Genomic DNA, 54,530 nt, shown 5'->3' on the forward strand with positions numbered 1-54,530 from the left:
CGGGGTGGGCACGGCGCCGGCCAGCGTCGCCGCGCCGAAGGGCAGCACACCCGTCGCGGCGGCCTGCGGCGGCGGAGCCGGCAGCGGGTCCCCGGCCCCTGCGTCGCCCTGGGTGGGCACCGTCGGCCCGGCCGGGACCGGCTGCGGCAGGCCCGCCAGGGCCAGCAGCAGGCCCTGGAACTCGGCGCCGGCCTCCGCGGACGAACCGGACCGCTCGCCGGCCGGCTCCTGGGGAGCCGGCACGGGGGCGGAGCCCATCGCGGAGAGGGTCGGCATCGTCACGGCGTACCTCCGAGCATTCCCATGATCTTGCGGACGTAGTTCTGTGTCTCGGCGTAGGGCGGGATTCCGTCGTAGCGGCGGACCGCGCCCGGACCCGCGTTGTAGGCGGCGAGCGCCAGCGGCACCGAGTCGAAAGTGGACAGATGGCTCTTCAGCAGCCGGGCGGCCCCGTCCACGGCCTGGGCCGGGTTCATCGGGTCGACGCCGAGCCCGGCGGCGGTGGCCGGCATCAGCTGCATCAACCCGCGGGCACCCGCGTGGCTGACCGCGCTCGGGTTGAAGTTCGACTCCGCCTTGGCCACGGCGGCCAGCAGGCCCTGGGGCAGCCCGTGGCGCGCGGTCGCGGTGGAGAACAGGCTCGCGTACGCCCCGCCCGACGGCACCGACGCGCCGCTGACGGAGGCCAGGGACGCGGCGGAGGCGGAGGCCGTGCCCGACGGGAGGATCCGGCGGATCGCCGTCGGCGTCTCGTAGACGTCCTGCACCCGGACGTTCTCGCCCGCCTGCGGTGCGTGGATCATCTTGCCGTCGCCGATGTAGATCCCGATGTGGTGCACCGGCGAGCCGAACGCCACCAGGTCGCCAGGACGGGCCTGGTCCAGGCTCGGCACCGCGGTGCCGGCCTTGGCCTGGTCCCGGCTCACCCTGGGCAGGGACACGCCGAGGTCGGCGTAGACCCGCTGGACCAGACCGGAGCAGTCGAGCCCGCGCGCCGGGTCGGTGCCGCCCCACACGTAGGGGACACCGATGTACTTGCGGGCACCCGCCACGACAGCCGTCTCCGAGGCCGCGCCGCCGGTCGCCGCGGCGCCGACGCCGGTGCTGGCCGAGGTGCCGAGCACGCCCTCCAGCGCCGAGGCGAACCCGGTCCCCGAGGCCGTCGCGGTGGCCCCGGCGGTGGCCGCAGGCGCGGCGGCGACCGGCGGCCGGATCATGGTGTTGATCTCCTGCATCCTGGCGGCGATCGCCGCGATGCCCCCGGTCACATCTCGCTCCGCACGTGCCGGGCACCGGTGATGTCGTCGGCGCCGCGCTGCTCGGCAGCCAGGTCCGCACGACGGCTGAGCTCAGCGGCCCGCTCGACCAGCTTCTCGACGCTGCGCCGGCGCTGGGCGGCGGCCCGCAGCTGGTCCTGGTTGGCCAGTGCCTCGGTCCGGGCGGCCCGCTCGGCCTCGGTGGCCACGCTCAGCGCGGACGCGAGCGCCCGGCCGGCCGCGACGGCGGCCAGGTAGGCCGTCGTCTCGCCGGCGGGCGGGCCGCTCCACTCGTCGAGCGAGGCGTTGCGCTCGCCGACCCGCGCCGAGGCCCGGCCGACCTCCGCGTTGGCCCTGGCAAGGTCGCCCTGGGCCACGTTCTCCTGTGCCCGGCGGGCACGCAGCACCGCGCCCAGCCTCGATGAGATGCTCATGTCGCCCCTTGGTTCAGCAAGTCGTGCAGTGCCCGCCACGATTCGGCGGCCGGCACCTGGTGGTCCACGTCCTGACGCAGGAACGCGGTGATCTGCGGCCACAACGCGTGCGCCATGTCCGCGTCGGGGTTGGTCCCGGGTACGTACGCGCCGATCTCCACCAGCTCCCGCACGTCCCGGTGCGCGGACATCAGCCGGCGCAGCGTGGACATGTCCGCCCGCTGCTCCGGCGTGGTGATCGCGCGGGTCACGCGGGACACCGACTCGAGCACCTCGATGCTCGGGAAGTGGCCCGCCGTGGCCAGGCGTCGCTCCAGCACCACGTGACCGTCCAGGATGGACCTCGCGGTGTCCGCGATCGGCTCGTTGTGGTCGTCGCCCTCGACCAGCACCGTGTACAGGCCGGTGATGCTGCCGCGGGAGGCCGGGCCGGCCCGCTCGAGCAGCGTCGGCAGCAGCGCGAACACCGAGGGCGGGAAGCCCCGGGTGGCCGGCGGCTCGCCGGCGGACAGGCCAACCTCCCGCTGCGCCATGGCGATGCGGGTCAGGCTGTCCATCAGCAGCAGCACGTCGGCGCCGCGGTCCCGGTACCACTCGGCGATGCGGGTGGCGACGAAGCCGGCCCGCAGCCGGACCACCGGCGGCTGGTCGGACGTGGCGACCACGACCACCGACCGGGCCAGGCCCTCGGGGCCGAGGTCGTGCTCGAGGAACTCGCGAACCTCGCGGCCGCGCTCACCGATCAGCGCGACGACCGTGATCTGGGCCGAGGTGCCGCGCGTGATCATCGACAGCAGGCTCGACTTGCCGACGCCGGAGCCGGCGAAGATGCCGATGCGCTGGCCCTGCCCGCAGGGCACGGCCGTGTCCAGGGCACGCACGCCCAGCTGCAGCGGCTCGGAGATGAGCTGCCGGTCCAGCGCGGAGGGCGGGGCCAGGTCGACGGTCACCGGCTCGGTGTCGGTCAGCGGCGGGCCGCCGTCCATCGGGCGACCGAGGCCGTCGAGCACCCGGCCACGCAGCGAGTCGCCCACCTGGACCCGCAGCGGCGCGCCGGTGCTCACCACCGGGCTGCCGATGCCGACGCCGCGCAGCGGGCCGAGCGGGAGGCACACGACCCGGTCGGTGCCCAGCGCGACGACCTCGGCCAGCAGGTCGTCTGGCCGGGTGCCGATCGAGACGAGGTCACCCACGCGGGCGGTCAGCCCGGCCACCGACACCGAGAGCCCGACGACGCCGGTGACCCGGCCGGTGACGCTGGGCCGTGCGGCGGGCAGCAGCTTCGCGATGCGGTCCTTCAGCAGGTCGTTCACTGGGCCAGCTCCGCTCGGACACGTCGGACGGCGGCGGCGAGCGTGCCGTCGACGGTGGTGACCTCGGTCTCGGCGAGGGCGCCGCCGCGCTCGACGGTCGGGTCGGCCATCAGCGTCACCGTGCGACCGTGGGCGAGCTCGGCCAGACCGGCCGAGAGCAGCTCGGCGTGGTCGGTCGGGTTCAACCGCACGGTCACCGGGGCCGTCGCCGGCAGCTCGGCGAGGGTGCGGTCGACGCCGGCCCTGGCCGCGCCGACCAGGTCGGCCGCGACGGTGGCGCCGGCCATGGCCTCGCCCAGCTCGACGGCCGCGGTGACGGTGGCGTCGAGGACGTCCTCGGCCCGCTGCACGGTCGTGGTACGGACCTGGTCGGCCGCCGCGGCCAGCGCGGCGAGCGCCAGCGACGCGCGGCTGTCCCGCTCACGCAGCATCCGGTCGAGCTCGTCGCCGGCACGCCGACGGGCGTCGGCCGTGGCCGCACGAGCCTCGCGGATGCCCTGGGCCCACCCGGTGGCGTAGCCCTCGGCGTGCGCGACGTCCCGCTTGGCGCGCGGGGTGACGGCCGCGGCGACCTGCGGCCCGGCTGGCTCGCCGAGCCGGAACGGGACCGCCACGTCGTGCTCGCCGTGCCGCAGCACGGTGCCGACGGGGCTGCGCTCAGCTGACGAACTCATCCTCGTCACCTCCCCTGATCAGCACGATCTCGCCGGACTCCTCGCACTTGCGGATGACCGCGATGATGCGGGCCTGGGCCTCCTCGACGGCGCTCAGGCGAACGCTGCCGAGCACGTCGATCTCGTCGACCAGGTTCTCCGCGGCACGCTCGGACAGGTTGCGCAGGACCTTGTCCCGAACGTCCTCCCGCACACCCTTCAGCGCGGTGGCGAGGTCGGCGTTCTCCACGCCGCGCAGGACGAGCTGCATGGACCGGTCGTCGATGTTGACGATGTCCTCGAACATGAACATCAGGCTGCGGACCTCGTCGGCGAGTTCCGGCGAGCGCGCCGTCAGTCCGTCCAGAATGGACTTCTCGGTGCTGCGGTCGGCCCGGTTGATGATCTCCACCAACGGCTGCACGCCGCCCACGTTGGACTGCTCGGTGGGCTGCAGCAGCGAGGAGAGCTTGCGCTGCAGCACGTTCTCGACCTTGCGGATGATCTCCGGCGAGGGCTGGCCCATCTTGGCGACCCGAAGCGCGACGTCGGTCTGCCGCTCCTGGGACAGTCCGGAGAGCACCATCGAGGCGAGCGCGGCCGGCATGTGCGCGATCACTAGTGCGATCGTCTGCGGGTGCTCGTCCACCAGGTACGAGTGCAGCTGCCGGGGGTCGGCGCGGTGCAGGAACCGGAACGGCATCTCGACCATCGTCGCGCCGATGCGGCTCACCATCTGGTCCGCCCGGTCCGCACCGAGCGTCTCGATCAGCAGCTCCCGCGCGTACTCCATCCCACCGCGGGCCAGGTGCTTGCGAGCCTTGGCCATCATGTGGAACTCGTCCAGAACGGCGCCGGACACGTCGCCCTTGACCTCGCCCAGCCGGACGATCTCCGCGGACAGCGCCTCGACCTCCGCCTCCCGCATGCGGGAGAGAATCTTGGCCGAGCCCTCCTTGCCAACCTGCAGCAGCAGTACGGCCGCCTTGCGCAGGCCGTCCATTTCCTTGCTGATGGGTAGTGCCTGGTCGACCGACATCAGACGCTCTCCTTCGTGGCGAGCCACCCACGCAGCAACTGGGCGACCTCATCGGGCTGCTCGTCGACCAGCGCCTCGATCTCCTCGAGCTTGCGCTGCTGCTCGTCGCTGGGGCCGTAGCCGGCGCCGGGACCGAGCTGGCCCTTGGTGTCCGGGGCGGACAGCTCCTTGGTCGCGTCGTTCTCGATCATGTCGAGCTTGGCGCGCTCCAGCTGGGCCTTGATCGCCTCCAGCGTCCGCTCCTCGGACTGGGCGGCCAGGGCGCGCTTGCGCCGGCGGCGCAGGACCAGCAGCAGGAACAGCAGCAGCAGGATCCCGCCGAGAGCACCGGCCGCGGTCTTGATCAGCGAGATCATCTCCGCCTGCTCGGCCTCGGCCTGCGCCGCCGCGAGCTCCTCCTTGGCCGTCTCGGCCGCGGACTGGTCGAACGGCATCGCGCTCACCGCGAGCGTGTCGCCGCGGGTGGTGTCCAGGCCGACCGCCGAGGAGGCGAGCTGGCGGACCTGGGCCATGTCGACCTTCGCCGCCGTCGCCGAGTCCAGCAGGACGGCGACACCGAGCTTGCGGACCTTGCCCGGCGCGGACTGGCGGGTCTCGATGACGCTGTTCACCGCGTTGTCGCGCACCTCCTTGGTCTGCTGGTAGGTGCCGTTGCCGCCGTTGGCGCCGCCGGTCACGCCGGCCGTCGTGCCGTTGGTCTGGCCGAGGACGCCGCCGGCGTTGTTGTTGCCGCCGGCACCGGTGCCGGTGTACTTCTCGTCGGTCGTGCTCTCCGAGAGCGGCGCGGTGTCCTCGTCGGAGGTGTAGGTCTGGCTCTTGGTCTCGGTCTTGTCGAAGTCGAGGTCGGCGGTCACCTGGACGACCGCGTGGTTCGGACCGACGACCTGGGTCAGCATCTCCTGGAGCGATCCACTGAGCCGGTCCTCGTAGTCCGTCGTGGCCTGGTCGCTTCCGCCGCCGCCGCTGCCGGTGACAGCCTGGCCCGGCGCCGCGAGCACCTTGCCGTTGGAGTCCGCGACGGTGATGTCGTCGGTAGCCAGACCCTCCACACTGGACGCCGTGAGGTGGACGACGGCCTGCACGGTGTCCGCGCTGACCGGCTTGCCGGGGCTCTCGGCGATCATGATCGCCGCCGTCGGCTTGCTCGCGTCGTCGGAGAACACGTCCTTCTCGGGGATCACGAGGTGCACGGTCGCCGCGTTCACACCGTCGATCGACTCGATGGTCTTGGAGAGCTCGCCCTCCAGGGCGCGCTGGTAGCCGACCTGCTGCATGAACTCGGAGGTGGTGACGCCCTGCTGGTCCAGCAGGGAGTAGCCGGTGTCCTCCTGGGCCGGCAGGCCGGCCGCGCTCATCTTCAGGCGCAGCGAGTAGATCTGGTCCTTGGGCACCTGCACCGTCTGCCCGCCGTCGGTGAGCTCGTAGGGCACACCGGACGCGTCGAGCTGGTCGACGATCGCGCTGGCGTCCTTCGCGGCGAGGTTGCTGAACAGTGGTGAGTAGGTGGGCTTGGACAGCCAGGACGCGAACACCCAGACGCCGATGACGATCGCGACGACGCTGACCAGACCGATCATGCGCTGGCTGAACGACAGCGCCCGAACCTTGTCCCCGACTCGACGAGCCGACGCGAGCAGACGCTCCTGGTTCATCCTTGCAGCCTCATGATCTCGTTGAAGGCGTCGACGGCCTTGTTGCGCACGGCGACGGTCAGCTGGGTGGTCAGCGAAGCCTCGGTGGCGGCGGCGAGGTACTGGTGGGCGTCGGCGAGGTCACCGGACGCGGCCCTGACGGCGAGGTTGTCCGCGTTGTCCTGCACCCGCTCGGTGTTGGCGATGGCCTTGCCGATCAGCGCGCCGAAGCCCGTCGCCGCGTTGGCGCTGGCCTGGTCGGTCTCGGTCGACGCGCTGATCGGGGCGATCGGGGCGGGCGGACCGGCGATGGCGGAGATTCCCGCGATCGGGGCGCTCATGCGTTCTTCCCGAGCTGCAGCGCGGCCTCATAGGCACCGTGGGCGCGGTCGGCGACCGCGAGGTTGGCCTGGTACCCGCGCTGGGCCATGATCAGGTAGCCCATCTGCTCGCTCAGGTCCATGTCCGGGTAGCGCACGTAGCCCTGCTCGTCGGCCAGCGGGTGGTTCGGCTCGAGGACCAACCGGCCTTCCGCGTTACCGGCGGGGGTCGAGGCCACGACCGCGCCGCCGAAGTCGCCGGCGATCGGCTGGGCCTGGATGAACCGCTCCTGGAAGGCGGGGCCGGTGGTCGGCGAGGCGTCGTTGATGTTGGCGATGTTGTCGGACACCGCGTCGAGCCACTTGCGGTAGACGGCGACGCCCGAGGCGGCCACACCGATGTTGTCAAACATCACCGACCACCCTTCAGCACCGTGCTGATCAGGCCGTACTGGTCGTCCTTGGCGCGGAGCATGAGCTTGAACCGCAAGCCGGTGTCCATACTGGAGAGGGTCTCCTCGTCGATGTTGACGTTGTTGCCGTCCTGGCGGGGAGCGAGGTTCGACCGCGTCTCGGCGAACTCGACGGAGGACTCCACCTCGGACCCGTTGGCGACCGCGTCGCGCAGCTGGTTCTCGAAGTCGAGCCGGCCCGCGGTGAACCCGGGGGTCTCGATGTTGGCGAGGTTGTTCGCGGAAACGCGCTGGCGCATGGCCAGGCCATTCAGTGCGGTACGCACCGCGGCGGAAGCGACATCGTCGAACACGGCCACAGCCCTTCTGCTTTGCCGTCGTGCGCCGATCCGTGGCGAGGAGGTGAGCGATCCGTGCTCTCTGCCTGTCCAATCGGCACCCGGCGGGCCGGGCTGAGAAGTTTTCCCTGCTACATCGCGCAGTCGACGTAGCTTGGCCGGGGCGCGTCCCGGCCGTCGTCGAGCCGGTTGAGCACGGCGGCCTGCCGGGCGGTGCCGGTGATCGTGGTGGCGAGCTGCTGGGCGACGGCCAGCTGACGACGCAGGACCTCGTCCGCGCGGGGACGCAGGTCCAGGGGAAGAGGGCCGAGCCCGGCAGGTGGCTGCCACGGGTCGGTCAGGGGAAGGTCGCGCATCCGGTGCTCCTCGGCGAGCAGCTCCTCGGCGGCGACCACGTCGGCCTCCAGGGCGTCCAGTGCCTCTACCCAGGCCCGGCGCCACTGGGGGGCGGTCATGCCGGAGCGCCGATGCCCGCAGCCGGTGCCTGGGCCTCGACGACCTGGCGCCACGTGTCCCGCAACGGTTCGGCCACCGCGAGGCTCGCGGTGATCTTCTCGACGTCCTGGCGCAGGTTGGCGTCCATGAGCTCGGCGAGCAGGAACGAGTAGATGTCGGCGAGCTGCTGGCCGGCCGGCCAGTCGTCGGTGCGCAGCGAGCCGCGCAGCTCGAGCAGGATGTCCTGGGCGTGCAGCAGCGCCGCCGACGCGGCGTCGCGGCGGCCGTCGGTGGCGGCCGCGGCGGCGCGCTCGAGGTCGAGGCAGAGCCGGTCGTAGAGCATGACGAGCAGCCGGCCGGGCGAGGCCGTGCTGATCGAGTCGGTCAGGTAGCGCTGGTGGAACGCGGCGGGCGACATGGATACCTCAGCTCGTGGTGGGCAGGCTTCCCAGCTGGCTGGACAGCCAGCTGGACTGGTCCTTGAGCCGGCCGAGTGCGGTCTCGAGGTTCGTGTACTGGCGCTGGAGGCTGACCTTCTTGGCGGCGAGACGCGTGTCCCAGTCGTCGATCTCCTTGTTGAGCCGACGCATCGTGGTGTCACCGCCCTGAACGGCGAGGGTGAGCTTGCCACTCGTCGAGTCGGTCGCGTCGACGGCGATCTTGCGGTAGGTCTCGGCGAAGCCGCCCTTGACGGCGGTCTGCACCTTGGCCGGGTTCGCCTCGTAGGCGGCGAGGAACGCGGCCCGGTCGAACGACAGCGTGCCGGACCGGTCCAGCTTGACGCCCACCCCGCTGAGGCTGCCGAACCCGGAGACGCCGTTGCTGACGCCGGACTGGAGCTGCTGGCGCAGCCCTCTGGTCAGCGAGTTGCCGGTGAGCGGCCCGCCGGTCTTGGTCGCGCTGTTGTAGGAGCTGGCCGAGTCGATCTGCAGGGCGGCGGAGTTGATGGCGGAGACGAGCGCCTGCATCGCGTCGGCGAGCGCGCCCGTGTCCGGTGAGGTGCTCACGGTGACGTTGTTGGCGACGGCTGTCGCGCGGATCGTCACCCCGGGCAGCAACCCGCTGAACGTGTTGTCCTTGCTCGTGAGCTTGTAGCCGCCGGCGGCGGCGTCGCCGACGGTCAGCTCCGCGTCGGCCCCCTGGGACAGCACGGAGGTCGGCTGGGAGAGCCCCGACACCGTGAACGCCTGGGCGGCGCCGGTGGAGGCGGAGGAGAACTGGACGACCGGACCGTCGCTGGTGGTGAGAACGCTGGCACGCACGCCGAGGTTCTTGGCGTTGACCGCGTCGGCGAGGCCCTGCGGGGTGTCGGTCGTGACCGCGATGTTGGTGGCGGTGCCGCCGACGGTGAGGGTCACCGAGCCGTTCGTCGTCATCGACCCTGAGGTCGGCGCCTTGCTGGTGACCACGTGCTGGGAGGCCAGGCGGACCACGTTGAAGGTCGCCGAGCCGGTGGTGGCCGCGGTGCTGGCCGATGCCGAGACCGCGGAGGAGTTGGAGCTGGTGGCCTTCACACCCTGCCAGGTGTTGGCGGAGGTGAGGGCTTCGGCCGCGGAACGGACCGCGACCATCCGGGCGTTGACACCCTGGTAGGCGTTCTGCACCGTCTTGTGCTCGGAGACCTTCGTCTTCAGCCGGCTCTGGGGAGCACCCTCGACCTGCAACAGCTGGCTGATGATGGTCGTGGTGTCGAGTCCCGTGACGAGTCCGTCGACGCTTGCCATGTGTCCGTTCCCTTACCCGTTCCTGGATGTGCTTACGACGGTGTGGTGTGGACTGTGTAATCGGAACAATGCTGGCCAGGCCAGCCAGGAAGCCGGGAGGGCGGGGGCATCGCCCTCCCGGCTGCCCCGTTATCAGCCGCGCAGCAGCTGCAGCACGGACTGCGGGGCCTGGTTGGCCTGGGCCAGCATCGCGGTGCCGGCCTGCGACAGGATCTGCGACCGGGTGAACTTGACCATCTCGTTGGCCATGTCGGTGTCGGTGATCGCCGACTTGGACGCCGAGAGGTTCTCCACCTGGACGTTGATGTTGTTGATCGTGTGCTCGAACCGGTTCTGGTAGGCACCGAGCTGAGCACGCGCCGTCGACAGGCTCTTGATCGCGTTGTCCAGCGAGGTGATCGCGTTCTGGGCGTTCACCGTGCTGTCCACCTTGACCGTGGAACCGACGCCGAGGCCGGCGCTGTCGAACCCGGTGGCGGTCGAGCCGCTGACACCCGCCGTGGCGGTGCCCGCGGTCAGACCGGCCGCGCTCGAGGTGACCGAGATCGTCTCGTCGGCGGCGACCTTCGAGGCGATCTTCAGCGTGCCGGACTCGTTGGTGGCAACGAACGACGAGCGGAAGCCCTCGTTGCCGTTGAGCTGGCTGACCACGTCGTCGAGGTCAGCCGGGTTGCTCAGCTTCACCGTGGCGCCGGTGCCGTTCAGCGTGGCCGAGATGGTCTCGCCGTCAAGGGCGTTGCTGAACGTGCCGGTCACGGTGTTGCTGGCCTTGGTGCCGGTCGTACCGAACACCGACGCGTCGAGCTTGACGTCGATCCGGTCGTCCATCGTGTTGTTGGCGCCGACCTGGAACGTGCCTTCGTACGCGGTGCCGCCAGGAGTACCCACCGACAGCAGCTTCTGGCCGCCGAAGGAGGTCGTCTTGGCGATCCGGTCCAGCTCGCTCTGGAGCTGGCCGAACTCGGTCTGGGCCGCGGCCTGGGCGTTGGTGTCCTGGGAGCCGCCGTTGGCAGCCTGCACCGCGAGGTCACGCATGCGCTGCAGGATTTCCGCCGACTCGTTCAGGGCACCGTCCGCCGTCTGGACGACGTTGACGCCGTCCTGGGCGTTGCGGGTCGCGACCTTCAGGCCACCGATCTGGGACTGGAGCCCCTGGGCGATCGAGAGGCCGGCGGCGTCGTCAGCTGCCCGGTTGATCCGGAGGCCAGACGACAGCTTCTCCAGGGATCCCTGCATCTGCTTGTCGTTGACCGACAGGTTCCGGTAGGCGTTCATTGCCGCGATGTTGGAATTGATGCGCAGACTCATTGAAATTTCCTCCTTGAATCGAGTCCTTGCCGGTCCCTCCGTGGTCCGGCACCCGTACTCATCGGACAGTGGGGGGTTGTCTTGAGGTTTTCGAGTACGAGTTTTTTCAGGCGGTGCGAGCGACCGGCATACCGGTCGCCGTGGTCTGGGCCAGGCGGGTGCGCAGCGTGCCGTGCGCGGCCACTGCCGCGTAGTAGGAGGCACGCCGACGCGCGGCGCAGCCCTCGGGACGGGTGGCCGAGGCCACCCGCTCCGGGTCCAGTGCGGCGTTCATGCCGTCGCGCAACAGCGCGGTGGCCTCGGAACGCAGCTGGGAGACGCGGGACTCGGTGACACCGAACTCCTCGGCCAGCTCGCTCATCGACCGGTTCTGGAAGTAGTAGGCCTCGATGACGGCCTTGAGCCGCTCAGGGAGGTTGGCGATCGCGTCGTGCAGGTAGCCCACGCGCTCGCGGTCGAGGACCATGTCCTCTGGGGAGGGTCCGTTGTGCGCGGTGGCGGTACCGGCGCCGTCGACCCCGTCGGGGAAGGCGGCCTGCAGGCTGAGCAGCGTCGCGCGCTGCACGTCGTCGCGGACCGCCACGACCTGGCGGGCGTCGGTGTCCAGCCGGGTGGCGAGCTCGGCGGCGGTGGGCACCCGGCCGTGGTCGGCGACGAACTTGTCCCGCTCGGCCTCGATCCGGCGGACCTTGCCCCGCACCGAGCGGCTCGCCCAGTCCAGCCCGCGCAGCTCGTCGAGCAGGGCGCCGCGGATGCGCATCGAGGCGAAGGCGCCGAACGGGGCGCCGCGGGAGGGGTCGAAGCCGCGGGCGGCGGTGACGAGGGCCTCGGAGCCGGCCGAGAACAGGTCCTCGCGGCGGACGTGCGCCGGAACCCGGGCGAGCATCTCGCGGACCAGGTGACCGACCATCGGGAGGTGGGCCGTGACCAGCTCGTCCACGGTGGACGCCGGCTGCTGGGGCTGGGCTGGCTTCGTCATGGTGGTGGTCCTCTCGCTGGTCGCCGTCCTCGGTGCGGCGATTTCCAGCCTCGGGCGCCACGGGTGCAGCTCGGTTGCCTCCTCGGTTGTCGTTCCGTTGTGGATCGGCCGAAAAAGTCCTCAGGTGCGTCCCGGCCCTGCCGATGGGAGCTGTAGCAGGCAAGAGGCAGCAGGTCGGGAGGGCTTTTTATGAGCGTCGTGGAAACGTCCACGATCTTGTGGCGGCAGCGGGAGCTTCTCTCGATGCTGCTGTTCAAACTGGATGTGGAGAGCCTTGTACTGTCCGCGGGACGCAGCCGCTGGCTGGGCGCGGCCACCTACGAGGTCGAGCTGGTTCTCGAGCAGGTACGCGAGAACGAGGTGCTCCGAGCGATCGCCGTCGACGAGCTCGCCGACCTCCTGGGACTCCCGCCGGGTCCCAGCCTGGCCGACCTCACCGACGCCCTCGACGAGCCATGGCGTTCCACCTTCGCCGACCACCGCAAGGAGCTGATCTCGCTCTCCGCCGAGATCGACGCCGCGGTGCGCACCAACCGCGGCCTGCTCACCTCCGGCCAGCGCGCGGTCCAGGAGGCCCTGCACACGGTCACCGGCTCGAGCGACCTCTACCGGCAGGACGGCACCACTGCCCCGGCAGGCCACCGCTCCGCCCGACTCTTCGACGAGGCCATCTGATGAGCACGTTCTCCGGGCTGAACACGGCCCTGACCGGGCTGCGCGCCCAGCGCCAGGGCCTCGAGCTCGCCGGCCAGAACATCACCAACGCCAACACCGAGGGCTACAGCCGCCAGCGGGTCGAGCTGACCGCGGTCGGCGGCGCCACCGCCGCCATGTACGCCACGGCCGGTACCGACACCGGCGGGGTCGTGGTCTCCCAGGTCACCCGCATCCGCGACGCCTACCTCGAGGCCAGGGGGCACACCGAGCACGAGCGGCAGGCCGGCCTCGGTCAGCAGTACCTGGTCATCTCCGAGATCGAGCGCGTGTTCTCCGAGCCGAGCGTGAACGGCCTGCAGGCCAAGCTCAGCCAGCTCTCGGACGGCTTCGCCGACGTCGCGGACAGCCCCGGCGACTCCGCCGCCCGCACCCAGCTGCTCACCCGGGCGAGCATCGTCACGGCCTCGCTCAACTCGAGCGCCACCGAGCTCTCCGGGCAGTACACCGCCCGCCGCGACCAGCTGACCGCCACGGTCGACGAGGTCAACAACGCGGCCGCCCGCCTCGCCGCGCTGAACGAGACCGTGTCCCGGGCGACGCTGGCCGGCGTGAGCACCAGCGAGCTCAGCGACCAGCGGGACCTGCTCGCCATGCACCTGGTCGAGCTGACCGGCGGGACCGTGTCCCGCGGGCCGAACAACTCCCTCAACGTCTCGATCGGCGGCAGCCCGCTGGTCAGCGGCATCACCGCGCGCTCGCTCGTCGCCACCGGCAGCACGACGCTGGCCGGTCAGGCAGGCGACCCGGTGGGGCTGCGCTGGTCCGACACGAACACCGCGGCCGGACCCGTCGGAGGCCAGATCGGGGCGCAGCTCGGCTCGCTCAACACCACGCTGCCCAGCTACCTGGGCGACCTCGACCGCGTCGCGGCCACCCTGGCCAGCTCGGTCAACGGCCTGCACACGACGGGCTACACGTCGGCGGGCGCCCAGGGTGGTGCCTTCTTCTCCGGCACCACCGCCGCGAGCATCTCCGTCGCGATCACCGACCCGAGCGCGGTGGCCGTCTCCAGCAGCGCGTCGCTCGCCCTGGACGGCGGCGTCGGCGACCGGCTCGCCCAGCTGGGCGGCACCGCGGGCAGCGCCGACGACGTCTACCGGGTCGTGGTGTCCCGCCTCGGCGGGCACGTCCAGTCGACCGAGCAGCTGCTCAACACCCAGAACGCGATCACGAACCAGGTGGACTCCGCGCGGCTGTCCAGCGCCGGGGTCAACATCGACGAGGAGCTGACCTCGATGCTCACCTACCAGCGGGCCTACGAGGCGTCGGCGCGGACCATGAGCGCCATCGACTCGATGCTCGACACGCTGATCAACCGGACGGGGGTCTGACGATGGTGTCGCTGAACCGGGTCACCGAGCAGTCGACCTCGGCCAGGGTGCTCGCCGGGCTGCAGAATGGGCAGAGCAGGCTCGAGCGGCTGCGCGAGCAGGTGACCACCGGCAAGCAGGTCGGCAAGCCGTCCGACTCGCCGATCGGCACGATCTCGGCCATGGAGATCCGCTCCGACATGGCGACGCGTGGGCGCTACGCCCGCAGCGCGACCGACGGCGTGGCCCGGCTCGGCACTGCCGAGAACGCGCTCACCACCGCCAGCGACCTGATCAACCAGGTGCGCGACCGCGTGCTGCAGGGCATGTCCTCGCCGGCGGCCGGCGACCCGGCCGCCCGGGAGGCGATCGCCAGCGAGATCGCCGCGCTGCGCGACACCCTCCTGTCGGTCGGCAACACCACCTACCTCGGTCGCCCCGTGTTCGGCGGCACCACCTCCGGTGAGCAGGCGTTCGACACCACGACCGGGGCGTACATCGGCGACAGCGGCCAGGTCCAGCGCCGGGTGGCCGACGGCGTGCAGGTGCGCGTGGACGTGCCGGCCAGCGTGTTCGGCACTGGCTCCAACCAGCTCTTCGCGGTCCTGGACTCGGTCGTCGCCAAGATGAAGACCGACCCCACCACTCTGTCGGGTGACCTCGATCGGCTGGACTCGGCCCAGCGCGCCGTCAGCACGGAGATTGCCGGCGTGGGTACGCGCTACAGTCAGCTCACCTCGGCGAGCGACGCGGCGGAAGCCCAGACGGTCTCCCTGACCTCCCGGTTGTCCGACATCGAGGACGTGGACCTGGCGAAGGCGGTGATCGACCTGCAGACGCAGAACGTGGGCTACGAGGCTGCCCTCGCCGCCACCGCGCGAGTGGTGCAACCCTCCCTGCTGGACTTCCTCCGATGACGGCGACCGTGCTGGCCGAGCCGGAGCTGCCGACCATCGAGTTCACCAGCCCGATGCCCGGCTTTCCGGAGCACCGGCGGTTCGTCCTGGTCAACGCGGGCGAGGACGGGCTGATCTACACGCTGCGCTCGGTGGACGACCCGGAGCTGCGGTTCCTGGTCGTCCCGCCCGCGCCGTTCTACCCGGACTACGCGCCCGAGGTGGGCGACCAGGTGATCGAGCAGCTGGCGAGCACCCGACCCGAGCGGGACCTGCTGGTGCTGCTGGTCGTCACCGTCGGCGAGCGCGCCGACGAGGCCACGGCCAACCTGCTCGCGCCGGTGATCCTCGACCGCTCGACCCGACGTGCGGTACAGGTCGTCCTGCAGGAGGATCTGCCGGTACGCGCCCCGCTGCTGGACGCGTAGGAACGAGAAGGGGACGAGGCGCATGCTGGTGCTGACCCGCCGGGCCGGGGAGAGCGTCCGGATCGGCGACGAGGTCACGGTGACCGTGCTGGACGTGCGGGGGGACGTCGTCCGGGTGGGCATCCAGGCGCCTCGCTCCGTTCCCGTGCACCGGGACGAGGTGTACCGGGAGCTGCGCGCGGCCAACCAACAGGCCGTCGTCTCCAGCGACGCCGCGGCCGACGCGCTCAGCGCCGCCCTGCGTCGAGCCGGGCGGACGGCGACGCACCCCTAGCCCGCACCCCTGGCCGGCAGGTAGACCCGGATCGTCGCGCCGGTCGGCGCCGCCTCGACGTGCAGCTCGCCCCCGTGGCGCTTGGCGATGGACTGGGCCAGCGCGAGCCCGAGGCCGACCCCGATCCGGTCAGCACCGGGGCCCTGGCCCGACTCGGTCTCGGCGAGGATCGCCGTGAACACGTTGCCCGACTCCTCCGTGGGCAGGTCGGCACCGCTCACGATGAAGTTCCAGCAACCGTCGACGACCTCGTTGCGCACCGCGATCCGCGCGCCCGACCCGGAGGCGGCAACCGCCCCGGACAGCACGTAGTGGACCAGCTTGGCGAGCCAGTCGGGATCGCCGACGACCTGGCTGGGCCCCCCGTCGGCGCCCGCGTCGCTCACCGTCAGCTCGTGCGGGACACCCTCCTCGCGCAGCAGCCGCACCCGTTCGGCGAGTAGCTCGCTGGTGTCGACATCGTGTGCGGCCAACGGCAGCTGGTTCGCCTCGAGCCGCGCCAGCACGAGCAGGTACTCGACGATCACCATCAGACGACCGGTGTTGCGCGCGAGCGCGGCCACGATCTGGCCGCGGGTCTCCTCGTCGGCCACACCCTCGGCGAGCGCCTCGACGAGGCTCGACGCGGCCGTGAGCGGGGTGCGCAACTCGTGGGACACCGTGGCCAGGAACTGGTTCTTGAGCGTGCCCAGCTCCGCGAGCTCCCGGTTGCGCGCCTCGAGCGCGTGCCGGGCCGCCGCCCGCTCGGTGACGTCCCTGGCGAGCATCAGGTGTGCCCGGGTCCGGCCGTCGAGGGTGACCGGCAGGTAGTCGGCCTCGTAGATCTCGTCGTTGGGCACTGCGACCTCCTCGGCCAGCACCGGCCGACCCCCCGCGATGCCGCGCCGGGCGAACTCGATGGCCTCCCGCACGACCTCCCTCGCCTCCGGCGGCGCCCGATCGGCCAGCTCCGGCAGCGTGATGCCGGTCAGCGACCTCGGCTCGACCTCGTCGAGCCGCATGAAGGTCAGCGCCGTGGCGTTCACGTCCTCGATCCGCAGCTCCTCGCCGACCAGCATGATCCCGACGTTGAGCGAGTCGATCAACGTGCGCAGCCGGGCCGACTCGACCCGCAGCCGCTCCTGGGTCTCCTGCAGCGAGTTCATGTCGATCGCGTAGCGGATCGCCTCCCGCCGAGCACGGGTGGGGTCCGCCTCCGCCAACCTGCCCGCGATCGCCTGCGCCACGACCTGTGCGGTCTGCATCAGCTCCGGGCGGGCCACGCCGGGCCCGGACAGCTCGAGCAGGTGCTCGTCGCCGACCGGAACCGCTGTCCTCCCGGCCTGGCGCGAGCGCGCGGTGCCGGTGGGGACGAGACGTGCGGAGATCACCCCGGGGAGGGTGGCTAGCTCGTTCACCACCTCGAGGATCGCGACGTCGTTTGCCCGCTGCTGGTCGGCGAGGCGGTGCAGCATCACACCGGTCCGCTCCACCAGCCACATCGGCCAGCCGCTGCTTGGTTTGGACGGATACGCGCCGTGCACGGCGTTGGGCACCGGTCGAATCACCTTCCCACTGCTGTCATCCACGCGCGGCTCACAACGCCCCCTTCGGGTAGCCCTTCAGCACAACGCGCTACCAATTCCACAGTCGGGTGAACCTCATTGGAAATACCCGCCTCGGACCTGCCTGCACGTCTGTCTGCACGTACGGTGAACCTAGGCCATTCGGCGGGAATCCACAGAGGAGGCAGGTCGGCGTGGCGGATTCCCAGCACGGTACCGCTGGTGTCGAGAACTCCGTGGCCGACGTCGTGATGGCGGCGGCGGAGCTCACGTCGAGTCCAGTTCCCGCCGACGAGAGCCTCATCGCCAGGATGGTCGACACCCTGCTCGGCGCCGGCGGCGTGCACGACGTCCGTCGGGTAAGAGTCCAGCGTGGACAATATGACGACTCGGTCGGCAAGTTCCGCAGAGGCCAGCGGATCCTGCACCGCGTCCGCATCCCGGGCACGGGCGAGGCCATCGAGGCCGAGCTGGCCGACCCGCACGACCGGGAGTGGGCCGGCGACGACCAGGTGCGGCGTATCCACTCCACGCTGACCCTGGTCTCCGCCGCGACCAGCGCGCCGCCCAGTACCGACCCGATCGAGCAGCTGCTCTGGAACACCCGGGCCGTGGTGGTGCAGCTCCAGCGCGACCGGTGGTCGATCCGCTCGGCGACCGGAACCCGCCTGCTGGGCTACACCTCCGAGATCGCCCGGCACCAGGACCCGCTGTCCTTCGTGGATCCCCGGGACCGGCCGTCGGCGCTGCGCGCCTACGTCGAGACGCTCACCGGCCGGGTGCACAGCCGCACGCTCGACCTGCGGGTGCTCAACTCCGAGGGCGGGTATGTCGTACTGGAGTCCACGTTCGTGAACCTGCCCAGCGGCGGGGGGCGCCGCAGCGTGGCGTTGTACGGGTTGGACGTCACCGAACAGCGGGCGGACGAGGCCCGGCTGCGTGAGCTCGTGATGCGGCTGCGCGGTGCGGTCCTGGTCGTCGATGAGACCGGCCACATCAGACTCGCCAACGAGGCCTTCACCCGTATGTTCGGCGCGCGTGCCGGCGACTGGCAGGGGCAGCACCAGCGGGAGGCACTGCGCGCGGTCGTGGCGGCGAGCCTGGACGACGACGTGACCCGTCAGCAACTCGCGACCTTCGCCCGCGCGCGCAAGCACCGAGTCGGCCGGATCGACCTCGCCGACGGCCGGGTGATCGACCTGGACCGCACCCCGCTGGTCGAGCACGGCCTCGAACTCGGTGCCCTGTGGCAGTTCCGAGACGTGACGGCGGAGGTGGCCAGCCCGCACGAGGCCGACGCCGGCACGTCCGCCGAGCGCCAGAACCGCGTACTCGCAACGGTCTCCCACGAGCTGCGGACACCGTTGACCGCGATTGTCAGCTTCGCGGAAATGCTGGTCGATCCGTGCTCGGGGGAGCTGACCGACACCCAGCACGCGGCGGCGGAGGTCATCGCCCGCAACACCCGCCGGTTGCTCAGGCTCGTCGACGACCTGCTGCTGCTCTCCCGGCTGGAGAGCGCCCGGCTGCCGGTACGGCGCGGCGAGGTCGACCTCGCCGGGCTGGTCGCCACGGCCGTCGCCGACCGGCAGTTCGAGGCCGAGGCAGCCGAGATCGAACTGGCCAGTGAGACCTCGGTCGGACCGTCGCTGGTCGGTGACCCGGGTCGGCTCGCCCAGGTGGTGGACAACCTCATCCGCAACGCGATCAAGTTCTCCGCCCGGGGTGGTCTGGTCAAGGTGACCGCGCGCGCCGAAGGTCCATGGTGGACGATTAGGGTGACCGACTCCGGAATGGGCATCCCGCCGGCGGAGCTGGAGCACGTCACCGCCGGTTTCGAGCGTGGCTCGAACGCGCTCGCGGCCGGGGTTGCCGGCAGTGGCCTCGGGCTCGCCATCTGCCGGGAGCTGGTCGAGCTGCACCACGGCTCGATGACGATCGAGAGCACCGTCAACGTCGGGACCGAGGTGACGGTCACTCTGCCGGCACGGGGAGGAGAATAATGGCGAAGATTCTTGCCGTGGAAGACGAGCCCGACATCGCCCTGGCGCTCCGACTCATCTTCGAGCGGGCGGGTTACGAGTTCGTCTCCTGCGCCGACGGCCGAACCGGACTGCGCAAGGTGCACGAGGAGAAGCCGGACCTGGTACTGCTCGACGTCGGACTGCCCGGAATGGACGGTTGGACGGTGCTGGAGCGGATCCGCGACCTGGCCGACCTCCCCGTGCTGATGCTGAGCGCCCACGGGCAGGAGACCGACAAGGTCCGCGGCCTGCGAGCCGGCGCCGACGACTACGTGACCAAGCCGTTCACGAACAACGAGCTGCTCGCGCGGGCCGAGGCCCTGCTGCGGCGCGCCGGCAAGGCCGCGGGCGGCAACGAGCTCACGGACTCCTATGACGACGGCATGGTGCGCATCGACCGGCGGGCCCGGTCCGTCCACGTGACGACGGCGGAGGGCGAGCAGGAGGTACGCCTGACGAGCATGGAGTTCCGGCTGCTCAACGTGTTCGTCACCCACACGGGGGCGGTGCTCTCGGCGCAGCAACTGCTCAGCCAGGTCTGGGACGACCCGACCGGCCTCGGCCCGGACCGGGTGAAGTTCGCGGTGCTCCGGCTGCGACGCAAGTTGGGCTGGGAGGGCGACCAGTCGCCGATCGAGGCGATCCGCGGCGTGGGCTACCGGTACCGGGGTACGTCGACGGGCTGAGCACATCCCGCTCTCCAACTGGGTCCGCTTGTGATCCTCCGCTCGTGACCATCCGATTGTCGGTGGTGACGGGCGCAGCGCGGGTGCACGACGGGTGCAGTTCGGTTGCGGGCGCCCGACGGTCAGGCCTGCCCGAACCTGGCCAGGTCCTTGCGGGCGACCGGCGCCGGGGCCAACCGCTCCTCGGCGCGCGCGCCGACGTGCGTCGGCACCGCCGAGGGGCCGAGCTCCTCGGTGAGGATCAGGTCGATTCGCGCGCTCGCCTGACGGCAGCGGTGAGCCGCCAGCGCGGTCAGCACCGCGGCCAGCGCCACGATCATGATGGTAAGCAACATTTCCGCTCACCTCCTTCGGTGTTCACTGTGCACCGAGGAAGGGCCGGAAAGAAGACCTCGAGCGGCGCCGCAACCGTGCGGCACCCGTTGCGCTACCGAACTGCTCCGAACCCGACGGACGGGGGTCCCACCGGAAACCGAGATGCACCCGTAAATGCCACCGACGAGCAACGGACGGCAGAGAACGTGGAGATATCCGATTTCCGACGAAGGGTATTCCCATGGTCCGCACGGTCCTCGCGATGCTCGCGTTCGCCGCTGTCGCCACCGTCGGCGACGTCGCCGTGGAGCCGGTCGTGGCGCACGCCGCGGACGACGTCCACGTCGTGGGTGAGGCGATCATCGCCGGACCGACTGGGGCGTTCGCGGCGTCGACGACGGCGAAGGCGGCGGCGAAGGCCGCGGCCCCCGGATGTGACGACCGGAGCTACGCGCTCTCCCCGTGGCGGGTGGACAAGCCCTACCAGTGGACCTACAACCCCAAGGGCACGCCCGCCTCGGTCGCCGCCACCGCGCTCGGCGCGATCCAGCGGGGGAGCACGACGGTCTCCAGCGGCCGCAACCGCTGCCGCACCACCACCCGGCTGACCACCACCAACCAGTACAAGGGCACCACCACGCGCGTGGCCCAGGTGTCGGCCAGCGGGACCTGCGCGGGCAACGACGGCGTGAGCGTGACCAGCTGGGGCCGCCTCCCCAGCGCCTACCTCGCCTACACCTGCGTGTACTACCGGAGCAACGGCACCGTGATCGCCTCGGACATGCTGATCGACAACAGCGTGCACGCCTGGGCGACGACGCTGCCGGCCCGGTGCGTGAAGACCTTCGACCTCGAGTCCGTCGTCGTGCACGAGCGCGGCCACACCGCCGGGATCGGCCACGTCGAGCAGGTCCGGAGCGTGCAGCAGACGATGAGCCCCAGGAACCAGCCGTGCTCGACCACCAAGCGGCTGCTCGGTGCGGGCGACCTGGCCGGCCTGCGCGCTCGCTACGGCGCCTGACCTCCGGTCTTCCTGGCCACGCCGGCGTAGAGCGCATCCTCCTCCGCGATCCGCCCGCCGGGCTCCCCCGCGGCCCCGCCGTCCGGATGCCACTGCGAGGTGGTGACCAGCCCTGGCGGTACCAACTCGAAGTCGCCGAACAGGCGGAGCACCTCCTCGCGGGTCCTGGTGCAGAGGGTGTTCTGCGACTGGTTGATCTCGCCGAGCAGCCGCTTCCCGTCGTAGATGGCGAAGTCGTCGGTGAAGTGGGAAAGGGCGAGGTAGCTCCCGGGGGCGAGTGCCGCGCGGTAGGCGGCGAACACCCCGTACGGGTCCTGGTCGTCGAGGATGTAGTGGCCGATGGTGACCGCGAGCAACCCGATCGGACGGTCGAAGTCGAGCAGCCGCCTGGTCTGCTCGTCGCCGAGGACGATCCCCGGCATCGTGACGTCGGCGTGCACCATGGCGGCACGGTCGTTGCCGTTCAACAGCAGCCGGCTGTGCGCGACGGCGACGTGCTCCATGTCCACATAGACCACACGGGTCTCGGGATCGACCTCCTGCGCGATCTCGTGCACGTTGCCGACCGTGGGGATCCCCGAGCCGAGGTCGAGGAACTGCCGGATCCCCCGCTCCATCAGGTACAGCACCACCCGGCGCATGAACGCCCGGTTGTTCACCGCGACCTTGCGCGCGTTCGGCTCCACCTTCATCAGGTGCGCCGCGAACTCGCGGTCCACCGCGAAGTTGTGGTTGCCACCGAGGAGGTAGTCGTAGAGCCGGGCCGCGCTCGGCTTCTCCAGGTCGACCGACGTGGGAACCCAGTTGGTCTGCGCCGTCACCGGCCTACCTCCCGCATCTCGGGCCCCTGCGCCCCGTCGGACAACCTTACTGATCGTGGGAAGCGCGCGACAACAGCGTCCCGGTCGCTACCCTCGCGGCATGGTCGAGCCTCCCCGCATCCTGGTGGTGGACGACGACGCGCGCATCCGCGAGCTGCTCGAGAGCACACTTCGCTTCGCCGGGTTCGACGTGACCGTGGCGGCCTCGGGGCGGGAGTGCCTCGACCTCGTCGGCACCTCCGCGGTGGACCTGGTCCTGCTGGACGTGGTGCTCCCCGACCTCGGCGGGTTCGAGCTCGTGCGGTTGCTGCGGTCCCGGCGAGACCAGGTCCCGGTCGTGTTCCTGACCGCTCGTGACGGCGTCGACGACCGGATCGCCGGGCTGGGCGTGGGTGGCGACGACTACGTCACCAAGCCGTTCGACGTCGGTGAGGTCGTCGCGCGGCTGACCGCCGTACTGCGCCGGACGCGGGGTGGTGGGAACGCGCCCGAACCGCTGCGGGTGGACGACCTCGTACTCGACCCCGAGGCGCACCGGGTCACCCGAGGGGATCGGGAGGTGGAGCTCTCCCCCACCGAGTACCGGCTCCTGCACTACCTGATGGTGAACGCCGGGCGGGTGGTGTCCAAGGCGCAGATCCTCGACCACGTGTGGCAGTACGACTTCGGCGGTGACGGGGCGGTGGTGGAGAAGTTCATCTCGACCCTGCGCCGCAAGGTCGACGCCGATGCGCCGGCGCTGATTCGCACCGTGCGCGGGTTCGGCTACACGGTTCGCGGCGGATGAGGGTCCGGTGGCCGCGCAGCATCCGCGGCCGGCTGCTGACCGGGGTCCTCGGTCTGTCCCTGGTCGCGCTGCTGGTGGCCGAGGTGGCGGTCCTGCTGGCCTTCCGTGACTACCTCGGCGACCGCACCGACCGGCAGCTGCGGGCGATCGGCGAGCGGATCGAGGAGGCCCTCGCCGGGCGCGGCCAGCTGCGCGTGCGCGAGGGACAGGTGGCCGCCCTGGTCCCGGACGGCGTCGTGGTGCTCGTCCGCGGGGAGGTCCGCGGCGAGGAGCGACCGCTGGTCTCCATCGCGGCCAGGGGCGGGGAGACCAGCACACTCGGCGGGCTGACCCGGACCGAGCCGGTGACCGTGCGGGGCGCGGACCGCGACCTGCGTGCGGTCTCGGTCCCGGTGCCGGGCCTTCGCCTGGTGCTGGACGGGGAGCCGGTCGCGGCGAACACGGCGGTGATCGCGCTGGACGTGAGCGACGAGCAGGACGCCCTGCGCAACCTGGTCACGATCGAGCTGGTCGTCGCCGGGGTCGCGGCCGTCGTCCTGGTCCTGGTGTCCGGAACGGTGCTGCGCGTGGGGCTCCGGCCCCTACGGGCGATGGCCGCCTCCGCCGAGGACATCGCCTCCGGTCGGCTCGGCACGCGGCTGCCGCAGTCGCCGCCCGACACCGAGACCGCCGCCCTGGCCGCCGCCCTGAACCGCGCGTTCGACGCCAGGGAGCGGGCCGAGCGCGGGCTGCGGGACTTCGTCGCCGACGCCTCGCACGAGCTGCGCACCCCGCTCACGCTCATCCACGGCTGGGCCGACCTGTCCCTGCAGGGCGGGCTGCCCGACGGCGAGCGGACCCAGGCGGCGATGGAGCGCATCGCCACCGAGTCGGCGCGGATGCGCGCGCTCGTCGACGAGCTGCTGCTGCTCGCCCGGCTCGACGCCCGGCAGCCGCTGGCCAGGGACCTGGTCGACCTCGGACCGGTCGTGGACGAGGTCCTCGCCGACGCCCGCGTCGTGGCGCCGGACCGGGCCATCAGCCGCGAGGGCGTCGAGGGCGCCGTCGTGCGCGGCGACGAGGCCAGGCTGCGCCAGGTGGTGCGCAACCTGGTCGGCAACGCCACCCGCCACACCCCGCCGGGCACACGCGTCCGGGTGGGACTGGAGGTGGGCGAACGGGTCACGCTGCGGGTCCGTGACGACGGCCCGGGCATCCCCGACGAGGAGCTGCCGCGGGTGTTCGAGCGCTTCCACCGCGCGGGACGCGAGCGGGCCGGGGGCAGCGGTCTCGGGCTGTCCATCGTGGCCGCCGTGGTCGAGGCGCACGGGGGGACGGTGCGGGCCGAGGCCTCGGCGACCGGCGGCACGGTCTTCGTGGTGGCGCTGCCTCGGGCCGATCTTCAGGAAACCCTCAGCTCGGGCACCGGCCGGCGGTAAGGCGGAGCTGATGGTCTGTCCGGGTGCGAGTTCGAGTGCGACGGTGGCTGGTCGTCGCGGTGGCCGGCCTGGTGGTCGTGCTGGTCGCGGCCGACCGGGTGGCGGTGCAGGTGGTCGAGCGACGCTTGGCGGGGCGGTTGTCCTGCGGCGCCGCCGAGGTCGACGTGTCCGGCTTCCCGGTGCTGACCCAGCTGGTGTCCGGCGAGCTCGACGAGGTCACCGTGGACACCTCGCGGGGAGAGGTCCGGACCCGGCTCACGTTCCTGGACCTCGCGCTGGGCGAGGACCGCGGCGCCGCGGCCCTGCGGGTGGTGACCACCGTGCCCTGGGCGACGATGACCGAGCGGATGACCGAGCGAATGGCCGAGAAGGGCCGGCGGTTCGCGGTCGGGCCGAACGGCTCCCGGGTGGCGATCGTGACCGGCCGGAGCGGGGTGACCGTGCTCGCCGGCGTGGCGGTGGACGGGGACCGGATCCGGCTGGAACCCGAGGCCGTCCAGATGTTCGGGCAGGAGATCCCGCTCGACGGCCTGGAGGGGGCCGCGGGCCTGGCCCGGATCCCCGATGATGTGACCCTTCCGCTGCCCACGCTGCCGAGCGGGGTGCGGGCGACCGGTGCCGAGGTCACCGACGCCGGCCTCGTCGTGCGGGCCGAGGGCTCGGACGTGCGGCTGTCCGGGGGCGTCGGCGCCGGGCGGTGCGGGGACGAACAGGACCGGGAACAGGAAGGTGCATGAAGTGCTGGCGACTCTGGCCAGGTGGTGTGGACGACACCGCGGACTCGTGGTCGTGCTGTGGCTGGTGGGGACGGCCCTGCTGCTCGTGGGCTCGAGGATGGTCGGCGCGGACACCGCGGACGACATCTCGGTCCCGGGCAGCGACAGCGCGGCGGCCAACGAGCAGCTGGGCGCCGTGGGCCGGCCGGGCGGGGCACCCTCGGAGCTGGTCCTGCACGGCCGCTCGCTCGACGATCCCGCCGTCGCCAGGGCGCTGCGTGAGACAGTCGCGGCGATCTCCGCGGTTCCCGGCGTCGGCACGGTGCCCGAGCCCGTCCAACCCAACCCCGACCGGACCGCGGCACGGCTGACCGTCCCGCTGGAGGAGGGCGAGCGCGCCGACAAGCGGCTGGCCCGCGAGGTCCTGGACGCCGCCGCTCCGGCCGAGGACGCCGGTCTGGAGGTCGCGCTGGGCGGGGCGCTCGGCCGGCAGCTGTCCGCGGTGGACTCCCGGACGAGTGAGATCATCGGGATCGTCGCGGCGCTGCTGGTGCTGCTGCTCGCGTTCGGCTCGGCCGTCGCCGCCATGCTGCCGGTGGCCACCGCGCTCGTGGTGGTGGTCGGTGGGCTGGCCGGGCTGCAGGTCCTCGCCAGCGCGGTGGACATCCCCGACGTCGCGCCGACCCTCGCTGCCATGATCGGGCTGGGCGTCGGGGTGGACTACACCCTGTTCCTGGTCAACCGGCAGCGGCGGCTGCTGGCCGCTGGCATGTCCCCGGAGCAGGCGGTGCCCCGCTCCTGCGCCACGGCCGGGGCGGCCGTCGTCTTCGCCGGCGCGAGCGTGGTCGTGGCGATCTCCGGGTTGATGATCACCGGGGTGGACCTGGTCTCCTGGCTGGGCTGGAGCAGCGCGCTGCTCGTGGTCGGTGCGGTGCTCTCGGCGGTCACGCTGGCGCCGGCCATGCTCGCGCTCGCCGGCCGGCGGCTGAACCGGGGGCGGGCCGCGGCCGCCACCGACGCCGACCTCGACCGCGGCGGCTGGGGGCGCTTCGCCGGCCGGGTCACCCGTCGCCCGGCGACCGTCGCGCTCGGCAGCGCGCTGCTGCTGCTCCTGCTGGGTGCGCCCACCCTGACCCTGGACCTCGGCCAGTCCGACGCGGGCGACCGCAGCCCGGACCACCAGCTGCACCGGTTCTATGACGCCCTCTCCACCGGCTGGGGCCCGGGCGAGAACGGTCCGCTGTCGGTTGTGGTGCCCGACGCCGAGCGGGCCGCACCCGTGGCGGCCGCGATCGGCTCGACCGAGGGCGTCGCGTCGGTCGGCCCGCCGAGGGAGCTGGGGTCGGGCGCGGTGTCGCTGCGGGTGGTGCCGACCACGGCCCCGTCGGACCCGGCCACCACCAATCTGGTCCACCGGCTGCGGACCGAGGTTCTGCCCGAGGTGGGCCCGGCGCACGTCGGGGGTGCGACGGCCACCCGGATCGACCTCGCCGAGCGGATCACCGCGCGGCTGCCCTGGCTCGTGCTCACCGTCGTCGGCGTCGCCTGCCTGTTGCTGCTGCTGGCCTTCCGGTCGATCCTGCTGCCGCTCAAGGCCGCGCTGATGAACCTGGTGTCGGTGTGCGCGGCCTACGGCGTGGTGACGGCGGTGTTCCAGTGGGGCTGGGGAGCGTCGCTGCTCGGCCTGGACGGACCGATGCCGATCGACAGCTACGTGCCGATGGTGCTGTTCGCCGTCCTGTTCGGACTGTCCATGGACTACGAGGTCTTCCTGCTGTCCGCGGTCCGCGAGCACTGGCGGCGCGACGGTGACAACGACGCCGCCGTACGCCGGGGCGTGGCCGAGACCGGTGGCGTGATCACCTCGGCGGCCCTGATCATGGTCTGCGTCTTCGCGAGCTTCGTGCTCGTGGGTGAGCCCCAGGTGAAGGTGTTCGGCGTCGGCCTGGCCACCGCGATCATCGTCGACGCGACGATCGTGCGCTGCCTGCTGGTCCCGGCGACGATGGTCCTGCTCGGCCGGTGGAACTGGTGGCTCCCCCGCTGGCTCGACCGCCTGCTGCCCCGCGTCCTGGACCACGGCGAACACGATGCTGACGACGCGGGCGGCTCAGATGGTGATCACGACCTTGCCGAACGCTCGGCGCGAGGCGTAGTGGCGGTAGGCGGCGGGGGCGTCGTCGAACGTGAACACGCGGTCGATGACCGGGCGCAGCCGGTTGACCTCGACGGCGCGGTTCATCGCCAGGAACTGGGCCCGGCTGCCGACGGCGACGGCCCGCACGGTGGCACCCGAGGAGAACAGCACGCGGGGATCGATGGGCGGCGCGGCACCGGAGACGAAGCCCACGCAGGCGACGTGTCCCGCGGTTCGCACCGCGCGGAGTGACTCCTCGAGCAGGCCGGCGACGTCGACGACGCGGTCGGCGCCCCGGCCGCCGGTGAGCTCCCGGACCTCCTGGGACCAGTCGGGCGTGGCGCGGTAGTCGACGACCTCGTCGGCACCGAGCTCGGCCAGGCGGGCGGCCTTCGCCGCGCTGCTCGTCGTGGCGATCACCCGCGCCCCGAGAACCTTGGCGAACGCCAGCGCGAACAGCGACACCCCACCCGACCCCTGCACGACGACGGTCTGCCCGGGACGGAGCCCGGCGCCGTCGCCGGTGAGCGCGTTCCAGGCGGTGACCGCCGCGCAGGGGGAGCGTCGCCGCCTCGGCGAAGGAGAGGTGGCCGGGAACCGGGACGAGGGCGTGCTCGTCGAGCAGGGCGAGCTCGGTGAGCATGCCGTCAGGGAACCGGGTCCTCGTGCTCGCGGATCTCCAGCCCGCCGGTGCCGGTGAGGTGGTAGCTGCGCATGCTCAGCCGCCCACTCGCTCGGCGGCCAGCGGCACCTCGCCGGCGGTCTTGCTGTAGCCGAGGGCCTCCACGACCAGGCCGTCACGCACCTGCATCAGGTTCACCCCGCGTACCGAGTCGGTCGGCCCGTCGCCGAAGTGGTACCGCCAGCGAATCGTCGCGCGGTCACCGGCGACCACGACCTCCTCCGGCTCGAACCGGGTCGTGCGGTCCTCGGCGAGCGCGCGCCAGAACGCCAGGCAGGCCTCGCGTCCGACGTAGCGGGCGCCGTCCGGAGCCGGTTGGACGGCCTCCATCACGCAGTCCGCACCGACCAGGTCGAGCAGCGCGTCGGCGTCGTGGCCGGTGAAGGCGTGGTTGAAGCGGGCGATGACGTCGGCGGTGGAGCGGGGAGCCATGAGCGCCTCCATGAATAGACCGGTCGATCTACTGGACCATATCGACCGGTTGATCTACCCGTCAACCAGTGGGAGGCTGGGTCGGTGACCTCCCGTGCCACGACCGCCGGCCCGCGCGAGCGCCTGCTGGAGGCGGCCAAGCGGCTGACCTACACCCGGGGCGTCGGCGTGGGTATCGACGCCCTGCTGAGCGCCTCGAACGTGGCGCGGCGGTCGCTGTACGAGCACTTCGGCGGCAAGGACGGCCTCATCGCCGAGGTACTCCGGCTCGCCGCGGAGGAGGACGAGGCCACCTACCGGCGGACGATGCGGGCCGCGGGCGGGAACCCGCGAGACCGGCTGCTGGCGGTGTTCGACGCACTGGCCAAGGTCGTGGCCCGGCCGGATTTCCGGGGCTGCCGCTATCTCGCCGCCGACCTCGCCCTGGCCGATCCGGACCATCCCGGCCACGCCGTGACCCGCGAGTACCGCCAGCGCGTGCACCACCTGCTCGAGCGGGAGCTGGCCGCGCTCGGCCACCCCCGGCCGGACCTCGCCGCGGACCAGCTCCTCCTGCTCATCGACGGCACGCTGGCGGCCGGAGCGACCAGGCCCGACTCGCGCCCCGCGGCGTCGGCCCGCCTGCTCGCGGAACAGATCCTCGACGCGGGCGCGGCCTGATCTCCACCGCCTCAGGCCGGGGACTGTGCGGCCACGATGCGATCCAGCCACTCCCCCAGCAGGCCGCGTTCGCGCTCGGTCAGCGCGGTGGTCCCCGGTAACGCGGCCCGCAGCGCGAGGGCGTGCGCGACCGGGCCGTCGGCCGCGGTGTCCCGGTAGGACTCGGTGGTCACGGTGGCGATGATCGAGTCGCGGGCGATCGCGGACAGGGCGAGGTCGCGTCGGTCGACGGGTTGCGCGATCAGCATGAGCGTCGTGCCCAGGCCGGCGGCGTGGACCAGGTTCGCGGCGCGGTCCTCGCCGATCCGGAGCCGGCCGGCCTCGGCGACGCGCCGGATCAGGCCGGCGAGGATGGCGGCCGCCTCCCGGGCGGCGGGCGGCTCGGTACCGGGGCGCTGGTCGCCGTAGATCAACGTGTAGAACGCGGGGTTCGCCAGCCCGAAGTCGACGTGCAGGTCCCACCCGCGGCGCAGGTCGGCGACCGGGTCGTCGGTGACCGGGTTGGCCGCCTTGCTGCGCAGGTAGGTGGCCATCCCGTAGGCGCCGACGGCGTCCAGCAACCCCTGCTTGTCACCGAAGATCCGGTAGATCGTCGGGGCCTGCACCCCTGCCGCCGCGCTGACCGCGCGGGTCGAGACGGCGTCGCGGCCCCCCTCGGTGAGCAGGGTGGCGGCCGCCTCGATGATCCGGTCCCGGTTGTTCCGCTCCACCTATCGACGGTAACACCAAGGCGTTAGCGCTCTCCGGAATCAGACCACGCGCTCCTCGTCGTCGGTGTCGGCGTCGCTGTGCTCGGCGAGGCTCCAGGAGAGCTGGAACTCGATCTCCTCCTGGTCCTCGTCACGCTCGTGCTCGATGGAGAACCGGGCGCGCGCCGGTACGCGGATGCGCTCGCCGGCGATCTGGATCCGGAACGGAGTCTCGGTCTCCAGGGCGTCGGCCAGCCGGCGCAGCTTGGCGACAACGTCCGCGGTGGAGTAGATGCGCTCGACGTCCCTCGGTGCGCTGCTCACTGTGTTCTCCGATCTCTCGTGAGGAATTCCGGCGCCACATTGAACCGCGTCGCACCGACGGCGCCCCCGGAAGGCTGGAATACGCGCGCGCTCGAGCGTGTTGACCCGTACGCTTGATCTGTGCCTCCGGTGTCCGAGGCGCATCCCCGACAACCCACCCAGGTGTTCCGCCGGTTCCGCGCGCCCGGCGAACGCGACACGCCATGAACGGAGGCGGCACGACATGAGCAAGATGATCGACGACTGGCGGTACCACGCCGCCTGCCGGGACGCCGATCCCGAGCTGTTCTTCCCGGTGTCCGAGATCGGACCCGGTGCACGCCAGGCGGAGCAGGCCAAGGCGACCTGCGCCGGCTGCCCGGTACGCGAGCGCTGCCTCACCTTCGCCGTCGACAACGGCCTGGACCACGGGGTGTTCGGCGGCACCACCGAGCGGGAGCGGCGCGAGCTCGTTCGCCGCTCGCGCCACCGCGCGGCCTGACGGTCCGTTACCGGTTCCCGGCGGAAGGTTCCGCTTACCCGGCGCGGCTCGATTCCCGACGATGGTCGGCGAGGACAGCCGAACGAGGCGACACCGCCTCACCCGAGCCGGGAGGAAATCCATGGGTCCACTCCAGCAGGAGCAGTCCCCACCGCGCCGGGTACGGCGCGGCACGGTGGCCTCGCTCGCGATCGTCGCCGCGGTGCTGGCCGCAGCGGCGGGTCTGTTCGTCACGCTGGTCGTGACGGAACGGGCCGACACCGCCGAGGTGAACGAGCGGACCGCCGGCGTCGAGCGCGAGCTCGACGCCGAGCGGGACCGCATCGCCACCAACGAGTCCGATGTGGACGCCCTGGACGCGGAGCGGTCGGCGCTGGAGAGCACCAAGCTGGAGCTCACGGCGTGCGCCGACCCGGCCAAGGCATCGGTCGTGGCCGCCGAGAGCGGCGACGACGCCGGCCTCGACACGGCCATCCAGCAGATGCTCGTCCACTGCGGGAGGTGACCCCGATGACCGACACGCAGAGCCAGGAAACCGTTCGCTACAACGGGTTCCCCTCCCTCGCCGGCCCTGCCCGGGAGAACCCGCCCACCCCGCCGCGGCCAGAACCGCGACCGCTGTCGTTCGCGCCGCCGTCGGGGCCGCGCCGGAGGACCGCCGTCGTGCTGGCCGTGCTGACGGCGGTGCTGCTCGTCGGTGCGGGGGTGGCCGCGGGTCTCTACGTCGGTGCCGCCGACGACCGCGCCGTCGCCGAGGAACGGCTGGCCCAGCGCCAGGCCGACCTCGCCGAGGTCCGCGACCGGGTCGCCAGCAGCGACGACCAGCGGGAACGGGCCGAGCAGGCGAAAACCGCGCTGGAGAACGAGAACGCGGCCCTGACCGCGTGCGTCGAGGCGGTGCAGCACTACCTGTGGGACGAGCCCGTCGGCGCGGCTCTGACCACGGCGCTGAATACTCTGTTCGCGGAATGCCGGTGATCCGGCGCCCCGTAGGCTGAGCCCGGACGACCGGGAGGTCAGCATGGTTGACGCGGTGCCGGAGCTGGGGGCGCCCGAGATGTTCGGGCCGTACCGGCTCGACGGGGTGCTGGGCCGCGGCGGAATGGGTGAGGTCTACCGCGCGTACGACACGGTGCACCGGCGGACCGTCGCCCTGAAACGGTTGCCGGGCTTCGCGAGCGAGGAGTTCCGGGCCCGGTTCCGGCGCGAGTCGCGGATCGTCGGCGAGCTGCGCCACCCACACGTGGTGCCGATCAACGACCACGGCGAGATCGACGGCCTGCTGTACCTGGACATGCGGCTGGTCGACGGTCCCGACCTCAGGCGGCTGCTGGCCGACGGACCGCTCGAGCCGGCGCGCGCGGTCGGGATCCTCACCCAGGTCGCCTCCGCGCTCGACGCCGCCCACGCGCGCGGGGTGCTGCACCGCGACGTCAAGCCGGCCAACGTCCTGCTGGACTCCTCGGGCACCGCGTACCTGGCCGACTTCGGCATCGCCCGGTCGCTCGCCGCCGACGTGACCAGGCTGACCGAGACCGGCGACTACATCGGCACCCTCGACTACATGGCGCCCGAACGCCTCGTGCGCTCCGACGTCGACGCCGCCTCGGACGTGTACTCCCTGGCGTGTGTGCTGTTCCAGTGCCTGACCGGCCGGGTTCCGTTTCCGGCACAGGACTCCGCGAGCAAGCTCGCCGCGCAGCTCAACGACCCGCCGCCGGCCCCGTCGCTGTTCGACCGCGCCATCCCACCCGCGATGGACCTCGTGGTGGGCACCGGAATGGACAAGGACCCGCGGCGGCGCTACCCGTCGGCCGGCGAGCTGATGGCCGCCGCGGCGGCCGTCCTCGCCGAGCCACCCACGGCGACGGTGATCCCGCTGCCGGTCGCCGGCGACCCGGGGCAGGGCTACTTCGTCCAGCTGCTGGCGACGGCGGTCGGGCGGCCCGACGCCGACGTGACCAGGACCTCGCCCGACCGCTGCCCGTACCCGGGCCTGCAGAGCTTCGGTGCCGCCGACAGCGGGTGGTTCTTCGGCCGCGCCCAGGCAGTGCGCGACCTGCTGGCCCGGTTGGCCGGGCAGCGCCCCGAGTCCGGGCCGCTGCTCGTGGTGGGGGCGTCGGGAGCCGGGAAGTCCTCGCTGCTGCACGCGGGCCTGCTGGCCGCGCATGCCCGTGGCGACGCGGAGGCACCGAGGCTGGCGATGACGCCGGGCGAACGGCCGGTGATGACGCTGGCCGCCCGGCTGGCCGCGCTGACCGGTGCCGACCCCCAGGGCCTGGCGTGGCGGCTGTACCAGCGGCCGGCCGTGTTCGGCGAGCTGTGCCGGGCCGCGGCGGCGCGGTCCAGCGCGCCGCTGCTGGTGGCGGTGGACCAGCTGGAGGAGCTGTTCACGCACTGCGCGGACGCGCGGGAACGGGAGGCGTTCGCGACCGCGCTCGCCAACGCCTGGCCGGCGCGCGTCGTGCTGGCCGTGCGAGCGGACTTCGTCGAGCACTGCATCGCGCTCGCCCCGCTCGCCCCGGCACTCGCCGCGCCCTACGTGCTCGGCCCGCTCTCGGCCGGCGAGCTGGTGGAGGTGATCACCGGACCGGCCGGGGCGGCCGGACTGACCCTGGAGCCCGGGTTGGTCGACCGGCTGATCACCGACGTCGACGCGGGACGCGATCCCGGCGCGTTGCCGCGGCTGGCCCACGCCCTGCGGGAGACGTGGCACAACCGGTCGGGCACCGTGCTCACCCTGGCCGGGTACCAGGCCACCGGCGGGGTCGACCGCGCCGTCGCACTGACCGCGGACGGCGTGTACATGCGCCTGGACGAGCAGGACCGGCGCGCGCTGCGCACCGCGATGCTGCGCATGGTCACCCTGCTCGACGGGGGCGGGATCGCGCGGCGCCGGGCCCACCGGGGCGAGCTACCCCCGCGGCTGCTGGAGAACCTGGTCGCCACCCGCCTGGTCACCGTCGACCGCGACCACGTCACCCTCTCCCACGACGCCCTGCTCACCGCCTGGCCACGGCTGCGGGAGTGGGTGGCCGAGGACCGACAGGGCCTGCTGGTCCGCCAACGCCTCCGCGAGGCCGCCGCCGGCTGGTGGGCCGGCGGCCGGGACCGCGGCGACCTCTACCGGGGGGCCCGCCTCGCCGCCGCCCTCGAGTGGTCCGGCGGACGGTCGGACCTGACGCCGGAGGAGTGGGCCTTCCTCCAGGCGAGCGACCGGGACCGGCGTCGCACCACCCGGCGGCTGCGCACCCTCGTCGCCGCCCTCGCCACCCTGCTCGTCGTCGCGCTCACCGCCGGCGTCATCGCCGTCATCTCCCGCAACGACGCCCAACACGAACGCGACCAGGCGTTCTCGCGTCAGCTGGCGGCCGAGTCCCTCAGCCAGGCCTCGGTGGACCCCGTCGGCGCGATGCGCAGCGCACTGCACAGCTGGCGCGCCGGCCAGACGCCGGAGGCGCGGGGTGCGGTGCTGTCCGCGCCGCTGCTCAGCTTCCCCGCCGAGATCGACGCCGGGGTGGACCGGGTGATCGCCGCCGACGTGAGCCCGGACGGCAGCCTGATCGCGGTGTCCTCGAGCGACGGCAGGGTCGGGTTGTGGGACGCGGCGGCACGGCGACGGCTCGAGACCGACATCGCCGGCTCCGGCTCGGTGGTGGCCGTCCGCTTCTCCCCGGACGGCACCCTGCTCGCCGTGTCCTCGTTGGACAGCGACAGCACCGACGCGAGCGGCGTGGTGATCTGGGAGGTGCCGAGCGGGCGGCGGGTGCGCCGGCTCTCCGACGTCAACCCGGCGTTCGGACCGCTGGCCTGGCGTCCGGACGGGAAGGGCATCGCGGCGACCTCGGTGACCGCGGACAACACGCCCGGCATAGCCGAATGGGACCCGCGGACCGGCAACCTCATCCGTTGGGTCGCCCCCGGTGGGAACATCGCCACCAGCCTCGCCTACCACCCGCGCGGGGACCGACTGGCGATCGGACGCGCGGATGGGACGATCGACCTGTGGGACCCGGCGACCGCCACCCGGGTCAGCACGCGGGCCGACCACCGGGACAACACGACCGACCGGGACGGCATACCGATCCAGCTCACGATGTCCCCCGCCGGAGACCTGCTGGCGAGCGCGAGCGTGTCGGACAACATGATCCGCTTCTGGAACGCCAGAACCGGCGCGCCCGTGCGCGAGATGGCCGACGTCACCCGGCACAGCACCGACCCGGGCCAGGGCCCGTCCTCGATCACCTTCTCGGCCGACGGCGCGACCCTCTACACCAACAGCGACCCCGACACGATCAGCGTGTGGGACCCGGGCAGCGCGAGCTACCAGGGCGGTCTGCCGCCGGGTCCGCGGGACGGCAGCACCATCGGCGGGACCGTGCTCGCGGTCGCCGTGGCCGCCGACGGCCGGACCCGGATCGCGGCCAAGAACGACGGCACGGTCCTGCGCTGGTCCACCAACCGGGGCTGGCACACCGAACCCGGTGGCGCGGTCACCGGTCTCGCGTTCACCCCGGACGGCAGCGAGGTGACCGCCGGCGACGCCGAGGGCTCGCTGTACTCCTGGGACGTGGCGACCGGTGAGCGCACGGCCGAGCCGGCGCACGTGGACGGCGGCGTGTTCGCCGTCCGCTACACCCGGCCCGGCGTGCGGATCACCGCCTCGCTCAACGCCACCTTCACCGCCACCCCACCGCCCAACGGGATCGGGGTGCCGCACACGGTCACGCTCGCCGGACGGGAGTTCCGGGGCGCGATCGCCGTCTCCCCGGACGGCCGCTGGCTGGCCGCGGCGCACGAGGCGGCGACGACGGCGGCCGACGCGCCCGAGGACAACCGGATCCACGTGTGGGACGCGGAGACGCTCACCGAGCGGGCTGAGTTCGAGCTCGGACCGAACAGCCCGGTCGAGCTCGCGTTCTCGCCGGACGGCGACCAGCTGCTGGCGCTCACCAACTCCCCGTTCGACCAGGTCAAGGAGGGCGTCGAGAACGACGACAGCGAGGCGAACATGATGACCTGGCAGGTGCCGTCGTTCAGCGGCCCGAAGCGGCGTCCGCTTGGCGATGACACGCTGCTGTCGGTGGTGTACGGCGCCGGGGGCGACACCCTGGTCACCGGCGGTACCACGGGCAGGATCCAGCTGCGTGACGCGGTGACCGGCGAGCTACGCGAGGAGTTCGGCGAGCACCCCTCCATAATCCGCCAGCTGGCGATCTCCCCGGACGGACGACTGGTCGCCTCGGTGACCACTGAGGACTCGCTGGTCCGGCTGTGGGACGTCGAACGGCATGAGCTGGTCGCCGTGCTGCACGGGCACGGTGCCGCGCCGAACCAGATCGAGTTCTCGGCCGACGGGAAGCGGCTGACCACCGGCGGCACCGACACCGACGTCGGGGTCTGGCACGTCGACCCGGAGGCCGCGGCGGAGGAGCTGTGCGCCAGCCTCACCGAGGCCGGCGTTCCCGACCCCGAACGGCTCTGCTGAGCGGAACCTTCCACCTGCGGTCCGACCTGGGCCCCGCCTAGGTTCGCACCATGGCAACCACGACAGCTCCACGACCGCGGCTGGGCGTCGGCCTCGCCGTGCTGCTCGGTGTCATCACGCTCGCGAACCTGGCCGCGTTGGGCCTCGCCGTCGCCGCCTGGGCCGACGAGGTCGACCACGGTGCCGAGCTCGGCGACACAGCGCTCAACCTGGCCGTGACCGCGACCCTGCTGTCCACCGCGGCGCTCGTCGGCGTGGCCGGCGCGTGGCTGCGCCGGAAATGGGGACCACGGCTCTACGTCGCCGCCCAGGTGATCGGCTTCGTGCTCCTCCTCGCGCTCGGCGGGGTCGGTCCGCTGACGTTCGTCCCACTGCTGCTGGCCGGGGTGTTGTGGTGGATCGCCGAGAGCGACTGGTGACCAGGGCACGCCCTGGAGCACGTCCTAGGGTGGTGCCATGCTCCAGGTGATGGTGCGCGGGGGCGACCTGCACCCCGTGTGCGTGCGCTCCGGGGAGCGGTTCGTCTTCGGTCGGGACCCGCACGGCGACCGGCCGAGGCCGGGGGTGGTGGCGGTGCGGCTGCCCGGCTGCGCCCCGCACGTCTCGGGGGTGCTCGCGGAGCTGACCGTTGGTCAGGAGGCCGCGCTGCTGCGCTGGGTGGGCGGCAACGAGGGCCGGCTGTCGAGCCTGCTCGACGCCCCGGGCGGGGCGCGGCGGGTGACGCTGGTCGCGGCGATGTCGGCGATGCTCGACCCGGGCAAGAACGAGCTCGTGGTGCTGGCCGGCAAGCAGGTGGGCGCCGACCTGTTCACCGACCTGCTGCTGACGTTCACCGTGACCAGCGGCGAGCCGGACCCGGCGGAGAGCCTGCTCCACCTCCGCCGCGACACCGAGCTGAAACCCCATCTGCGCAAGGGTTTGCTCACCCGCCACTCGAAGGAGTGGTACGTCGCGCTCGCGTTGGCCGAACCCTGGCTGGCCGGCGACGACGACTCCCCGTTCCCGCCGACGAACCGGCGGATCTACGAGCGGGTGCGCGAGTGGCGCGCCGGGCACGCCTGGAACCTCGAACGCCCGCAACGAGTCGACGACGCCATCCGTGCCATCTCCCAGATCGCGTTCGGCGAGCTCGCCGACCCCTACGCCGAAGCACGCGTGGGACGCATCCAGAACCCCCGGTTCGCGGTGGGCAAACGGATCGCCGAGTACCGACTGGTCACCGCGGAGGATCTGGACGAGGTGGAGCAGGCTGCCCGGTTCGGCCGAGCGCCGCGGGACTGAGCCCGCGGCCCTCAGCCGCCCTGGACCCACATCGAGTAGAACAGCGACGCGCCGTCGCCACAGATGACCTGGGGAATGTCGGGGACGGGGACCTGGCCGCAGGCGTACCCGGCCACGACGAGCGGCTCGGAGCCGGGATCGGGCGTGGGCCGTTCGGCGTAGTAGTCGACGAGCACGGCTGCGGCCTGGTCGCAGTTCACCCGGCCGCCGGGGGTCTCCACCACGACGACCTGCATCCGCTGGTTACCCGGGCCGATGATGAACGGCTGGCAGTACTGCTGGGTCGCGTTCTGGTCGATCGACGTGGGTGGCGCGGGGATCGCGGTCCCGGACTCCTCGGTCGGCTCCGGCTCCTCCGTTGCCTCATCCGAGGGGTCCGGTGTGGACGTCTCCGCGGTGGGTGTCGCCGAGGTGGGCTCGGGCCGCTCGGCGCCGGTCGGAGCGCCGGAGACGCTCGACGAGCAGGCCGCGAGCACCGCCAGTAGGCACCCGGTCACCACCCTGGCCAGGACCGCGCGCGGTCGCGCTCTCCAGGACGTTCCTCCGGTGCGTTCCATCCGCCACCCCCTCCTCCGGCTGCCACAGTAGGCGACCCTCCGTCCACTGTGGTCCTGATTCGGGGAAGCGACGTTCAGTCGCCGCTCGTCCACGCCCTGGACAGCGACACCTTGCCCCCGGTGAGCAGCAGCGAGCCCGAGTAGAGGCGGCTGGCCAGCAGCACGATCAACACCACGGTGCCGACGAGCACCCCGAGCGCCAGCAACGCCTCCCACGCCTGCGCCTCACCGGCGAACATCCGCACCGGCATCGCGATGGCCGAGGAGAACGGGACGAACGACAGCACCGCCAGCGCGGCCGGGTTGTCGAACAGGAACATCACCGCGAAGTAGGGCCCCATGACCATGATCATCACCAGGCCCATGCTCGAGCCGAGGTCCTCCTGGCGGCTGACCAGCGACCCGGCGACCGCCCACATGGCGGCCAGCAGGACGAACCCGACGCAGAGGAACGGCACGAACCAGCCCAGCGCCGGCGCGACCAGCGTGAGCAGCTCGGACTGCCCACCGAGCGAGAGCGCCACCGGCGCGGCCACCGCCAGCACCACGACCTGGCCGATCGTGAGCAGGCCGTGGCCCACGATCTTGCCCGCGAGCAGCGCGCGCACCGGCACCGTCGAGACCAGGATCTCCACGATCCGCGTCTGCTTCTCGGTCACGGTGCTCTGCGCGATCGCCGCACCGCCCATTCCGAACATGAGGAACACCAACGCGAAGACCGTGATCACGAGCTGGCGCACGCCCTGGTCCACCTCGGCCGGCTCGAGCAGGTCGACCGGCGGGGCGGTGGCGAGCTCCGCGATGACGTCGGAGGGCGCGTCGTCGAGCGCGACGACCCGCACCCCGGTGGCGGAGCGGCCCGACTCGTCGGGGACGACGGCCGCCTCCACCTCCTCGGAGCGGACCAGCTCCGCGGCCTCGTCCAGGTTCCCGACCCTGCGCACGTCCAGGTCCGCACGGGACAGCACGCGTTCGGCCTGCGGCCCCACCGCGGCGACGCTGTCCCGGTCGCCGCCGAACACCGACGGCAGCACCGCGGCCGCGAACAGACCGAGCACCAACACGCCCAGGCCGATCCAGAAGCCCTTCGTCCGCAGGAACGTCAGGATCTCCCGCTCGGCGACCAGCCATGTCGCCGAGCCGAACGACCTCGCCATCAGATGACCTCCCGGAAGATCTCGTCGAGGGTGGGAACGACGGGGGTGAGGGCCCGGACCTCGCCGCGGGAGAGCGCGGCGGCGAGCACGCGCTGCTCGGTGCCCGGCCCCTCCGGCTCGAACACCGCACGCGAGCCCTCGAGGTCGATGACCCGGATGCCGGGCTGGTCGCGGAGCCAGCCGACGTCGGGCTCCACGACCAGCTCGAACCGCGGGCTGCTGTGCCGGGCGCGCAGCTCCTCGCGCGCACCGGCCGCGGCGATCGCGCCGCCGGAGATGATCACCAGGTCGTCGCACAACCGCTCCACCAGCGCCAGCTGGTGGCTGGAGAACAGCACCGGGACGCCGGCTCGCGCCCGGCCACGCAGCACGCCGAGCACGGTCTCCACCGCGATCGGGTCCAGTCCGGAGAACGGTTCGTCGAGCACGAGGACGTCGGGGTCGTGCACCAGCGCGGCGGCGATCTGCACGCGCTGCTGGTTGCCGAGCGACAGCGTCTCCAGCCGGTCGTCCGCGCGCTCGGTCAGCTCGAGCTGCTCGAGGAGCCGGTCGGTGGCCGCGCGGGCGTCGGCCTGGCTCATCCCGTGCAGCCGGCCGAGCCAGACGACCTGCTCGGCGACCTTCATCTTCGGGTACAGCCCCCGCTCCTCGGGCATGTAGCCGAAGCGCTGGCGCACCGACTGAGTCACCGGCGCGCCCTGCCAGCTGACCGACCCGCCGTGCGGTGCCAGCACGCCGAGAATGATCCGCATCGTGGTCGTCTTGCCGGAGCCGTTGGCGCCGAGGAACCCGGTCATCCGCCCCGGCCGCACCTCGAAGGACACGTCGCGGAGCACCCGGTGGTCGCCGAAGCTCCGGCTGATCGCGTTCACGCTCAACATGCGCCACACCTTAGGGACGGAGCCGCGCCACGCGCGTCCGACGCGCGATCGATCTTCCCGTCCTCCGCGCGGCCGACCTACGGCTCGGCGCCGCCCGGGGCGACCACGCCGTTCTCGTAGGCGTACACGACGGCGTGGGTGCGGTCGCGGAGGTCGAGTTTGGTCAGCACGCGCGAGACGTGTGTCTTGACGGTGGTCTCGCCGAGGTGGAGCTCGGCGGCGATCTCGGCGTTGCTGGCGCCGCGGGCGAGCTGGACCAGCACCTCGAACTCCCGATCGGTCAACTGCGGCGGCCGGCGAGCCGGCCGGGGGCGGGCCGGCTCGGTGAAGCGGGCGATCACCCGGCGGGTGACCTCCGGGGACAGCAGGGCGTCGCCGCGGGCGACGATCCGGACCGACTCGACCAGGTCCTCCGGGGAGGCGTTCTTGAGCAGGAAGCCGCTCGCGCCCGCCCGCAGCGCCTCGAACAGGTAGTCCTCCCGGTCGAAGGTGGTGAGGATGACGACCCGGACACCGCCGGCACCGGGGGCGAGGAGGCGTCTGGTGGCCTCGAGCCCGTCCATCCCGGGCATCTGCACGTCCATCAGCACGACGTCGGGGCGCAGCCGGCGGACCAGCTCGACCGCGGCGTGCCCGTCGCCGGCCTCGCCCACGACCTCGATGTCCGGCTCCGCGCCCAGGATGACCCGGAACCCGGCACGCACCAGGTCCTGGTCGTCGGCGAGCACGACCCGCAGGCTGGACATCGCTCTCCTCAGGTGTGGGTGGGGAAGGTGGCGCGGACACGGTAGCCGGCGTCGCGGCGCGGCCCGGCCTCCAGCTCGCCGCCGTGCACCGCGATCCGCTCGCGCATGCCGAGCAGGCCGAAGCCGTTCGTGGACCCGCCCTCCAGCACGCCCTGCCCGTCGTCGGTCACCTCGACCTCCAGCGCGGCGTCCAGGTAGCGCACGCGCACCTCGGCTCGGCGCGCGCGGGCGTGCTTGACGACGTTGGTCAGCGCCTCCTGGACCACGCGGTAGGCCGACAGCGCGACGGCGTTGGGGACCGGGCGCGGCTCACCGAAGATACCGTGCTCGACCTCGATCCCGGCGGTGCGCGCCCTGAGGACCAGCTCGGGGAGCTGGTCCAGTCCGGCCGGCGTCTCCCCGGGCGGCTCGCCGTCGGCCTCGGCCCGCAGCACGCCGAGCAGCCCGCGCAGCTCGCCGATGGCGGTACGGGCGGTCTCCTCCACCGTGCGCAGGGCCGCGCTGGCCAGCGCCGGGTCGGTCTCGAGCACCCGACGCGCGGCGCCGGCCTGCACGCCCATCACCGACACGTGGTGGGCGACGACGTCGTGCAGGTCGCGCGCGATGCGCACCCGCTCGGCGATGATCGCGCCGCGGGTGCTGTCCTCCTGGGAGCGGCGCAGCTGCTCCGCGCGGTGCTCGAGCTGGACCCGGCGGCGCGCGGACTCCCAGGCCGCGTCGCCGAAGAAGTAGGCGGACAGGAAGTACAGGAGGTTGAACACGACGTTGTACAGCACCGCGGCGATGACCGGGTCGAACGGACCGACGGCGTCCTCGAACGGCTCCTGCGGCCCCGCGAGGTAACGGATGACGCCGACGCCGAGCCAGGTGAACATGGCCACGATCACGGCGATCCGCGACCAGCGCGCGACGGTGCGGTTCCGCTCCCAGGCGCCGCTGGTGTACACCGCGAGGAACAACGCGATCGAGGGCACCAGGTTGTCCCCGGTCTGCCGCGCCTGCGCCGCGATGTACAGCGCACCGACCACGAGCAGCACGGCGAGCGGAAACCGGCGACGCACGGCCAGCGGCGCGCTGACCGCGAAACCCCAGGCCAGCTGCTCCAGCATCGGGGGCGCCGAGCCGAACGTGAAGATCCCGGCGCTGTTCACCAGGAGGATCACCACGACGGCACCGGTCAGCACGGCGAGCGCGATCAGCACGTCGTGACGTTGCTGGGCCACCGTGGGCCTGGGCCGCACCCACCGGTCCCACTCGGGCTCCGCACCACTCCCCACGCCGGACAACCTACCTGGCGAGGCCGCCGGGAGACCCACGTCACTTCGGCCCGCCGGTTTCGTTTCGGGGGCCGAGGGTAATGGGTCCCCTGTGGACCCCAACCCCATCTACACCGAGCTGGTCAACGAGCAGCGCGCCCGCACGCTGACCATCCCCGCCGAACCCGACACCGACGCCACCCGCGACCCCGCCCTCGCCGACGCCGGCTGACCCAGCCCGCACGCGGGCTAGTCCGCGTCGAGGATGGTGCACCAACGCAGCTCGCGCACGAGGGTGATGGCACGTGCCCAACGGATGCCCGGGTCGTCGTAGGCGATGATCGTTTCCCCCACTGGGATCGGCCCAGCGTGTCCGCTCCGGTACAGCAGGCCCTGAACTCCGACAATCGGGGAGGAGCCTACGCGGATGACCGCGGCACCCCTCCTGAGCGCTGGACAGGCGCGGCTCGCCACCCGGACACACGGGACACAGATCGGCGGCTCGGTGACAGCCATGTTCTCCGGCCACCTGGGCCAGTCGGTGCGATGGTCCTTGAGCAGCCACAGGACGCCGTCGTCCGTCACGTCCGCGGGGCCGCCACAGACCTGGCAGAGCAGACGGCGCATGGCACGTCGCTGGCGGAGCGGGTGCACCTGATCGAACCGGGGCCGGCCCTGTCGTGGCCGGGACGGTTTTCGGAACCACAGGACGCCTCCGTCGTCCCGGTCGGTGAGGGTCTCGTCGGCGTAGGCGATGCCCCATCCTTTCCGTTCGACGACCGTGCAGGGAGAATCTTCTTCATCGCTCCACGCGGTGATGTAGGGCGCCAGGTCCGACATGATGATCAGCTAACGACGCGCCCGTTGTCCTGACCATCACCACGGCGTATCGAGCGCATGCGTCCTGCGTATGGGCGATATTCCCGCTGGTCAACCGGTCAGTACGATCAATGTGTTCGTGGTGTCGCGATAAGCGAAGGCGGCCGGATGCGGTGTGGAGACGCCCCCAGGTACTGCCGTTGTGGGGTGCGGCTGACGGCCGACAACACCGGTTCGGAATGCGCGCCCTGCGCGCGGCGGAATCGGGATCGGCTGCTGGCGCCACCCCCGGTGCCGAGCAATTTCTGGCTCACGCCGCATATGAGGGATGCTTTCGCCGCGCAGCACATCGGACGGGTGGCGCGGGCCTATCGGCGGTATCCGCACCACGCGCCGCGGTATGGCGCCGGTGGTATTTCCCAGTCGCTGCTCGGACAGTGGCTGGGCCTGACCCAGGCGCAGGTGAGCCGGATCGAAGGTGGTCCGCCGGTGCGGAACATCGACAGTCTCGCGCACTGGGCTCAGGTGTTGGGGATCCCCGCCGAGCTCCTGTGGTTCGACCTGCCCGGACGCCGGCGACCAGGCTCGACGACCGTGGTCGGCCCGTTGTCCGACAGCGGCGTTGATCCAGACCTGCGGGACGGTGACTGGACGGGGACGGAAAGCCGGGAACTGGCCGGAATGCTGTGCGAGGATCCGCCGGTGAGTGCCGAATCGGTCACCCGCCTGGTCCACGCCTGGCTCGTCACCGAGCCACCCCACGTCGTGGAGCGGGCCAGTGGTCGCCGGATCGGGGAGAACCTCGTGAGCACGGTCGAACGGCGCACCGCCGAGCTGCGCCGGATCGACGACGTCGTGGCCGGAGGCGACCTGCACGCGCTCGTGGTCAACGAGCTGCGGGCCACCGCCGCCCTGCTGCGGGAGGCGAGCTACACCGAGGCCCTGGGGCGGCGGTTGCTCACGGCGGTGGGCGAGCTGGCACAGCTGGCCGGGTGGGTCGTCGGCGATGCCGGGCGGTACGCCTCCGCCGCGCACTACTACCTCGCCGGCGTACGGGCCGCGCACGCCGCCGGGGACGCCGCCCTCGCGGCCAACCTCATCTCGACGCTCTCCTACCAGGTCAGCAATGTCGGTAGCCCTCGGGAAGCCGTGCTGCTGGCGCAGAGCGCGGACACGGGGGCCCGGCATGCGTCACCGAGGGCGCGAGCCCTGTTCAAGGAACGCCTGGCCTGGGCCTACGCCAAGGCCGGCGAACGACGACAGGCCGAGCGGACGCTCGTCGCCGTCGAGACGAGCTTCGAGCGCGGCAGGTCGGACGACGACCCCGAGTGGGTGTACTGGCTCGACGAGGACGAGGTCACGATCATGGCCGGGCGCTGCCACGTCGTGGTGGGCGAGGCCGAGCGGGCCGTCCAGCTGCTCACCGGCGTGCTCGACGGTTACGACGAGCGGCGGGCGCGTGAGCTGGCGCTGTACACGAGCTGGCTCGCGGAGGCACACCTCGAGCTCGGCGCCGTCGACGAGGCGGTCGCCGCGGCGGCCCGCGCCCACGAGCTCACCTCACGCACGACCTCCGCCCGAAGCGACGAACGGATGACGACGCTCCGACGGAAGCTGGCGGCGTTCGGCCAGCGGCTTCCCTAGGGCGCAAGGTCAGGCGCGCGGGCGGGGTCGGCCGAGCAGCCGGCGGCCGGCTGCCAGGAGGTGGCGGCGCAGCTCGTCGTCGGGGAGGTCGGCCAGGTCGGGTGAGCCGCCGGCCAGGGCGATGCCGGCCAGGGCCACGTGCGCGGCGACCTTGCTCTCGTCGTCGGCGTCCGGGCCGCAGAGCAGGTCGGTCATGCAGTCCTTGACGTCGTCCTCCCCCTTCAGGGTGCGCTCCAGCGCGCGCGCCACCCCGGGGTCACTCGAGAACACGGCGGCCAGCGCCCGGTGCCCGACCACCAGCTCGACCAGGCCGGCGAGCACGTGGTCCACCTGGGCTCCCCGCCGGCGCAGGCCGCGAGCCTCCTGGACCAGCGCGCCCAGCTGGCGCAGCGCCGGCTCGGCCACCGCCTCGGTGATCTCGTCCTTCGTCTTGAAGTGGTAGTACACCGCCGCCTTGGTGACACCGAGCGCGTCCGCGATCATCTGCAGCGACGTGCCCTCGACGCCGTGGCGGGTGAACAGGGTCAGCGCCGTCTCGAGCAGCCGGGTCCGCGTGTCGTTGTCACGCGCCGTGGTGGCCGTCATCGAACCTCCTCGCCAACGTTCCTAACCTACTCCCCGCACTTGCCGATCGACAACCCGAGTCCTAGCCGTGTGGCTAGTCACACGCTTGCCGATCGGCTGGAAGAATGCTTGCCGCTCGGCTAGTTTCGGCCAGGAGCATCCAACAAGCTTCGGGAGTGTGTCGTGGCGACGTTCCTCTACCGGTTGGGCCGCGCGTCCTTCCGCCGCCGGTGGCTGGTCACCGGTGTCTGGACGGTCCTGCTGATCGTGTTCGGCCTCGGGGCGGTCGGCCTGTCCGGCCAGCTCAGCAATGCGGTGACGATCCCCGGCACCGAGTCCCAGAAGGCCGTCGACCACCTGAGGTCGACGTTCCCGGAGGCCGGCGTCGGCGGCGCCACCGCCCGCGTGGCCATCGCCGCCCCCGAGGGCCAGAACCTCACCGCCCCGGCCACCAAGGCCGCCGTCGACGAGGTCGTCGCGGCGCTGCGCGAGGCGCCGGAGGTGGCCCGGGTGGCCGACCCGTACCAGACCGGGTCGATCGCGCCGGACGGCTCCCTCGCCCTGGTCCAGGTCGGCTACGACAAGCAGGCGTTCGAGCTGACCGACGCCGACCGGGAAAGCCTGCTCGAGACCGGCCGGGTCGGCGCGCGGGCCGGGCTGACCGTCGAGTTCGGCGGTGACGCCGTGCGCGGCGCCCCGGAGACCGGCACCACCGAGATCCTCGGTGTCGCGGTCGCCGCGCTGGTCCTGGTGATCACGTTCGGCTCGCTGCTCGCCGCGGGGCTGCCGCTGCTCACCGCCCTGGTCGGGGTCGGCATCGGCCTGGCCGGGATCACCATCGTCTCGGGGTTCACCGAGCTCAACGCGAACACGCCGGTGCTGGCGCTGATGATCGGGCTCGCGGTCGGCATCGACTACGCGCTGTTTATCGTCTCGCGGTACCGCAACGAGCTGGCCCGCGGCCTGGACCACGAGCAGGCCGTGGCCCGGGCGAGCGGAACCGCCGGCTCGGCGGTCGTGTTCGCCGGGCTCACCGTGATCGTCGCCCTGGCCGGCCTGACGGTCGTCGGCATCCCGTTCCTGGGCGAGATGGGCGTCGCGGCGGCCATCACCGTCGCGGTCTCCGTGCTGATCGCGCTCACCCTGCTGCCGGCGGTGCTCGGCTTCGCCGGCGACAAGGTGCGTGCCGGCCGGCTGCCCGGCCTGCGCGGCGGCCCGAAGCCCGGGCGGGCGAGCATGGGCGAGCGCTGGGCCAGGTACGTCGCCCGGCACAGGGTGCCCGTGCTCGCCGTGGCCGTGGCGGGGCTCGCCGTGCTGGCCGTCCCGGCCGCCAGCATGCAGCTCGGCCTCCCCAACGACAGCACAGCCGCCCACGACTCCAGCCAGTACCGCGCCTACCAGCTGGTCAGCGCGAGCTTCGGCCCCGGGGCCAACGGCCCGCTGACCGTCGTCGTGGACGCCGAGGACAGCGACGACCCGCAGGCCGCCGCCCAGCGCGCCGCCGCGCGGATCGGTGACCTGGACAACGTCGCGGCGGTGATGCCGGCGCGGTTCAACGAGCAGGGCACCACCGCACTGCTGACCGTCATCCCCAGGACCGGCCCCAGCGACGGCGCGACCGAGGACCTCGTCGCGGACATCCGCACGACGGCGGGCGAGCTGCGCGGCTCCACCGGGGCGGAGATCTCGGTGACCGGGCAGACGGCGGCCAACATCGACGTCTCCGACAAGCTCGCCGACGCCATGCTGCCCTACCTGCTGCTGATCGTCGGGCTCGCGTTCCTGCTGCTGATGCTGGTGTTTCGGTCGATCGTGGTGCCGCTCAAGGCCACCCTGGGCTTCCTCGGCTCGGTGGTGGCGACCTTCGGCGCGGTGGTCGCGGTGTTCCAGTGGGGCTGGCTGCGCGACGTGCTCGGCGTCGAGAGCATCGGCCCGATCATGAGCATGCTGCCGATCCTGCTGATCGGTGTGCTGTTCGGGCTCGCCATGGACTACCAGGTGTTCCTGGTGACGAGGATGCGCGAGGACTACGTGCACGGCGCCTCGGCGCAGGACGCGGTCGTCACCGGCTTCGAGCACGGCGCACGTGTCGTGGTGGCGGCCGCGCTGATCATGACGAGCGTGTTCGCCGGGTTCGTGCTGGCCGAGGACACCCTGATCCAGTCGATCGGCTTCGCGCTCGCGGTCGGCGTGGCGGTGGACGCGTTCGTCATCCGGATGACGATCGTGCCCGCGGTCATGGCGCTGCTCGGGCGGCACGCCTGGTGGCTGCCGAAGTGGCTGGACCGCCTGCTGCCCAACGTGGACGTCGAGGGCGAGCGGCTCGTCGAGCCGCCGCGCGACGAGCAGCCGGACCGCACGCCCGTGCCCGTCTAGCCCAGCGCCTACCCCAGGGCCGCTCGAAGGTCGTTGACCCTGGCCAGCGCGTCTCCGAAGGCACCGGCGTCGAGGGTGCCGTCGGTCAGCGCGCCGGCCAGGGCCTGCGCCGCCTGGTCGCCCTGGCCCACGTCCCGGGCGGAGGCGAGGATCAGGTCCATCCCGGCCCGGGCGGCGAGCACGGCCCGGTTCCCGGTCGACCCGTGGTCGCGCAGGGCGCCCGCCTCGAGCGCGTCGGTGATCGTCACGCCGGTGAAACCCGCCCGCGTCCGGAGCTCCTGGACGACGGCCGGCGACAGCCCGGCCGGCCGGGTCGCGTCCAGCGCCGGGTACACCGCCCAGGACAGCATCACGAGCTGTGCACCGGCGGAGACCGCCGCCGGGTAGGGCGCCTCGTGCACGGTGCGCAGGGCGGACAGCGACACCGGCAGCGTCACCGGCCGCAGGTCGGTGTTGTCCGCGGTCGTCGCGGGGCCGAGCCCGGGGAAGTGCTTGACGGTCGCGGCGACGCCCTGCGCCCGCTGCGCGCGGACGTAGTTCGCGCCGAGCGTGGTCACCGTGGCCGGGTCGTCGCCGAAGGAGCGCTCGACGGAGTCCATCAGGTCGCCGGGTGCGTGGAAGACGTCGAGCACCGGGGCCAGGTTGACGTTCATCCCGACCGAGGCGAGGTTGCGACCCGCGCCGCGCCCGGCCGCGGTGGCGGCCGCGGCCGGGCCCGGCGCCTGACCGATGTCCTTGTGCGAGAGGGTGGGCTCTCCGGGCAGGCGGCGCACCAGGCCGCCCTCCTGGTCGGTCATCAGCAGCAAGGGGTGCTCGGCGGGGCTCTGCGCGGCCGCCGCCCGCAGCTGCGCCACCACCCCGGCGATCTGCTGGAGGCTCGACACGTTCTCCGCGAAGAAGATCACGCCGGCGGCCTCCCCCGCCCGGATCCGGGCCAGCAGGCTCTGCGGCGGCACCAGACCCGGGTAGGAGTAGACGACCCGCTGGCCCGCGGCCTGCCGCGCGTAGGCGAGGTCCCGCACCTGGTCGACCGGCGCGCCCAGCGCGGCGGCGGCGCCCAGCGCGACCACGACGGTCAGCATCCGGAAGACCAGCCCAGCTCGCATCGGTCAACGGTAACTCATTGACCCCATAGATCGTGAGTTACTGACATGACGCCCTCGCGACCGGTTCCGGCACGGTGTGCTCGCGCGACCGCTCCAGGTCGATCGTGGTGCGCAGGGTGACCGGCGGCAGCAGCAGCGCGGCGACCACGCCGACGAGTGCCGCGCCCGCGGCGATCAGGAAGATGTGCGCCGTGGCGTCGCCGTACACGGTCCGCACCACCTGCTGGATCCGCGGCGGCAGCGCGGCGAGGCTCATGGCCGCCACGTTCCTCGCGACGGTGCGCACGGCCGCCGCCCTGTGGCTGGAGAGAGGCGGCGCCGAGCCCCTGACCGAGGTGATCGACCACCTGCTCGACCGGGTTCGACTGCGCTGAGCCGGGACGGGGTCCGCGGTCAGGCGACGTCCTCGTCCGGCCGGCGGTGGTAGGTGTTGACGTACTCCTGCCGGGACAGCCGCTGGATCGCGGCCATGACCTCGTCGGTCACCGCGCGGCGGGCCCGAAGGTTGTGCTCGGTCCATCCGGAGAAGTCCAGCGGCTCGCCGAACCGTGCGGTGATCCTGGCCGGGCGCGGGATGCGGGCGCCCCGGGGCAGCAGGTTCTCCGTGCCGGTCAGGGCCACCGGCACCACTGGTGCGCCGGTCGAGAACGCGAGCACAGCGACACCGGTATGCCCCCGGTACAGGCGACCGTCGAGCGAACGGGTGCCCTCCGGGTAGATCGCGAACGCGCCCCCGGCGTTGAGCACCTTCTGCCCCGCGTTCAGCGCGGCCAGCCCGGCGTGGGCGTTGCCGCGCTCGACCGGGACATATCCCAGCCCGCCCACGAAGGCCGCCATGGCGCGCCCCCGGAAACCGGGCTGGGTGAAGTACTCCGCCTTGCCGAGGAACTGGACCCGCCGGCGGACGACCAGCGAGATCACGGCCGTGTCGAGCACGGCGCGGTGGTTGGAGGCGAGGATCACCGGTCCGTCCGCCGGGACGTTCTCCAGACCGACCACCGCCGGCCGGTAGGCCAGGCGGGCTGCTGGGGCGAGAACATAGCGGACCAGGTGGTGTAACACGCGTTCTCCCGGGATCGGCGCTGTCGACCACACAGCATGCCACGCCCCGTTGGCCCGGAGCCCTCAGACGTCCCGCCAGTCCTCCTCTTCGGACGGGACGGCCAGGCTCTGCTCGCTCACGTCCGCCGGGTTGGCCTCGGCGTCCATCGTGGGCGGGATGGCGGGCTCGACGTCGTCGTGCAGGTCCCGCATCTGCTCGAGCACGTCGGCTTCGTTCGCACCGGTCTCGGGGTTCACGTGTCGCTCCTGGTCCACTGCAGCAGTGCGATTGTCATGGTAAGGGCACGGCGGACGGTGTCCAGCCCGGTGAGTGGGTCGAGCTGGCGCACCGCGAGGTCGAGCTGGAACTCCACGTCCTCGGCATGGCCGTTGAGGTCGGCCAGCAACGCCCGGATCGTGGCCCGGACCGGTGGAGCCAGGTCGTCGATGGACACCTTGGTGTCGTCGTCGTCGCGCAGGTCCACGGCGAAGGCCGTGTCGGCTGGCGCGCCTCCCGCGTTGTCGCGCACCGCCTGGGACGCGACCTGGATCAGCTCGGCGACCACCGCCCGCACGTACGGGCGGAGCTGGTCTCCCTGGTCCACCACGGTCTCCAACGCTGTCGTCAGGCCGTCGGGGTCGCTGTCCAGCACGCAGTGCACCAACCGATGGGCGGTGGCCTGTGCCGTTGATCCGTCGCTGAGCATCGCTACGTGCTCCTTCCCTCGCGGTCGGGGTGGGAGTGCCCACCCCGACCGGCGACAAACCCCGGCACCCGGGGCTGAGCACGGTCGGAGAACGGGCACCACCGAAACGACCCCCATCGGCGAACTACAGCCGAACTACCAGCCGAACTACCAGCGGTACCAACGGCCGCTGCCACCGCCGGCCACCGGCCGACGCATGACGAAGCCGAGCAGCCACACCACCAGCAGCACGCCGGCGACGATCCAGAGCGCCTTCATGGCGAAGCCCGCGCCGAACAGGGCGAGCACGACCAACAGCACCAGTAAGAGCGGAAGCATGACGGAACTGCCTTTCTGGGGGATACGGGGAATCGGCTGGCCGTCGAAGGGCGGCCGCCACGCCGGGCTGGTTACCCGTGTTGATCGTTCACAAACCCCGGCCACCGCGGGTTTTACCGGGATCGCGGCGGGTAATGCCTGGAGGAGAGACTTATAGGAGAGGTGCAGCCGTGGATACCAACAGCTACGTGACCTTCCTGCTGATCGGTACGGTGTTGGTCCTGGTCGACGGCCAGATCATCTACCGCAACGGTCGTCGCTTCCTGCAGCAGTCCGCGCCCAACGCCTCGGCCGAGTCGCTGACCAAGCTCGTGTCCGTGCTCTTCCACCTCGCCGTGCTGGGCGTGCTCGCGCTCATCTCCACCATCGACATCCCGGCGGACACCGAGATCGAGGGCATCGTCGTTCGGCTCGGAGTGATCCTGCTGGTGATCGGGATCGCCCACTGGGTCGCGATCACCGCGCTCACCCGGATCCGCGACCGCCAGGAGTTCGACGGGCTCCACCAGGAGCGCGAGGCCCGCCGGCAGGCACACGACCAGGCGAACGCCGCGTACGGCACCGTCACCCCCGCGCCGACCGTCACCCCGGCGCCGACCGTTGTTCCGGCGCCGGCGGAGAACCCCGCCTACACCGGCGACAGCGCCACCGCCGCCATCAACCGGCAGGAGCCCTACCCCCGCACCTAACCCGGCGGGTCAGGGGGCGTCGAACAACGCGCTGACCGACTCTCCGTTGTGGATCCGGCGCATCGCCTCGGCGAGCGCCGGCGCGATGGAGAGCACGGTCAGCTTCGGCGTGTCGGCGTCCACGGGCACCGGCACCGTGTTCGTGCACACGATCTCGAGGACGTCGGGCTGGTCGCCGATGCGTCCCAGCGCGCCGGCCGCGAACAACCCGTGGGTGCAGGCGACCCGGATGCTCCGGGCGTCGCGCTCGCGCAGCCGGTCCAGCAGCTCGATCACCGTGCTGCCCTTGGCGATCTCGTCGTCCAGGACGATCACGTCCCGGCCGGCGACCTCGCCGATGATGTCGGAGATCATCACCTTGTCGTCGGCGAAGCGCTGCTTGGCACCCGCGGCCACCGGCACGTCGAGCAACCGGGCGAAGTGCGAGGCCTCCTTGGCGTTACCCAGGTCGGGTGACACCACGACGGTGTTGGACAGGTCCAGCCCGCGGAAGTAGGCGGCCAGCTCCCGCAGCGCGTGCAGGTGGTCCACCGGCACGCTGAAGAAGCCGTGCACCTGCGGGGAGTGCAGGGTCATGGTCAGCACCCGGCCGGCGCCGGCGGCCACGAGCAGGTCGGCCACCAGGCGCGCGCCGATCGAGATGCGCGGTGCGTCCTTCTTGTCCGAGCGGGCGTAGGAGTAGTGCGGCAGCACGACCGTGATTCGTGCCGCCGACGCCCCCCGCGCGGCGTCGAGCATCAGCAGCAGCTCGACCAGGTTCTCCTGCACGGGGGCGACCAGCGGCTGGATCAGGAAGACGTCCCGTTCCCGGCAGTTGGCCTGCAGCTGCACCTCGATGCAGTCGTTGGCGAACCGCTGGACCCGGACCGGGCGCAGCGGCACCTCCAGGTTCGCGCAGATCTCGGCGGCGAGCTCGGGATGAGCGCTCCCGCTGAAGACGGCGATCTCCCGCACCAGACTCCCCGCCCTCGACCGGCTCCGACCGGCCGAATGCTACTGGGCCGGCCGGCTCACCCCCGAGGGGCCGTCGGGAGCCAGGGGTGGCGCTGAGCCAGCAGCGCACCGCGCACCACCAGCTCCTTGTACAGCGCGGCGAGCCGACCGGTCAGCACGGCCTCGCGCGGGCTGTCGTCGGCACGCACGAACTGGATCAGCCCGTCGCGCCGGCCGAGGCTCACGCACTGGTTGATGTACCGGAACCGCAGCGGCGTGGCGGCCCGCCCGGCCTGGCGGGCGCCGATCACGCGGACCGCCCACTGCCCGGTGGGGAGTCCGGTCGCGCAGGCCATCCGCAGCTCCTGGCCGTTCGACCGGCGAACGGCGGCCGCGTCGCCGACACCGTAGACGTCCGGGTGGGACACTGAGCGGAGCGTGTCGTCGACGAGCAGCCGACCGTGCTCGTCCACGGCGAGCCCGGACTCGGCGGCCAGCCGGGGCACGGTGAAGCCGGTCGCCCAGACGACCGTGTCCGCGGCCAGGTGCGCACCGCCGGCGAGCGCCACGCCGTCGGGCAGGACCTCGACGACCCGGGCCCCCTCCCGGACCTCGACCCCCAGCCTGGCGCACACCCGGGCGAGGTGGCGGCGGCCGCGCGCGGAGAGACCGGCGCCGAGCACGCCGTCGGTCAGCAGCCGCACCGCCACCCGGGGGTGGGACTCGGCGATCTCGGTGGCGGCCTCGACACCGGTGAGCCCGCCACCCACGACGCTGACCGTGCCGCCCCGGGCGAGGCGTTCCCGCAGCCGGACCGTCTGCTCGACGTCGGCCAGGCCGAACGCGTGCTCGGCGGCCCCGGGCACCGAGGCGAGGTCGGCCCGGCTGCCCGCCGCGTAGATCAGCGTGTCGTACCGCAACGGCTCCCCCGCCGCCAGCTCCACGGTCCGGGTGCGCGGGTCGATCCGGGTGACCCGGTCCACGACCAGGCGGGCGCCGGTGCCCCGCAACAGGTCGGCGAGCGCGTGCTCGCGCACCCGTTGTCCCGCCGCGACCTGGTGCAGCCGGACCCGCTCGACGAAGCGGTCGCGCTCGTTGACCAGCGTCACCCGCCCGCTGGTCCGCCGGGCGGCGAGGTTCGCCGCGAGCTGGCCGGCGTAGCCGCCGCCGACCACCACGATGTCCGCCATGACGTTCTCCTTCCACCGGGTGTCCATCTCGCCGCATTGACTAGGGAGCGCCTCGATTCGTGACACCACCGCGGCGCGACCTGTCTCACAGGCGCGGTACGGTCACACCGGACAGAGGAGGAGATCCGCCATGCGCGTCGTCACCGACACCGCCCGATGCGTCGGAGCGGGGCAGTGCGTGCTCACCGAGCCCGCCGTCTTCGACCAGAGCGACGACGACGGCACCGTCGTTCTGCTCACCGAGCACGTGGAGGGCGACCAGGTGGCCAACGTCGAGGAAGCCGTGGACATGTGCCCGGCCCAGGCCATCGCCCTGGAAGCGGACTGACGCGAGCTACTCCCCAGCCAGCCGGACGATCGTGCGGCCGCCCTGCCCGAGCCGGTCGAAGGCGGCGTTGACCCCGGTCAGATCGGTGGCGTCGGTGGCGAGAGCGGCGACGTCCAGCCTGCCCTCGGCCATCTCGTCGAGCAGCCTCGGCACGTCCACGTCGGGATCACTCGAGCCGTAGACGCAGCCCTGGAGCGTGCGGCCGAACCAGTACAGCTCCAGGACGTTGAACTCGACGGTGGTCCGCCGGCTGCCGACCCCGATCACGGTGACCGTACCGCCGCGCCGGCTCGCCGACCAGGACGCACGGATCGTCGCGGGCTGGCCGACGCAGTCGAAGGCGTGGTCGGCACCGCGGCCGCCGGTGAGCCGGCGGATCGACTTGCTGGTGGTCTCGTCCGCGCGGACGAACTCGGTCGCGCCGTGCAGGATCGCGAGCTGCGCCTTGGACTCGGTGACGTCGACGCCGATGATCGGCGACGCACCGGCCGCGCGCGCCGCCTGCAGGACCGAGAGCCCGACCCCGCCCAGGCCCATCACGACGACGGACTGCCCCGGCCGCACCCGCGCCGTGTTGTGCACGGCGCCGTTGCCGGTGAGCACGGCGCAGCCGAGCAGCGCCGCCGTGTCCAGTGGGACGTCGCTGGGGATCGGCACCACGCCCTGTTGCGGAACCACGGTCTCCTCCGCGAACGCGCCGGTGCCGAGCCCCGGGTGGACCGGCGTGCCGTCGTCCAGCGTCGCGTAGGGCTGACCGGCGCGTTCCTCGGCGTGCTCGCACAGGTAGGGCTCCCCGGCGTTGCAGAACCAGCACGCCCGGCAGGCGGGTGCCCAGTTCAGCACGACGTTGTCCCCCACCGCGACCCGGTCGACCCCGTCACCGACGGCGACCACGGTTCCGGCGCCCTCGTGACCGAGCACCACCGGCATCGTCGGGGCGAGCGTTCCGTTGGCCAGCGACAGGTCGGAGTGGCAGACACCGGCCGCCACCAGCCGCACCCGAACCTGTCCTGGGCCGGGGTCGGCGAGCACGATGTCCCGCACCTCCAGCGGTTCGCCCTGCCGCATCAGCACCGCTGCCCTGACCATCGAACTCCCTCGGGTCGCACGCCTCCCCGCGTCGTCGTGGGGACCGGCCCTCCGACCGAGGCTAGTGCGACCACGGCACGTGGAGAAGGTGGCGAGGACCACTACCGGACTCCGTGTCGGGTTCGTCCAATGCGGAGGGGCGCGGCAGTGGCAGG

61 protein-coding genes and 1 pseudogene are annotated in these 54,530 nt (G+C 72.3%); 24 read left to right on the plus strand and 38 right to left on the minus strand.

Features of this window, described 5'->3' with window-relative positions; genetic code table 11:
- The 15 genes from BU204_RS00005 to BU204_RS00075 all read right to left on the minus strand — a co-directional run.
- Positions 1-282: hypothetical protein (locus tag BU204_RS00005; protein WP_198942709.1), on the minus strand; the 282-nt coding region annotated here is incomplete at its 3' end.
- Complete coding sequence (locus BU204_RS00010) at positions 279-1,268, minus strand: NlpC/P60 family protein (RefSeq protein WP_233158986.1); 990 nt, start codon at positions 1,266-1,268, stop codon at positions 279-281. The genes BU204_RS00005 and BU204_RS00010, both read right to left, overlap by 4 nt.
- The gene (locus BU204_RS00015; protein ID WP_075123390.1) at positions 1,265-1,690 is read right to left on the minus strand and encodes a flagellar FliJ family protein; all 426 of its coding nucleotides are present in this window, start codon (positions 1,688-1,690) and stop codon (positions 1,265-1,267) included. The genes BU204_RS00010 and BU204_RS00015 overlap by 4 nt, the downstream gene beginning before the upstream one ends.
- The gene (locus BU204_RS00020; RefSeq protein ID WP_075123391.1) at positions 1,687-3,003 is read right to left on the minus strand and encodes a FliI/YscN family ATPase; all 1,317 of its coding nucleotides are present in this window, start codon (positions 3,001-3,003) and stop codon (positions 1,687-1,689) included. Before BU204_RS00020 ends, BU204_RS00015 begins: the two co-directional genes overlap by 4 nt.
- Complete coding sequence (locus BU204_RS00025) at positions 3,000-3,677, minus strand: FliH/SctL family protein (RefSeq protein ID WP_075123392.1); 678 nt, start codon at positions 3,675-3,677, stop codon at positions 3,000-3,002. Before BU204_RS00025 ends, BU204_RS00020 begins: the two co-directional genes overlap by 4 nt.
- A complete protein-coding gene (gene fliG / locus BU204_RS00030) occupies positions 3,661-4,695 on the minus strand; it encodes a flagellar motor switch protein FliG (RefSeq protein WP_075123393.1) in 1,035 nt (344 codons plus the stop codon). Before fliG ends, BU204_RS00025 begins: the two co-directional genes overlap by 17 nt.
- Positions 4,695-6,347: a flagellar basal-body MS-ring/collar protein FliF gene (gene fliF, locus BU204_RS00035; RefSeq protein WP_075123394.1), complete on the minus strand. Its 1,653-nt coding sequence runs from the start codon at positions 6,345-6,347 to the stop codon at positions 4,695-4,697. The genes fliG and fliF overlap by 1 nt, the downstream gene beginning before the upstream one ends.
- Positions 6,344-6,667, minus strand: a complete 324-nt coding sequence (locus tag BU204_RS00040) for a flagellar hook-basal body complex protein FliE (protein WP_075123395.1) — start codon at positions 6,665-6,667, stop codon at positions 6,344-6,346. The genes fliF and BU204_RS00040 overlap by 4 nt, the downstream gene beginning before the upstream one ends.
- Positions 6,664-7,059, minus strand: coding sequence for a flagellar basal body rod protein FlgC (locus BU204_RS00045; RefSeq protein ID WP_198942710.1), 396 nt, complete (start codon positions 7,057-7,059; stop codon positions 6,664-6,666). The genes BU204_RS00040 and BU204_RS00045 overlap by 4 nt, the downstream gene beginning before the upstream one ends.
- Positions 7,059-7,418 (minus strand): flagellar basal body rod protein FlgB, encoded by a 360-nt coding sequence (locus BU204_RS00050; protein ID WP_233158987.1) that lies wholly within the window; start codon positions 7,416-7,418, stop codon positions 7,059-7,061. Before BU204_RS00050 ends, BU204_RS00045 begins: the two co-directional genes overlap by 1 nt.
- A gap of 110 nt (positions 7,419-7,528) precedes the next feature.
- Positions 7,529-7,852: a hypothetical protein gene (locus BU204_RS00055; protein ID WP_075123397.1), complete on the minus strand. Its 324-nt coding sequence runs from the start codon at positions 7,850-7,852 to the stop codon at positions 7,529-7,531.
- Positions 7,849-8,250: a flagellar export chaperone FliS gene (fliS, locus tag BU204_RS00060; protein WP_075123398.1), complete on the minus strand. Its 402-nt coding sequence runs from the start codon at positions 8,248-8,250 to the stop codon at positions 7,849-7,851. Before fliS ends, BU204_RS00055 begins: the two co-directional genes overlap by 4 nt.
- A gap of 7 nt (positions 8,251-8,257) precedes the next feature.
- Positions 8,258-9,556 (minus strand): flagellar filament capping protein FliD, encoded by a 1,299-nt coding sequence (gene fliD / locus BU204_RS00065; protein WP_075123399.1) that lies wholly within the window; start codon positions 9,554-9,556, stop codon positions 8,258-8,260.
- 132 nt (positions 9,557-9,688) lie between these two features.
- Complete coding sequence (locus BU204_RS00070; protein ID WP_075123400.1) at positions 9,689-10,864, minus strand: flagellin N-terminal helical domain-containing protein; 1,176 nt, start codon at positions 10,862-10,864, stop codon at positions 9,689-9,691.
- A gap of 106 nt (positions 10,865-10,970) precedes the next feature.
- A complete protein-coding gene (locus tag BU204_RS00075) occupies positions 10,971-11,843 on the minus strand; it encodes a sigma-70 family RNA polymerase sigma factor (protein ID WP_075123401.1) in 873 nt (290 codons plus the stop codon).
- Positions 11,844-12,032: 189 nt separating this feature from the next.
- Here BU204_RS00075 and flgN point away from each other — a divergent pair, with 189 nt between their 5' ends.
- From flgN to csrA, 5 genes are read left to right on the plus strand one after another with little or no spacing between them, the layout of a single operon-like run.
- Positions 12,033-12,518, plus strand: coding sequence for a flagellar export chaperone FlgN (flgN, locus tag BU204_RS00080; RefSeq protein WP_075123673.1), 486 nt, complete (start codon positions 12,033-12,035; stop codon positions 12,516-12,518).
- Positions 12,518-13,891 (plus strand): flagellar hook-associated protein FlgK, encoded by a 1,374-nt coding sequence (gene flgK / locus BU204_RS00085; RefSeq protein ID WP_083660877.1) that lies wholly within the window; start codon positions 12,518-12,520, stop codon positions 13,889-13,891. Before flgN ends, flgK begins: the two co-directional genes overlap by 1 nt.
- A 2-nt stretch (positions 13,892-13,893) precedes the next feature.
- On the plus strand, positions 13,894-14,787 hold the full coding sequence (locus BU204_RS00090) for a flagellin N-terminal helical domain-containing protein (protein WP_075123402.1): 894 nt from the start codon (positions 13,894-13,896) through the stop codon (positions 14,785-14,787).
- Positions 14,784-15,194, plus strand: a complete 411-nt coding sequence (gene fliW / locus BU204_RS00095; protein ID WP_075123403.1) for a flagellar assembly protein FliW — start codon at positions 14,784-14,786, stop codon at positions 15,192-15,194. The genes BU204_RS00090 and fliW overlap by 4 nt, the downstream gene beginning before the upstream one ends.
- A 22-nt stretch (positions 15,195-15,216) precedes the next feature.
- A complete protein-coding gene (csrA, locus tag BU204_RS42370) occupies positions 15,217-15,468 on the plus strand; it encodes a carbon storage regulator CsrA (RefSeq protein WP_075123404.1) in 252 nt (83 codons plus the stop codon).
- Here csrA and BU204_RS00105 read toward each other — a convergent pair.
- Positions 15,465-17,003, minus strand: a complete 1,539-nt coding sequence (locus BU204_RS00105) for a sensor histidine kinase (protein ID WP_075123405.1) — start codon at positions 17,001-17,003, stop codon at positions 15,465-15,467. The genes csrA and BU204_RS00105 overlap by 4 nt on opposite strands.
- Positions 17,004-17,206: 203 nt before the next feature.
- On the opposite strand from BU204_RS00105, the gene BU204_RS00110 reads away from it, so the two are divergent.
- Both BU204_RS00110 and BU204_RS00115 read left to right on the plus strand, forming a co-directional pair.
- Positions 17,207-19,015 (plus strand): PAS domain-containing sensor histidine kinase, encoded by a 1,809-nt coding sequence (locus BU204_RS00110; RefSeq protein WP_075123406.1) that lies wholly within the window; start codon positions 17,207-17,209, stop codon positions 19,013-19,015.
- Complete coding sequence (locus BU204_RS00115; RefSeq protein ID WP_075123407.1) at positions 19,015-19,722, plus strand: response regulator transcription factor; 708 nt, start codon at positions 19,015-19,017, stop codon at positions 19,720-19,722. The genes BU204_RS00110 and BU204_RS00115 overlap by 1 nt, the downstream gene beginning before the upstream one ends.
- Positions 19,723-19,844: 122 nt before the next feature.
- Here the strand turns inward: BU204_RS00115 and BU204_RS00120 are convergent, their stop codons facing one another.
- Positions 19,845-20,057: a hypothetical protein gene (locus BU204_RS00120; protein WP_143229219.1), complete on the minus strand. Its 213-nt coding sequence runs from the start codon at positions 20,055-20,057 to the stop codon at positions 19,845-19,847.
- A 221-nt stretch (positions 20,058-20,278) separates the two neighbouring features.
- On the opposite strand from BU204_RS00120, the gene BU204_RS00125 reads away from it, so the two are divergent.
- The gene (locus BU204_RS00125) at positions 20,279-21,058 is read left to right on the plus strand and encodes a matrixin family metalloprotease (RefSeq protein WP_075123409.1); all 780 of its coding nucleotides are present in this window, start codon (positions 20,279-20,281) and stop codon (positions 21,056-21,058) included.
- On the opposite strand, the gene BU204_RS00130 is transcribed toward BU204_RS00125, so the two are convergent.
- A complete protein-coding gene (locus BU204_RS00130; protein ID WP_075123410.1) occupies positions 21,046-21,879 on the minus strand; it encodes an SAM-dependent methyltransferase in 834 nt (277 codons plus the stop codon). The genes BU204_RS00125 and BU204_RS00130 overlap by 13 nt on opposite strands.
- 100 nt (positions 21,880-21,979) lie before the next feature.
- On the opposite strand from BU204_RS00130, the gene BU204_RS00135 reads away from it, so the two are divergent.
- From BU204_RS00135 to BU204_RS00150, 4 genes and pseudogenes are all read left to right on the plus strand, one after another.
- Positions 21,980-22,666: a response regulator transcription factor gene (locus BU204_RS00135; RefSeq protein WP_075123411.1), complete on the plus strand. Its 687-nt coding sequence runs from the start codon at positions 21,980-21,982 to the stop codon at positions 22,664-22,666.
- A complete protein-coding gene (locus tag BU204_RS00140; RefSeq protein ID WP_075123412.1) occupies positions 22,663-24,084 on the plus strand; it encodes a sensor histidine kinase in 1,422 nt (473 codons plus the stop codon). The genes BU204_RS00135 and BU204_RS00140 overlap by 4 nt, the downstream gene beginning before the upstream one ends.
- Before the next feature lie 23 nt (positions 24,085-24,107).
- A complete protein-coding gene (locus BU204_RS00145; RefSeq protein WP_083660878.1) occupies positions 24,108-24,821 on the plus strand; it encodes an LmeA family phospholipid-binding protein in 714 nt (237 codons plus the stop codon).
- 97 nt (positions 24,822-24,918) lie between these two features.
- Positions 24,919-26,829, plus strand: a pseudogene (locus tag BU204_RS00150) (MMPL family transporter); the annotation flags it as partial.
- Positions 26,830-26,910: 81 nt separating this feature from the next.
- Here BU204_RS00150 and BU204_RS42200 read toward each other — a convergent pair.
- A complete protein-coding gene (locus tag BU204_RS42200; RefSeq protein ID WP_408607973.1) occupies positions 26,911-27,420 on the minus strand; it encodes a zinc-binding dehydrogenase in 510 nt (169 codons plus the stop codon).
- Here BU204_RS42200 and BU204_RS40535 point away from each other — a divergent pair.
- Positions 27,347-27,637 carry a hypothetical protein gene (locus tag BU204_RS40535; protein WP_198942731.1) on the plus strand — a complete coding sequence of 97 codons (291 nt, stop codon included), beginning with the start codon at positions 27,347-27,349 and terminating at the stop codon, positions 27,635-27,637. The genes BU204_RS42200 and BU204_RS40535 overlap by 74 nt on opposite strands.
- 18 nt (positions 27,638-27,655) lie before the next feature.
- On the opposite strand, the gene BU204_RS38780 is transcribed toward BU204_RS40535, so the two are convergent.
- Entirely contained in the window at positions 27,656-28,051 is a 396-nt protein-coding gene (locus tag BU204_RS38780; protein ID WP_075123674.1) for a nuclear transport factor 2 family protein, read from the minus strand.
- 84 nt (positions 28,052-28,135) lie between these two features.
- Between BU204_RS38780 and BU204_RS00165 the strand changes: the two genes are divergently transcribed.
- Positions 28,136-28,711 carry a TetR/AcrR family transcriptional regulator gene (locus BU204_RS00165; protein WP_075123416.1) on the plus strand — a complete coding sequence of 192 codons (576 nt, stop codon included), beginning with the start codon at positions 28,136-28,138 and terminating at the stop codon, positions 28,709-28,711.
- A gap of 11 nt (positions 28,712-28,722) precedes the next feature.
- On the opposite strand, the gene BU204_RS00170 is transcribed toward BU204_RS00165, so the two are convergent.
- Together BU204_RS00170 and BU204_RS00175 are read right to left on the minus strand one after the other, a co-directional pair.
- Positions 28,723-29,421 (minus strand): TetR/AcrR family transcriptional regulator, encoded by a 699-nt coding sequence (locus BU204_RS00170; RefSeq protein WP_075123417.1) that lies wholly within the window; start codon positions 29,419-29,421, stop codon positions 28,723-28,725.
- A 39-nt stretch (positions 29,422-29,460) separates the two neighbouring features.
- Entirely contained in the window at positions 29,461-29,724 is a 264-nt protein-coding gene (locus BU204_RS00175; RefSeq protein WP_075123418.1) for an amphi-Trp domain-containing protein, read from the minus strand.
- Between the two features lie 223 nt (positions 29,725-29,947).
- Between BU204_RS00175 and BU204_RS00180 the strand changes: the two genes are divergently transcribed.
- From BU204_RS00180 to BU204_RS00205, 6 genes are all read left to right on the plus strand, one after another.
- Positions 29,948-30,205, plus strand: coding sequence for a WhiB family transcriptional regulator (locus BU204_RS00180; RefSeq protein WP_075123419.1), 258 nt, complete (start codon positions 29,948-29,950; stop codon positions 30,203-30,205).
- A 121-nt stretch (positions 30,206-30,326) separates the two neighbouring features.
- Positions 30,327-30,710 carry a hypothetical protein gene (locus BU204_RS00185; protein WP_075123420.1) on the plus strand — a complete coding sequence of 128 codons (384 nt, stop codon included), beginning with the start codon at positions 30,327-30,329 and terminating at the stop codon, positions 30,708-30,710.
- A gap of 5 nt (positions 30,711-30,715) precedes the next feature.
- Positions 30,716-31,183 carry a hypothetical protein gene (locus BU204_RS00190; protein ID WP_075123421.1) on the plus strand — a complete coding sequence of 156 codons (468 nt, stop codon included), beginning with the start codon at positions 30,716-30,718 and terminating at the stop codon, positions 31,181-31,183.
- Positions 31,184-31,226: 43 nt separating this feature from the next.
- Entirely contained in the window at positions 31,227-35,693 is a 4,467-nt protein-coding gene (locus BU204_RS00195; protein ID WP_075123422.1) for a WD40 repeat domain-containing serine/threonine-protein kinase, read from the plus strand.
- A gap of 50 nt (positions 35,694-35,743) precedes the next feature.
- Positions 35,744-36,112, plus strand: coding sequence for a hypothetical protein (locus BU204_RS00200; protein WP_143229221.1), 369 nt, complete (start codon positions 35,744-35,746; stop codon positions 36,110-36,112).
- Between the two features lie 37 nt (positions 36,113-36,149).
- Positions 36,150-36,974: a hypothetical protein gene (locus tag BU204_RS00205; protein ID WP_083660879.1), complete on the plus strand. Its 825-nt coding sequence runs from the start codon at positions 36,150-36,152 to the stop codon at positions 36,972-36,974.
- An 11-nt stretch (positions 36,975-36,985) separates the two neighbouring features.
- Here the strand turns inward: BU204_RS00205 and BU204_RS00210 are convergent, their stop codons facing one another.
- The 6 genes from BU204_RS00210 to BU204_RS00235 all read right to left on the minus strand — a co-directional run bounded on the left by BU204_RS00210 (position 36,986) and on the right by BU204_RS00235 (position 42,411).
- A complete protein-coding gene (locus BU204_RS00210; RefSeq protein WP_075123424.1) occupies positions 36,986-37,531 on the minus strand; it encodes a hypothetical protein in 546 nt (181 codons plus the stop codon).
- A gap of 74 nt (positions 37,532-37,605) precedes the next feature.
- Entirely contained in the window at positions 37,606-38,688 is a 1,083-nt protein-coding gene (locus BU204_RS00215) for an ABC transporter permease (protein ID WP_075123425.1), read from the minus strand.
- On the minus strand, positions 38,688-39,569 hold the full coding sequence (locus tag BU204_RS00220; protein WP_075123426.1) for an ABC transporter ATP-binding protein: 882 nt from the start codon (positions 39,567-39,569) through the stop codon (positions 38,688-38,690). Before BU204_RS00220 ends, BU204_RS00215 begins: the two co-directional genes overlap by 1 nt.
- Before the next feature lie 77 nt (positions 39,570-39,646).
- Positions 39,647-40,315, minus strand: coding sequence for a response regulator (locus tag BU204_RS00225; protein ID WP_075123427.1), 669 nt, complete (start codon positions 40,313-40,315; stop codon positions 39,647-39,649).
- Between the two features lie 8 nt (positions 40,316-40,323).
- Complete coding sequence (locus BU204_RS00230) at positions 40,324-41,592, minus strand: sensor histidine kinase (RefSeq protein WP_456297876.1); 1,269 nt, start codon at positions 41,590-41,592, stop codon at positions 40,324-40,326.
- Positions 41,593-41,820: 228 nt separating this feature from the next.
- The gene (locus BU204_RS00235; protein WP_075123428.1) at positions 41,821-42,411 is read right to left on the minus strand and encodes a hypothetical protein; all 591 of its coding nucleotides are present in this window, start codon (positions 42,409-42,411) and stop codon (positions 41,821-41,823) included.
- Between the two features lie 468 nt (positions 42,412-42,879).
- On the opposite strand from BU204_RS00235, the gene BU204_RS00240 reads away from it, so the two are divergent.
- Positions 42,880-44,034 carry a transcriptional regulator gene (locus BU204_RS00240; RefSeq protein WP_143229222.1) on the plus strand — a complete coding sequence of 385 codons (1,155 nt, stop codon included), beginning with the start codon at positions 42,880-42,882 and terminating at the stop codon, positions 44,032-44,034.
- A 9-nt stretch (positions 44,035-44,043) separates the two neighbouring features.
- Here BU204_RS00240 and BU204_RS00245 read toward each other — a convergent pair whose 3' ends face one another.
- Positions 44,044-44,619 (minus strand): TetR/AcrR family transcriptional regulator, encoded by a 576-nt coding sequence (locus tag BU204_RS00245; protein WP_075123430.1) that lies wholly within the window; start codon positions 44,617-44,619, stop codon positions 44,044-44,046.
- 162 nt (positions 44,620-44,781) lie between these two features.
- On the opposite strand from BU204_RS00245, the gene BU204_RS00250 reads away from it, so the two are divergent.
- The gene (locus BU204_RS00250; RefSeq protein ID WP_075123431.1) at positions 44,782-46,974 is read left to right on the plus strand and encodes an MMPL family transporter; all 2,193 of its coding nucleotides are present in this window, start codon (positions 44,782-44,784) and stop codon (positions 46,972-46,974) included.
- An 8-nt stretch (positions 46,975-46,982) separates the two neighbouring features.
- Here BU204_RS00250 and BU204_RS00255 read toward each other — a convergent pair whose 3' ends face one another.
- The 6 genes from BU204_RS00255 to BU204_RS00275 all read right to left on the minus strand — a co-directional run bounded on the left by BU204_RS00255 (position 46,983) and on the right by BU204_RS00275 (position 50,146).
- Positions 46,983-48,080 (minus strand): glycoside hydrolase family 3 N-terminal domain-containing protein, encoded by a 1,098-nt coding sequence (locus BU204_RS00255; protein WP_075123432.1) that lies wholly within the window; start codon positions 48,078-48,080, stop codon positions 46,983-46,985.
- 37 nt (positions 48,081-48,117) lie between these two features.
- On the minus strand, positions 48,118-48,336 hold the full coding sequence (locus BU204_RS00260) for a hypothetical protein (protein WP_075123433.1): 219 nt from the start codon (positions 48,334-48,336) through the stop codon (positions 48,118-48,120).
- A 137-nt stretch (positions 48,337-48,473) separates the two neighbouring features.
- Positions 48,474-49,142: a lysophospholipid acyltransferase family protein gene (locus BU204_RS00265; RefSeq protein ID WP_075123434.1), complete on the minus strand. Its 669-nt coding sequence runs from the start codon at positions 49,140-49,142 to the stop codon at positions 48,474-48,476.
- Positions 49,143-49,205: 63 nt separating this feature from the next.
- Complete coding sequence (locus tag BU204_RS39840; protein ID WP_158073374.1) at positions 49,206-49,379, minus strand: hypothetical protein; 174 nt, start codon at positions 49,377-49,379, stop codon at positions 49,206-49,208.
- Positions 49,376-49,828 carry a hypothetical protein gene (locus tag BU204_RS00270; protein ID WP_075123435.1) on the minus strand — a complete coding sequence of 151 codons (453 nt, stop codon included), beginning with the start codon at positions 49,826-49,828 and terminating at the stop codon, positions 49,376-49,378. Before BU204_RS00270 ends, BU204_RS39840 begins: the two co-directional genes overlap by 4 nt.
- A 147-nt stretch (positions 49,829-49,975) precedes the next feature.
- A complete protein-coding gene (locus BU204_RS00275; RefSeq protein ID WP_075123436.1) occupies positions 49,976-50,146 on the minus strand; it encodes a hydrophobic protein in 171 nt (56 codons plus the stop codon).
- A gap of 170 nt (positions 50,147-50,316) precedes the next feature.
- Here BU204_RS00275 and BU204_RS00280 point away from each other — a divergent pair, with 170 nt between their 5' ends.
- Positions 50,317-50,835, plus strand: a complete 519-nt coding sequence (locus BU204_RS00280; protein ID WP_075123437.1) for a hypothetical protein — start codon at positions 50,317-50,319, stop codon at positions 50,833-50,835.
- Positions 50,836-50,844: 9 nt separating this feature from the next.
- Here BU204_RS00280 and BU204_RS00285 read toward each other — a convergent pair whose 3' ends face one another.
- Positions 50,845-51,792: a ribose-phosphate diphosphokinase gene (locus BU204_RS00285; protein WP_198942728.1), complete on the minus strand. Its 948-nt coding sequence runs from the start codon at positions 51,790-51,792 to the stop codon at positions 50,845-50,847.
- A gap of 53 nt (positions 51,793-51,845) precedes the next feature.
- On the minus strand, positions 51,846-52,958 hold the full coding sequence (locus BU204_RS00290; RefSeq protein WP_198942712.1) for an NAD(P)/FAD-dependent oxidoreductase: 1,113 nt from the start codon (positions 52,956-52,958) through the stop codon (positions 51,846-51,848).
- Positions 52,959-53,088: 130 nt separating this feature from the next.
- Here BU204_RS00290 and BU204_RS00295 point away from each other — a divergent pair, with 130 nt between their 5' ends.
- Positions 53,089-53,286, plus strand: coding sequence for a ferredoxin (locus BU204_RS00295; RefSeq protein WP_075123439.1), 198 nt, complete (start codon positions 53,089-53,091; stop codon positions 53,284-53,286).
- 6 nt (positions 53,287-53,292) lie between these two features.
- Here BU204_RS00295 and BU204_RS00300 read toward each other — a convergent pair whose 3' ends face one another.
- Positions 53,293-54,375, minus strand: coding sequence for an alcohol dehydrogenase catalytic domain-containing protein (locus tag BU204_RS00300; protein WP_075123440.1), 1,083 nt, complete (start codon positions 54,373-54,375; stop codon positions 53,293-53,295).
- Between the last annotated feature and the right edge of the window lie 155 nt (positions 54,376-54,530).

The sequence above is a fragment of the Actinophytocola xanthii genome, assembly GCF_001921205.1.
Classification (GTDB): domain Bacteria; phylum Actinomycetota; class Actinomycetes; order Mycobacteriales; family Pseudonocardiaceae; genus Actinophytocola; species Actinophytocola xanthii.

Excerpts from the sequence above, each read along its gene's own strand:
- BU204_RS38780 (WP_075123674.1), bottom strand. The coding sequence starts at position 28,051 with ATGGCTCCCCGCTCCACCGCCGACGTCATCGCCCGCTTCAACCACGCC.
- BU204_RS00190 (WP_075123421.1), top strand. The coding sequence starts at position 30,716 with ATGACCGACACGCAGAGCCAGGAAACCGTTCGCTACAACGGGTTCCCC.
- BU204_RS00120 (WP_143229219.1), bottom strand. The coding sequence starts at position 20,057 with ATGTTGCTTACCATCATGATCGTGGCGCTGGCCGCGGTGCTGACCGCG.
- BU204_RS00125 (WP_075123409.1), top strand. The coding sequence starts at position 20,279 with ATGGTCCGCACGGTCCTCGCGATGCTCGCGTTCGCCGCTGTCGCCACC.
- csrA (WP_075123404.1), top strand. The coding sequence starts at position 15,217 with ATGCTGGTGCTGACCCGCCGGGCCGGGGAGAGCGTCCGGATCGGCGAC.
- BU204_RS00295 (WP_075123439.1), top strand. The coding sequence starts at position 53,089 with ATGCGCGTCGTCACCGACACCGCCCGATGCGTCGGAGCGGGGCAGTGC.
- fliG (WP_075123393.1), bottom strand. The coding sequence starts at position 4,695 with ATGTCGGTCGACCAGGCACTACCCATCAGCAAGGAAATGGACGGCCTG.
- BU204_RS00290 (WP_198942712.1), bottom strand. The coding sequence starts at position 52,958 with ATGGCGGACATCGTGGTGGTCGGCGGCGGCTACGCCGGCCAGCTCGCG.
- flgK (WP_083660877.1), top strand. The coding sequence starts at position 12,518 with ATGAGCACGTTCTCCGGGCTGAACACGGCCCTGACCGGGCTGCGCGCC.
- BU204_RS00300 (WP_075123440.1), bottom strand. The coding sequence starts at position 54,375 with ATGGTCAGGGCAGCGGTGCTGATGCGGCAGGGCGAACCGCTGGAGGTG.
- fliS (WP_075123398.1), bottom strand. The coding sequence starts at position 8,250 with ATGTCGCCCGCCGCGTTCCACCAGCGCTACCTGACCGACTCGATCAGC.
- BU204_RS00070 (WP_075123400.1), bottom strand. The coding sequence starts at position 10,864 with ATGAGTCTGCGCATCAATTCCAACATCGCGGCAATGAACGCCTACCGG.
- fliF (WP_075123394.1), bottom strand. The coding sequence starts at position 6,347 with ATGAACCAGGAGCGTCTGCTCGCGTCGGCTCGTCGAGTCGGGGACAAG.
- BU204_RS00205 (WP_083660879.1), top strand. The coding sequence starts at position 36,150 with ATGCTCCAGGTGATGGTGCGCGGGGGCGACCTGCACCCCGTGTGCGTG.
- BU204_RS00225 (WP_075123427.1), bottom strand. The coding sequence starts at position 40,315 with ATGTCCAGCCTGCGGGTCGTGCTCGCCGACGACCAGGACCTGGTGCGT.
- BU204_RS00140 (WP_075123412.1), top strand. The coding sequence starts at position 22,663 with ATGAGGGTCCGGTGGCCGCGCAGCATCCGCGGCCGGCTGCTGACCGGG.
- BU204_RS00025 (WP_075123392.1), bottom strand. The coding sequence starts at position 3,677 with ATGAGTTCGTCAGCTGAGCGCAGCCCCGTCGGCACCGTGCTGCGGCAC.
- BU204_RS00245 (WP_075123430.1), bottom strand. The coding sequence starts at position 44,619 with ATGACGGCCACCACGGCGCGTGACAACGACACGCGGACCCGGCTGCTC.
- BU204_RS00185 (WP_075123420.1), top strand. The coding sequence starts at position 30,327 with ATGGGTCCACTCCAGCAGGAGCAGTCCCCACCGCGCCGGGTACGGCGC.
- BU204_RS00200 (WP_143229221.1), top strand. The coding sequence starts at position 35,744 with ATGGCAACCACGACAGCTCCACGACCGCGGCTGGGCGTCGGCCTCGCC.
- BU204_RS00135 (WP_075123411.1), top strand. The coding sequence starts at position 21,980 with ATGGTCGAGCCTCCCCGCATCCTGGTGGTGGACGACGACGCGCGCATC.
- BU204_RS00075 (WP_075123401.1), bottom strand. The coding sequence starts at position 11,843 with ATGACGAAGCCAGCCCAGCCCCAGCAGCCGGCGTCCACCGTGGACGAG.
- flgN (WP_075123673.1), top strand. The coding sequence starts at position 12,033 with ATGAGCGTCGTGGAAACGTCCACGATCTTGTGGCGGCAGCGGGAGCTT.
- BU204_RS00090 (WP_075123402.1), top strand. The coding sequence starts at position 13,894 with ATGGTGTCGCTGAACCGGGTCACCGAGCAGTCGACCTCGGCCAGGGTG.
- BU204_RS00235 (WP_075123428.1), bottom strand. The coding sequence starts at position 42,411 with ATGTCGGACCTGGCGCCCTACATCACCGCGTGGAGCGATGAAGAAGAT.
- BU204_RS00195 (WP_075123422.1), top strand. The coding sequence starts at position 31,227 with ATGGTTGACGCGGTGCCGGAGCTGGGGGCGCCCGAGATGTTCGGGCCG.
- BU204_RS00260 (WP_075123433.1), bottom strand. The coding sequence starts at position 48,336 with ATGAGCCTCGCCGCGCTGCCGCCGCGGATCCAGCAGGTGGTGCGGACC.
- BU204_RS00015 (WP_075123390.1), bottom strand. The coding sequence starts at position 1,690 with ATGAGCATCTCATCGAGGCTGGGCGCGGTGCTGCGTGCCCGCCGGGCA.
- BU204_RS00055 (WP_075123397.1), bottom strand. The coding sequence starts at position 7,852 with ATGACCGCCCCCCAGTGGCGCCGGGCCTGGGTAGAGGCACTGGACGCC.
- BU204_RS00275 (WP_075123436.1), bottom strand. The coding sequence starts at position 50,146 with ATGCTTCCGCTCTTACTGGTGCTGTTGGTCGTGCTCGCCCTGTTCGGC.
- BU204_RS00270 (WP_075123435.1), bottom strand. The coding sequence starts at position 49,828 with ATGCTCAGCGACGGATCAACGGCACAGGCCACCGCCCATCGGTTGGTG.
- BU204_RS00045 (WP_198942710.1), bottom strand. The coding sequence starts at position 7,059 with ATGTTTGACAACATCGGTGTGGCCGCCTCGGGCGTCGCCGTCTACCGC.
- fliD (WP_075123399.1), bottom strand. The coding sequence starts at position 9,556 with ATGGCAAGCGTCGACGGACTCGTCACGGGACTCGACACCACGACCATC.
- BU204_RS00220 (WP_075123426.1), bottom strand. The coding sequence starts at position 39,569 with ATGTTGAGCGTGAACGCGATCAGCCGGAGCTTCGGCGACCACCGGGTG.
- BU204_RS00180 (WP_075123419.1), top strand. The coding sequence starts at position 29,948 with ATGAGCAAGATGATCGACGACTGGCGGTACCACGCCGCCTGCCGGGAC.
- BU204_RS00215 (WP_075123425.1), bottom strand. The coding sequence starts at position 38,688 with ATGGCGAGGTCGTTCGGCTCGGCGACATGGCTGGTCGCCGAGCGGGAG.
- fliW (WP_075123403.1), top strand. The coding sequence starts at position 14,784 with ATGACGGCGACCGTGCTGGCCGAGCCGGAGCTGCCGACCATCGAGTTC.
- BU204_RS00255 (WP_075123432.1), bottom strand. The coding sequence starts at position 48,080 with ATGCGAGCTGGGCTGGTCTTCCGGATGCTGACCGTCGTGGTCGCGCTG.
- BU204_RS00040 (WP_075123395.1), bottom strand. The coding sequence starts at position 6,667 with ATGAGCGCCCCGATCGCGGGAATCTCCGCCATCGCCGGTCCGCCCGCC.
- BU204_RS00115 (WP_075123407.1), top strand. The coding sequence starts at position 19,015 with ATGGCGAAGATTCTTGCCGTGGAAGACGAGCCCGACATCGCCCTGGCG.
- BU204_RS00210 (WP_075123424.1), bottom strand. The coding sequence starts at position 37,531 with ATGGAACGCACCGGAGGAACGTCCTGGAGAGCGCGACCGCGCGCGGTC.